Annotated in this window: 49 protein-coding genes, 2 tRNA genes, 1 rRNA gene and 1 pseudogene (1 of these 53 running past the window's edge); 32 read left to right on the forward strand and 21 right to left on the reverse strand. The window is 45.9% G+C overall.

Annotated elements, in window-relative coordinates:
• Positions 1-609: 609 nt before the first annotated feature.
• On the forward strand, positions 610-1119 hold the full coding sequence (locus DMB44_RS08635) for a hypothetical protein (RefSeq protein WP_110642780.1): 510 nt from the start codon (positions 610-612) through the stop codon (positions 1117-1119).
• A 277-nt stretch (positions 1120-1396) separates the two neighbouring features.
• On the opposite strand, the gene DMB44_RS08640 is transcribed toward DMB44_RS08635, so the two are convergent.
• Positions 1397-1531 carry a hypothetical protein gene (locus DMB44_RS08640; protein WP_369907632.1) on the reverse strand — a complete coding sequence of 45 codons (135 nt, stop codon included), beginning with the start codon at positions 1529-1531 and terminating at the stop codon, positions 1397-1399.
• Positions 1517-1573, reverse strand: a pseudogene (locus DMB44_RS09780) (hypothetical protein); the annotation flags it as partial. The pseudogene DMB44_RS09780 and the gene DMB44_RS08640, both read right to left, overlap by 15 nt.
• Before the next feature lie 255 nt (positions 1574-1828).
• On the opposite strand from DMB44_RS09780, the gene DMB44_RS08645 reads away from it, so the two are divergent.
• The 6 genes from DMB44_RS08645 to DMB44_RS08670 all read left to right on the forward strand — a co-directional run bounded on the left by DMB44_RS08645 (position 1829) and on the right by DMB44_RS08670 (position 7857).
• Entirely contained in the window at positions 1829-2230 is a 402-nt protein-coding gene (locus tag DMB44_RS08645; protein ID WP_110642784.1) for a DUF6293 family protein, read from the forward strand.
• Between the two features lie 22 nt (positions 2231-2252).
• Positions 2253-2516: a hypothetical protein gene (locus DMB44_RS08650; RefSeq protein WP_153280209.1), complete on the forward strand. Its 264-nt coding sequence runs from the start codon at positions 2253-2255 to the stop codon at positions 2514-2516.
• 560 nt (positions 2517-3076) lie between these two features.
• Complete coding sequence (gene csx1 / locus DMB44_RS08655; protein ID WP_161952125.1) at positions 3077-4318, forward strand: CRISPR-associated CARF protein Csx1; 1242 nt, start codon at positions 3077-3079, stop codon at positions 4316-4318.
• A gap of 91 nt (positions 4319-4409) precedes the next feature.
• Positions 4410-6179, forward strand: a complete 1770-nt coding sequence (locus DMB44_RS08660) for a chloride channel protein (RefSeq protein WP_110642790.1) — start codon at positions 4410-4412, stop codon at positions 6177-6179.
• Positions 6180-6277: 98 nt separating this feature from the next.
• Positions 6278-7444, forward strand: coding sequence for an NAD(P)/FAD-dependent oxidoreductase (locus tag DMB44_RS08665; protein ID WP_110642791.1), 1167 nt, complete (start codon positions 6278-6280; stop codon positions 7442-7444).
• Positions 7445-7449: 5 nt separating this feature from the next.
• Positions 7450-7857, forward strand: a complete 408-nt coding sequence (locus DMB44_RS08670) for a hypothetical protein (RefSeq protein WP_110642793.1) — start codon at positions 7450-7452, stop codon at positions 7855-7857.
• A gap of 27 nt (positions 7858-7884) precedes the next feature.
• Here DMB44_RS08670 and DMB44_RS08675 read toward each other — a convergent pair whose 3' ends face one another.
• Positions 7885-9153 carry an MFS transporter gene (locus tag DMB44_RS08675; protein WP_110642796.1) on the reverse strand — a complete coding sequence of 423 codons (1269 nt, stop codon included), beginning with the start codon at positions 9151-9153 and terminating at the stop codon, positions 7885-7887.
• Between the two features lie 112 nt (positions 9154-9265).
• On the reverse strand, positions 9266-10171 hold the full coding sequence (locus DMB44_RS08680) for a DMT family transporter (RefSeq protein ID WP_153280210.1): 906 nt from the start codon (positions 10169-10171) through the stop codon (positions 9266-9268).
• A 68-nt stretch (positions 10172-10239) separates the two neighbouring features.
• On the opposite strand from DMB44_RS08680, the gene DMB44_RS08685 reads away from it, so the two are divergent.
• Together DMB44_RS08685 and DMB44_RS08690 are read left to right on the forward strand one after the other, a co-directional pair.
• Complete coding sequence (locus DMB44_RS08685; protein WP_255414324.1) at positions 10240-11190, forward strand: glycosyltransferase family A protein; 951 nt, start codon at positions 10240-10242, stop codon at positions 11188-11190.
• 122 nt (positions 11191-11312) lie between these two features.
• Positions 11313-12098, forward strand: coding sequence for an MBL fold metallo-hydrolase (locus tag DMB44_RS08690; protein WP_110642801.1), 786 nt, complete (start codon positions 11313-11315; stop codon positions 12096-12098).
• Positions 12099-12151: 53 nt separating this feature from the next.
• Here DMB44_RS08690 and DMB44_RS08695 read toward each other — a convergent pair whose 3' ends face one another.
• A complete protein-coding gene (locus DMB44_RS08695; RefSeq protein ID WP_110642803.1) occupies positions 12152-14458 on the reverse strand; it encodes an adenosylcobalamin-dependent ribonucleoside-diphosphate reductase in 2307 nt (768 codons plus the stop codon).
• A 170-nt stretch (positions 14459-14628) separates the two neighbouring features.
• Between DMB44_RS08695 and ftcD the strand changes: the two genes are divergently transcribed.
• The 4 genes from ftcD to DMB44_RS08715 all read left to right on the forward strand — a co-directional run bounded on the left by ftcD (position 14629) and on the right by DMB44_RS08715 (position 18895).
• Entirely contained in the window at positions 14629-15528 is a 900-nt protein-coding gene (ftcD, locus tag DMB44_RS08700) for a glutamate formimidoyltransferase (RefSeq protein WP_110642805.1), read from the forward strand.
• Between the two features lie 152 nt (positions 15529-15680).
• On the forward strand, positions 15681-16295 hold the full coding sequence (locus tag DMB44_RS08705; protein WP_110642807.1) for a cyclodeaminase/cyclohydrolase family protein: 615 nt from the start codon (positions 15681-15683) through the stop codon (positions 16293-16295).
• Positions 16292-17902, forward strand: coding sequence for a formate--tetrahydrofolate ligase (locus DMB44_RS08710; RefSeq protein WP_110642809.1), 1611 nt, complete (start codon positions 16292-16294; stop codon positions 17900-17902). Before DMB44_RS08705 ends, DMB44_RS08710 begins: the two co-directional genes overlap by 4 nt.
• Before the next feature lie 144 nt (positions 17903-18046).
• The gene (locus DMB44_RS08715; protein WP_110642811.1) at positions 18047-18895 is read left to right on the forward strand and encodes an Mrp/NBP35 family ATP-binding protein; all 849 of its coding nucleotides are present in this window, start codon (positions 18047-18049) and stop codon (positions 18893-18895) included.
• Between the two features lie 147 nt (positions 18896-19042).
• Here the strand turns inward: DMB44_RS08715 and DMB44_RS08720 are convergent.
• The 3 genes from DMB44_RS08720 to DMB44_RS08730 form a co-directional block, all read right to left on the reverse strand.
• A 23S ribosomal RNA gene (locus DMB44_RS08720) occupies positions 19043-21961 on the reverse strand.
• A 222-nt stretch (positions 21962-22183) separates the two neighbouring features.
• Positions 22184-22588 carry a molybdenum cofactor biosynthesis protein MoaE gene (locus tag DMB44_RS08725; protein WP_110642813.1) on the reverse strand — a complete coding sequence of 135 codons (405 nt, stop codon included), beginning with the start codon at positions 22586-22588 and terminating at the stop codon, positions 22184-22186.
• An 8-nt stretch (positions 22589-22596) separates the two neighbouring features.
• The gene (locus DMB44_RS08730) at positions 22597-23187 is read right to left on the reverse strand and encodes an alpha/beta fold hydrolase (RefSeq protein WP_110642815.1); all 591 of its coding nucleotides are present in this window, start codon (positions 23185-23187) and stop codon (positions 22597-22599) included.
• 252 nt (positions 23188-23439) lie between these two features.
• Between DMB44_RS08730 and DMB44_RS08735 the strand changes: the two genes are divergently transcribed.
• Positions 23440-23512, forward strand: a tRNA-Gln gene (locus DMB44_RS08735).
• Positions 23513-23525: 13 nt separating this feature from the next.
• Complete coding sequence (locus DMB44_RS08740) at positions 23526-23984, forward strand: hypothetical protein (protein WP_110642817.1); 459 nt, start codon at positions 23526-23528, stop codon at positions 23982-23984.
• 115 nt (positions 23985-24099) lie between these two features.
• Here the strand turns inward: DMB44_RS08740 and DMB44_RS08745 are convergent, their stop codons facing one another.
• The gene (locus DMB44_RS08745) at positions 24100-25068 is read right to left on the reverse strand and encodes a hypothetical protein (RefSeq protein ID WP_110642819.1); all 969 of its coding nucleotides are present in this window, start codon (positions 25066-25068) and stop codon (positions 24100-24102) included.
• 10 nt (positions 25069-25078) lie between these two features.
• Positions 25079-26446 (reverse strand): cytochrome ubiquinol oxidase subunit I, encoded by a 1368-nt coding sequence (locus tag DMB44_RS08750; protein ID WP_110642821.1) that lies wholly within the window; start codon positions 26444-26446, stop codon positions 25079-25081.
• Positions 26447-26707: 261 nt separating this feature from the next.
• On the opposite strand from DMB44_RS08750, the gene DMB44_RS08755 reads away from it, so the two are divergent.
• Positions 26708-27325 (forward strand): TenA family protein, encoded by a 618-nt coding sequence (locus DMB44_RS08755; protein WP_110642823.1) that lies wholly within the window; start codon positions 26708-26710, stop codon positions 27323-27325.
• 148 nt (positions 27326-27473) lie between these two features.
• Positions 27474-28532 (forward strand): sugar phosphate nucleotidyltransferase, encoded by a 1059-nt coding sequence (locus DMB44_RS08760; protein WP_237265385.1) that lies wholly within the window; start codon positions 27474-27476, stop codon positions 28530-28532.
• On the opposite strand, the gene DMB44_RS08765 is transcribed toward DMB44_RS08760, so the two are convergent.
• The 3 genes from DMB44_RS08765 to DMB44_RS08775 form a co-directional block, all read right to left on the reverse strand.
• The gene (locus DMB44_RS08765) at positions 28500-28913 is read right to left on the reverse strand and encodes a DUF131 domain-containing protein (protein WP_237265386.1); all 414 of its coding nucleotides are present in this window, start codon (positions 28911-28913) and stop codon (positions 28500-28502) included. The two genes, DMB44_RS08760 and DMB44_RS08765, sit on opposite strands and share 33 nt — an antisense overlap.
• Position 28914: 1 nt before the next feature.
• Positions 28915-29802, reverse strand: a complete 888-nt coding sequence (locus DMB44_RS08770) for a coiled-coil protein (RefSeq protein ID WP_110642827.1) — start codon at positions 29800-29802, stop codon at positions 28915-28917.
• 77 nt (positions 29803-29879) lie between these two features.
• Positions 29880-30962 (reverse strand): GTP-binding protein, encoded by a 1083-nt coding sequence (locus tag DMB44_RS08775; RefSeq protein WP_110642829.1) that lies wholly within the window; start codon positions 30960-30962, stop codon positions 29880-29882.
• Positions 30963-31064: 102 nt separating this feature from the next.
• Between DMB44_RS08775 and DMB44_RS08780 the strand changes: the two genes are divergently transcribed.
• A complete protein-coding gene (locus tag DMB44_RS08780; RefSeq protein ID WP_110642831.1) occupies positions 31065-34166 on the forward strand; it encodes a S41 family peptidase in 3102 nt (1033 codons plus the stop codon).
• 233 nt (positions 34167-34399) lie between these two features.
• Here the strand turns inward: DMB44_RS08780 and DMB44_RS08785 are convergent, their stop codons facing one another.
• Positions 34400-35362: a radical SAM protein gene (locus DMB44_RS08785; RefSeq protein WP_110642833.1), complete on the reverse strand. Its 963-nt coding sequence runs from the start codon at positions 35360-35362 to the stop codon at positions 34400-34402.
• 371 nt (positions 35363-35733) lie between these two features.
• Here DMB44_RS08785 and DMB44_RS08790 point away from each other — a divergent pair, with 371 nt between their 5' ends.
• Genes DMB44_RS08790 through tgtA form a run of 3 tightly spaced genes read left to right on the forward strand, consistent with a single transcriptional unit; the run spans position 35734 to position 39864 of the window.
• A complete protein-coding gene (locus tag DMB44_RS08790; RefSeq protein ID WP_201796961.1) occupies positions 35734-36183 on the forward strand; it encodes a DUF6015 family protein in 450 nt (149 codons plus the stop codon).
• 9 nt (positions 36184-36192) lie between these two features.
• On the forward strand, positions 36193-37962 hold the full coding sequence (locus DMB44_RS08795; protein ID WP_110642835.1) for a ribosome biogenesis/translation initiation ATPase RLI: 1770 nt from the start codon (positions 36193-36195) through the stop codon (positions 37960-37962).
• A 3-nt stretch (positions 37963-37965) separates the two neighbouring features.
• Entirely contained in the window at positions 37966-39864 is a 1899-nt protein-coding gene (gene tgtA / locus DMB44_RS08800) for a tRNA guanosine(15) transglycosylase TgtA (protein ID WP_110642837.1), read from the forward strand.
• On the opposite strand, the gene DMB44_RS08805 is transcribed toward tgtA, so the two are convergent.
• A complete protein-coding gene (locus DMB44_RS08805) occupies positions 39849-40706 on the reverse strand; it encodes a DMT family transporter (protein WP_110642839.1) in 858 nt (285 codons plus the stop codon). The two genes, tgtA and DMB44_RS08805, sit on opposite strands and share 16 nt — an antisense overlap.
• A 3-nt stretch (positions 40707-40709) precedes the next feature.
• Positions 40710-41837: a geranylgeranyl reductase family protein gene (locus DMB44_RS08810; protein WP_110642841.1), complete on the reverse strand. Its 1128-nt coding sequence runs from the start codon at positions 41835-41837 to the stop codon at positions 40710-40712.
• A gap of 188 nt (positions 41838-42025) precedes the next feature.
• Here DMB44_RS08810 and DMB44_RS09505 point away from each other — a divergent pair, with 188 nt between their 5' ends.
• On the forward strand, positions 42026-42178 hold the full coding sequence (locus tag DMB44_RS09505) for a hypothetical protein (RefSeq protein ID WP_173338154.1): 153 nt from the start codon (positions 42026-42028) through the stop codon (positions 42176-42178).
• 22 nt (positions 42179-42200) lie between these two features.
• Here the strand turns inward: DMB44_RS09505 and DMB44_RS08815 are convergent, their stop codons facing one another.
• Positions 42201-42668 carry a PadR family transcriptional regulator gene (locus DMB44_RS08815; protein WP_110642843.1) on the reverse strand — a complete coding sequence of 156 codons (468 nt, stop codon included), beginning with the start codon at positions 42666-42668 and terminating at the stop codon, positions 42201-42203.
• A 189-nt stretch (positions 42669-42857) separates the two neighbouring features.
• Between DMB44_RS08815 and glnA the strand changes: the two genes are divergently transcribed.
• A complete protein-coding gene (glnA, locus tag DMB44_RS08820) occupies positions 42858-44195 on the forward strand; it encodes a type I glutamate--ammonia ligase (RefSeq protein WP_110642846.1) in 1338 nt (445 codons plus the stop codon).
• A 356-nt stretch (positions 44196-44551) separates the two neighbouring features.
• Positions 44552-45508: a replication factor C small subunit gene (locus tag DMB44_RS08825; RefSeq protein WP_110642849.1), complete on the forward strand. Its 957-nt coding sequence runs from the start codon at positions 44552-44554 to the stop codon at positions 45506-45508.
• Position 45509: 1 nt separating this feature from the next.
• On the opposite strand, the gene DMB44_RS08830 is transcribed toward DMB44_RS08825, so the two are convergent.
• A complete protein-coding gene (locus tag DMB44_RS08830) occupies positions 45510-47036 on the reverse strand; it encodes a DEAD/DEAH box helicase family protein (protein WP_110642851.1) in 1527 nt (508 codons plus the stop codon).
• 34 nt (positions 47037-47070) lie between these two features.
• On the opposite strand from DMB44_RS08830, the gene DMB44_RS08835 reads away from it, so the two are divergent.
• From DMB44_RS08835 to DMB44_RS08860, 6 genes are all read left to right on the forward strand, one after another.
• Positions 47071-47142: transfer RNA gene (locus DMB44_RS08835), tRNA-Ala, on the forward strand.
• 30 nt (positions 47143-47172) lie between these two features.
• Positions 47173-47457 carry a hypothetical protein gene (locus DMB44_RS08840; RefSeq protein WP_110642853.1) on the forward strand — a complete coding sequence of 95 codons (285 nt, stop codon included), beginning with the start codon at positions 47173-47175 and terminating at the stop codon, positions 47455-47457.
• A 125-nt stretch (positions 47458-47582) separates the two neighbouring features.
• Positions 47583-49445, forward strand: coding sequence for a site-specific DNA-methyltransferase (locus DMB44_RS08845; RefSeq protein ID WP_110642855.1), 1863 nt, complete (start codon positions 47583-47585; stop codon positions 49443-49445).
• Entirely contained in the window at positions 49442-51976 is a 2535-nt protein-coding gene (locus tag DMB44_RS08850; RefSeq protein WP_110642857.1) for a DEAD/DEAH box helicase, read from the forward strand. Before DMB44_RS08845 ends, DMB44_RS08850 begins: the two co-directional genes overlap by 4 nt.
• Positions 51977-52252: 276 nt before the next feature.
• A complete protein-coding gene (locus DMB44_RS08855) occupies positions 52253-52675 on the forward strand; it encodes a hypothetical protein (RefSeq protein ID WP_110642859.1) in 423 nt (140 codons plus the stop codon).
• A 536-nt stretch (positions 52676-53211) separates the two neighbouring features.
• Positions 53212-53607 (forward strand): hypothetical protein, encoded by a 396-nt coding sequence (locus tag DMB44_RS08860; RefSeq protein ID WP_110642861.1) that lies wholly within the window; start codon positions 53212-53214, stop codon positions 53605-53607.
• 167 nt (positions 53608-53774) lie between these two features.
• Here the strand turns inward: DMB44_RS08860 and DMB44_RS08865 are convergent, their stop codons facing one another.
• From DMB44_RS08865 to DMB44_RS08875, 3 genes are all read right to left on the reverse strand, one after another.
• Positions 53775-54308 carry a Type 1 glutamine amidotransferase-like domain-containing protein gene (locus DMB44_RS08865; protein ID WP_161952126.1) on the reverse strand — a complete coding sequence of 178 codons (534 nt, stop codon included), beginning with the start codon at positions 54306-54308 and terminating at the stop codon, positions 53775-53777.
• Between the two features lie 1739 nt (positions 54309-56047).
• On the reverse strand, positions 56048-56551 hold the full coding sequence (locus tag DMB44_RS08870; RefSeq protein WP_110642866.1) for a hypothetical protein: 504 nt from the start codon (positions 56549-56551) through the stop codon (positions 56048-56050).
• Between the two features lie 269 nt (positions 56552-56820).
• Positions 56821-57111: a hypothetical protein gene (locus DMB44_RS08875; RefSeq protein ID WP_153280211.1), complete on the reverse strand. Its 291-nt coding sequence runs from the start codon at positions 57109-57111 to the stop codon at positions 56821-56823.
• Between the two features lie 277 nt (positions 57112-57388).
• On the opposite strand from DMB44_RS08875, the gene DMB44_RS09355 reads away from it, so the two are divergent.
• Positions 57389-57532, forward strand: coding sequence for a hypothetical protein (locus DMB44_RS09355; protein ID WP_153280212.1), 144 nt, complete (start codon positions 57389-57391; stop codon positions 57530-57532).
• A gap of 30 nt (positions 57533-57562) precedes the next feature.
• A protein-coding gene (locus tag DMB44_RS08880; protein ID WP_110642871.1) for a hypothetical protein crosses the window boundary here: on the forward strand, positions 57563-57671 show its 5' portion. 98 nt of this gene lie beyond the right edge of the window; the window shows 109 of its 207 coding nt (coding positions 1-109); its start codon is at positions 57563-57565; the stop codon falls past the right edge of the window.

The following is a 57671-nucleotide window of genomic DNA, read 5'->3' on the forward strand; positions in this document are numbered from 1 at the left end:
ATAATGTATATAAGATACAATATTAATATGGTATAATACCATATCTACCAACGAAAGAATTGAAAATTTCGGTAAGCCTCATTTTTTGACTTTGTTTAAATACCCTTACCGACATTTTCTTATATAAATAAATTATGTAGCGAAATTATATACATATATCAACTACTAGCCATTAAAAAATTATGAAAAACTCTTTAATTTTATAGCTCTCACGCGCATAAATATGGGTAATGTTTTTATGGATCTTTTCGCTGCCCGCCACTATGCGGTTCAGACCGTAAAAAGGAATCGATATCTTGATAAAAGGATCGAGGATTCAAGACCATTGACCTTCAACGACCATTCCTAGCTCTCTGCACATCGATCGAACGTAGATCAACGGTACGGGATATCATAAGGACGCTACCTATGTGATATTATTCTGTCTAATATATCCCAAGGCAAGGAACAAAGCTATGCCACACATATGAGCAAAGTCCTATGAAGGGATGGTAGAATATGACCACATGGTACAGGGATGGGTGTTTTCCTGGAAAGGAATGAAGCAAATTATGATCCAACATTTTTCTTGGGAAAATTTTTAAATGAATATAGTATGGAACGGATGGTATGTTCGATGACGATTTTTCCAATCTTCCGGAGAAGATCAGGGATATCGTACTGGCTTTAGACGCCGAAGAAAGAGAGATCGATCGCATCCTATCTGAGGTGGAGAATGGTGAAACAGGCGAGATCGACGAAGGTAAATGGGTAAGGCTTTGGATCGATTTTCCATTTCGCCACTGGCCGTTCTGGCCTATCGCTTCCCGTTTGATCCGATCCGATGTGAACGTGGTTCCAGGGTATTACGGAATAAAAGGCGAGTGTAGCGATACGCTTCTAGTCCTTGTTGAACCGAGGATTATAGCGTTATATCCATGGGGTTGTGATCTCGAGAGAAGGTTCAGGAGGAGGATGGATGATGCAAGGAATCATCTGAATAGGTGCCCAGGCACCAGATACATTATATTCTGGGCATCAAACTGGGACTTCAGGGCATGGAAAAGGTATGGTGGCAGGTTCTCCAGCAGAACGGTGGTGCTTAAGCCATGGGGGTCCGCAAAGGCGTTCAGAATATGACGCAGTCATTCGCAAGGACCGATCGGGAGCATGCGTGATGCGTTTATCCCATTTCTTCGATAATTTCCGTCCTGTCATCACATTTACCGTATGCCTTGGCATCGGAGTCGCAGAAGAGGTTGACGGGATTCCGATTGCCGGCCGATGGATAGTGCAAGATCCGCTACGACGTATCCATAAATGAATCCGAAGTGAATACCGGTGGATAGAAGGAATTATGGACATGCCACATATCCTAAGATGCAAAAAATAAATTTATTTAAAAAAGGACTCCCTTTTAATGCATATGGTGCTGTTTGATGTGCTGCTCAAATTCCTGCTGCGTATCAAAACTAATGTTGCACTCCTTGCAGAGGTATTTTTCACTCGATGATGCCTGCTCGTCGCCCATATGCATCTTTGCATGATCCATCAGTTCTTCCTTGCTTTCGAATCCCATTCCACACCGATCGCATACGTATTAGGACATTACTGCCAAATAATCATGGACGGTGTATACTTAACCGTTTGCGGATAACGGCTGAATGGAAACGATGGGACATTCTAAAATGAATCCGTGGGTAGGGATTGGATCCACGACCAGAAATGGTCACTTTGCTTGTCTTCAATCCTGTCTCCTTGACTTCAACGGTTGACGGGAAAGACTTCTTAACCCTAGACCCTTATCATATCGATGAAGATAAATAGCGAATGGTGTTCTTTGTTCAGCATGGGGAGGACGGAACATAAAGATTCGGCCATGACCCTTCAGATAGTCGCCTATTCTGATGGTAAATCCTATGACGGCATTAGAGCTGGCATAAGGCAATTGCCGGTGGATAAGATCGTTATACTGCATGAAGAGACTCGTTATTTATCCGCAGGATCAGATCAAATACCTTTTAGCGTATTCACAAAGCAATTATCTGATACGCTAGGGATAGACGTAGAGGAGACGAAGATCAAATCCCAGGACCTGAATGATGTATTTACTGCGGTAAGGAATGTCATAAGGAACAACGAAGGCGCCTTCGCCAATGTCCACATGAACGTTTCAGCCGCTTCGAAACTACTGGCATGCACACCAATATCTGCAGGTTTCATTTGGAATCCAGATGTTTTATATATATGATGGTGAAATCAAAAGGTTTCCCATGTTAAAATTGGGATACAATGGGATACTCTCTGAGACAAAGATCGCCATCCTTCGCGACCTAGCAAAAGCTGGCGGAAAGGTCAGCAGTCTCGAGTCCCTTTCGGATCTTACCGGTATCGATAAGACATTATTGAGCGAGCATATTAACGGATCGGAGGATTCCCGAGGACTCGTTGAACTCGGGCTTGTTGAGGTTAATAGGTATTCTAGGGGAAGGCTGCAGATAGAGATCACAGCCCTCGGTAACATCGTATTGTTATGATGGATACTTTCAAGAACCAATAGGATCCCTTCGATACCAAATAACGTATTAAATCAAATTTGTCGTTTATCCTGACGTTTGCCGCTTAAGGGCTGTCGTACTCTATTTCATACCTAGTCTTCTAATACTTGAAATGCTTGTAAATTTCTTTACATTTTATTCCGCAGTTTCTAAACGATATCCAAACGTCTTGGTACTTGAGTGAAAACGCTGAAATCTGAATTCACGTGCGTGGATGCCGCTGCATCGGGATCGTCTTGATGCAAAGGCAGATACCTATCCGCTGAAGGCTGGCCCTAAGCTTTAACGAGAGGAAGCTGACAGAACGAATCATCCTTTTTAGTGGATGATTTCCATGTCCATGACTGTTCCGCTTTTCTTTTGATACGTTCAACGAATATCGATCAAGAAATCCAGTATATTATGTGGTATGTTTGATAATACACCTATCCGATCATCCATACGCGAAACCTATCAGATGGGGGCCTATTTTTTATCCTGCATTTTTAGAAAAACAAAGTATCTACAAAATCTTATAAATAATGATATATTTTACAAGTATGGAAGAAAAGAAGATACTCTTCTCCACTTGGGGCATGCCAGCGCAATGGAAGGACATAACATACACATACGATGAGATGAGCGTTCATGCTTGTACAACGCTAAAGCTCCTTTCAAAGAAATATGATAGAGTCATACTCTTCGTTCTCGACAGTATCGCAGATTTTAATGGAGTATCGAACTCGTCTCAATGTGGGACTTGTTATTCCCAATCCTTCAAAGATTTCATCTACTCAGGCAGCTATAGCGATGTGATCTCTTCGATAGAGGAGCGGACTAAGAAAATGTTGGCCTGCCTTGGCATAGAGGATGCAGAGGTAATAGTGCTTCCTGCCAAGGGCAAGCCCGGCGGCAGGATGCAGTTCAATGGTGATGTCAAAGATTATCTATCGATTGCCCTGCTCTCATCCTATATCCGGATCAAAGAGGATCTCAGAAGCGCTTCGCAGATCGGCCTTGACATAACGCATGGTATAAACTTCTTGCCTACGCTGACCTTTCAGGCGGTGATGACCCTGATGTATGCGGCCCTGATATCTGGGAATAACGAAAAAATATGGTTCAAGGTCTATAATTCAGATCCGGCAACCCCACTTGTAAATAACGTGGCCATAAACGTGATGTATGAGAGGGAGGTCTCCCATATATGCGTAGAAGGAAAGAATGTGGAAAGAGCTATCCGTACTAAAGGCGAGAAGTTCTCTGATTTATCGAGGCATTTCAATATGGTGTACTCCAATGAAGTATATCCCCTCATCTCCACCCTCCTCAATCCTTTCCCGCTTGCAGCTGCTAAACTGTCCTCTATATCAAAGATTGATGTTCAATGGATGTTGAATGGGTGGATAGAGAGCTCCAGCATCGATCTCGGATCGGTGTTCCATGATATCCATTACGATCCCGTAGCAATCGAGCAGGCGGTTATCGCAGACGCTTTTTTAAATAGAATGCGCGAATTCAACTGCGGGGATTGCTGCGACATTAATTTGATTGATAAAATTACGAAAGAAATATATAAAAAGGTATCACTCGAAAATTATTACATTCTAGAGCAGGAGATATCAGACATTAGAAGAAAAGCAAGCGATTATCAATGCGGTCCATGCAAACCTAATAAAAGGATAATGGTAGCACACGGTGGCTTTCAGAAAGAATGTGTTGAGGTACAAAATGATCATGTGAAGTATTGTAATTGGGATAAAATATTCGAGTTCATCAAAACGTTCGAACGCCCTCGATGATATTTTTCCTTCCTTACCTGTATACGGCGATTTTTGTCATAGATTTCCTTCGTATGCAAATCATTAATATTTTTATTCACATATCGAAGATATGTGGAAAAAATTCCACCTCTCCTCCCTCCCCTATTTTGAAAAATGGTTTATCATGGGCATAATCATAGGGATAATATCCGGCCTGGGTGCACTTGCTTTCTACTTTGCCATACGTTTGTTCGAATATCTATTCCTGGCGAGGTTCGTTGGCGTATCGGTACCAAGGCCGCTTGGAGAGGGCGGTTCCCTTGTCTTCCTCTATCACGTCCGCTACTTCTACCTTATACCGGTCTCAATTGCCCTTGGCGGGCTCTTCTCCGGCTTGATCGTCTACACATTCGCACCTGAGGCGGAGGGGCACGGTACAGATGCTGCGATAAGGGCCTTCCACAACGATCAGGGTAAGATAAGGCGCAGGATACCGCTAGTGAAGACGATCGCCTCGGCCATAACGATCGGTTCAGGCGGAAGCGCAGGCAGGGAGGGCCCAACGGCGCAGATCGCTGCTGGCCTCGGATCCATGATCGCGGATCTCTTAGGCCTGAGCGATACGGACAGGCGAATTGCGGTGGCCGTGGGCATCGGTTCCGGCATAGGGACGATATTCAAGACGCCCATAGGGGGGACGATGCTCGGCGCCGAGATACTTTACAAGAGGGATCTTGAGACGCAGGCCATATACCCATCGCTGGTCGCGAATGCCATAGGCTATTCCATCTTCGCATCTGTCGTCGGCTTTGAACCCATCTTCGGATACTACACCGGATCCTTTGACGTGGCAAGAATACCATATTACGCCATATTGGGCGTGATATCTGGACTATTCGCCATATTCTATGTCCGCTTCTTCTACTTCACTGTTTCTCTTTTCAAGAAAATGCGCATAAGCAACTACTTCAAGCCAGTCATAGGAGGAGCAGTCACAGGACTCATAGCGCTCGTATTTCCAGAGGTCATGTCCACTGGATACGGCTGGGTGGATCTGCTCATGTTCCAGAAGTTCCAGTATTTTCCCACTTTCGGCATTCCGATCATACTGCTGCTAATAGCCCTGCCCTTCATCAAGGTGTTCGCCACATCCTTCACCGTGGGCTCTGGCGGAAGCGGAGGTGTCTATGCCCCGGGCATATTCATAGGCGCCTCGCTCGGCGCAGTCACAGGGATCGCCTTCCACTATGCGACCCCAACGCTTGTGCCCATAATAACGCCCTTCGTCATCGTTGGCATGATATCATTCTTCGGAGCAGCTGGCAAAGTACCGCTTTCCGTTATACTGATGATCGTGGAGATGACGGGCAGCCTCCAGCTCCTCCCCGCAGCCATGATCGCCGTCTTCATATCCTACCTGGTCTCAGGAAAATACACGATATACCACAACCAGGTGGAGGATAGGAGGAGCTCCCCAGCGCATTTTGGAGAGTTCAACACACCAGTGCTTCTTGACATCAAGCTTGACGAGGTTACGTGCGGCGACATAAGCATAACGGACGATACAGACGTCGAAGAGGCGAAGAGAATAATGGATGAAAATAGCATATCAGCTGTTCCAGTCGTAGTCTATAAACGCCTCATCGGCGCGGTGTACCTCTTCGACATAGCGGAGATAACCAGCGGCACCGTTAAGGATTACATAAGGAGGGGCATAACGTACCTCAGGTCGTCCAACAACGCCGAGGAGGCGTGGGAGGTCATGATGAGGAATAAGACGACCTGGTGCCCAATAGTGGACAACGGCGAGTTTAAAGGCATCGTCACGCTCAAGTCCATACTTGACGCCTACCAGAAGAAGGTCATGGCAGCCAAGGATACGTCCGTATCCTTTGAGTGAGATAGCGTTAATGCAATCATGTGGAAGCTTTCATGCGCTAAATTTTTCATGAATATGATAAAATAATCATTATAAGGTAAAAATGGATTATGCTGTGTATGACTAAGAACATAGTGATAATTGGCGCAGGGGCCGGCGGCGGCATTTCGCTGAGCCAGCTGAGGCATGCGCTTAAGGACGAAGACGTCAAGATCACGCTGATCGATAAGATCGGAAGAACTGATTTCCAACCCTCATACGTTTTCCTTGCACTTGGAGAAAAACGCACGAATGATATATTCAGGGACATGTCGTCCCTGAACACCGATCGGATAAAGACTGTTAAGGATGAGGTCGTCGAGGTTGATGCAGCCAACAGGGTTGTCAAGACGACAAAGGGCAGCTACCAGTACGACTACCTCATAATGTCGCCCGGGCCGAAGATCGAAAACGCTGCCCTCAAGGGTCATGAGGCAACGCACAGCGTCTGGACCATGGAAGATTCCATCCGGCTCAGGGACAGCATAAGGGAGTTCAAGGGTGGAAAAATACTCATAAGCGTGTCGACACAGTGGTACAAATGCCCACCCGTTCCCTGGGAGATGGCACTACTTTTGGACGATTACTTCAAGAGAAAGGGGATGAGGGATAAGGTGGATATAACCGTTGCACATCCAGTCTCGAAGCCCATGGAGATGTACGGGCCTGGGCTATCTAATCCTTTCTCCGCCATCCTAGAGGAGAGGAACATTCACGGCATATATGGCCAGATGGTGTCATCCGTGGATGCTGAGAAGGAGGAGGCCGTGCTGAGCAAGGGCGAGGGCTTCAAGTTCGATCTTGCCATAGTCGCGCCTCCGCACCTGCCGCCGGATTTCATAAAGAACAACGACGATCTCCGTTCGCAGAGTGGCTGGGCTGCCACTAACCTTAGGGACTTCAGGAATCCAAAGTACAGCGAGATCTTCGCCATAGGCGATGTCATCGCACCCACGATACAGATAGGCATGGCCGGCGTTCTAGCCCATTTCCAGGCTGATACCGCCTCATCTGCCATAGCCGAGGAGATCGCAGGTTATCCATTCATAGATTACAACAAGGTGGCTGTGTGCATAATAGCTACAGGCGGATCAGGCATATTCTCGTACTGCGACCTGTCCAAAAAGATGGCGGATCCGAGTACCAAGTTTCCGGAATGCAGGATGATAGGCAACGATCCGCTGTTTCGCTTTGCCCATGACCTTTATGAGGTAAACTTCCTATCGTCGATATACGGGAGCAGGTGATTGCGATGTCTGATGATGATATGAAGAAGATTGCGGAAACGATACAGGATCTCATGCCAACGATAGAACTCCTGAAGAGCATGCAGGAAAGCGGCCTTACTGAAACGCTTTCCTACCTCGTCGAGAATTTCAACGTGATATTCAACTACACGACAAAGATGGAATTATACGATCTGATAACTGCAGCCAGGAAGCTGGCAAAGGTCATAGAGCCCTTATCAAGGTTGGACGACGGCGAACTTGAACCGCTAGCAGATGTGGTAGCGTCCCTTCCGGACATAATCGAAGAGGCCAGGAAGGGGGCAAAGGAGAGGAAGACAGGCATCATGGATCTTCTCAAGACTATGAGATCCGAGGACTTCGTCTTCCTGATGCTGATCGCCATGGCCATATCTGAAAGGATGAGGAAGTAGAGAACGTAACGAAGCTTCCGGATCCGCTCAACGTGCTCGCATTGTGCCGCCGGACGGGCTCCCGGGCTGCTTAGAACGCAGGAGGAATGAATACAGGCCCAGCGGAGCTCGTCCCTTCTGATCCGGCTCTCTGAGGCCTATGAAGAGAAACGCCGAGATGAACCTGCCCGCGAACACGATCATGTAGGAGTATATCAGCGCAGTTCTTATTGGAAACAGCGCCTCCATGAACGCGAGTATGTAGCCGCCGGACAGCGCTCCGATGAGGTACACCAGGCCGTTGAAGCCGTTCATGATGGATATGTACTCCGCCCTGTGTCCATCTGGCACTATGTCAAGAAGATAGGAGTTCATGACCACATTCTGTATTGATCCGAGTATGCCGCTGTATATCTCCATTGCTACGAACTCCCTGAAATTGGAGAAGAAGGCGTAGAACAGCGGTATTGCGCTGAGCATGACCCTGTTTCCGAATATCAGCGGGGGCCTGCTAACCCTGTCAGTTATCCTACCGAGCAGATACTGCACCACAACCGAAGTGAAGAGCGAGGCTATGGTGAGCAGGGCAACCTGCGATAGATCGAATTTCATAACAAGAACTATGGTCATGGGGAACATCGGCCATGCCATGGACCAGAAGAGGCCCTGCACGTTCATGGCCATGAAATACCTGTAGAAGAGCCTGTTTTCGCGCCTCAGGTTCTTCAGTGTGATCATCAGGTTGCCGGAGAATTTCCTCGCTGCGCTTGATTCGTTCAGGAATGCCATAAGCACCGCAGATATGATGTATGATCCGGCCGCAGCGGAGAACGGTATGAAGATGTCCCGTGTCACGCTTCCTCTGAAAAGGAAGACCATGGCTATAAGCGAAGCTATCGTGCCTATGGAACTCAGCACGTTGACTATTGAAAGGAATCTACCGCGCACAGTGCTGTTTATCTGATCAGCTATGAGCGAGAACCAGTTCACGGTGATCAAGGATCCGAAGAGCGATATGGCGGCGTACACCATGATGAGGCCAAGCGGGGTCCTTATGTAGCTCAGCATATACCACAGGACGGCCAGGACAACGCTGCCTGAGATCAGAAATGGCTTTCTCCTCCCGAACCTGTCGCTGAGGCGCCCCCACAGTATCTGGCCACCGTTTGATATTGCGTTTGCTGTGGACTGCAGCCAGCCCATCTCCACAGCCGTTGCACCTATGAATACACCGAATACTCCTATGAAGCTGCTGGCGGCCGTTGCACCGGCTGAAACGATAAACGATCTTATGGCTATCAGGGTGCCGTTCTTCATAATTCAGTCCTGTGAATTGAGGTCTGGCATCCCCCTGCCTTATTTTAATCTTACCCTGCACCGATATATTTCGCTGCGGATCGCCACTTAAAAAATCGATCATAGATATATCTCAGTATCTTCGGTTCTTTGCCATGACTATGACGAGTATGGCCAGCAATATCAGCAGGCCTCCGAAGTACTGCATGGCGCTGAGGCCTATCCCAAGCAGCATGTACGATGATAGGGCTGCAGCCACTGGTTCAAGCGTGCCCGATACTGCGGCCTCAACAGGGCTGATGTACCTCATGCTTCCGATGTAGAGATAGAAGGCAAGCGCCGTGCCGAAAATTATGACGAAAAGCGTGAGCCCTATGACCGGAAGCACATCGCCATGCGGTATGTGATAGAAGTACAGGTATCCGGAGTATGATCCAAACGGTACGGAAACGATGCCGCCGATCAACATGCCGGACGATACCGTTTTAATGCCGCCGTACTCCTTCACCACCTTCGACGAGGTCACCGTATACAGCGCTGCGGCGGCTGCCGTGGCAAGACCGAGGGCGGTTGTAAGTGTGCCTATGCGCACAGATTCACCTCCTGTTGGAAAGCCTGTTGTCAGCTCGTATATTCCCATTACAGAGAGGATGAGCGAAAATACAAGGTAAGGAAGGGATATGCCCCTCGACATGGCGTAATCGTAGACGGCAACCATGGGGAAGAACAGGAACTGGAGAAGGGTCGCAACAGGGGCATTGGAATAGGATATGGTGGCCAGATAGAGTATCTGTACACCGAAGAGGCCCGGTATTGCGAACGTGAGGAACGTCCATATATGGCGCATGCCTACGAAGCCCCGGGAGATCGCCAGCAGTATCAACCCGGAGAAGACCATGCGTATGGTCACAAGGGTAGAGAAGGGCATGCCGTAGCGATCGAACAGTATGGAAGACACAGTTCCAGAAAGACCCCACAGTGCAGATCCCACTATCGCATACGCCAGCATCCTGTACCTCATCGCCCGCTCGGTATTCAATATATGATATACGCCTATGATCGTTATATTTTTTTATTCACAGGCGTTGACATCATACGATCAGCGTAATAGCCACCGCATTCAACAGGAGGGAATTTCTGAGGCATGCACTGCTTTCCCTGATCAACCAGGATGCGGATCCCGATTCCTTCGAGATCGTTGTTTCCAAGAACTTCTACGATCAGCGAGTTGACGAACTGTGCTCCGATCGCGGCATAAGGGATGTGACCACCGATTCCTCGTCATCCGGCGAACGCGTATACGATGCCCTGCATGCTTCACATGGAGAGTTCGTACTGTTTCTGGATGATGATGACATATTTTACAGGACAAAGGTTTCGCGCGTTATGCAGGTGATATCGATGGACGGAATTGCATTTTACAGGAATGCGATATTCCCGGTTACTGCGGATGGCCATGTGGCGGCAGGATACCAGCCCCACATGGATGCGCCGCTGCGCATAGATCGCCCGGGCAGATCGGATGCCCATCGCATGCGCAGGCTGAACTGCATGTTCAACAGCAGCTCCATGGGCATTTTAAGGGACATCCTGGACGACCATGCTGGCGATCTTAGGCGGATAGCGCTGGCCGTTGATACATTCTATTTCGCGATGGCCCTATCCACTGGAAGGCCAGTATACTGCGACAGCAGCGTTGAATCGATATATCGCATAATGCCCAGGAGCACGTCAAGGGATCTGCGGAGCTTCAGCAGCTTCGTGGCCTTCGAAAAATCGTTCCTCCACAGGTACGTGCCGGATCTCGAAAGGATCAATGATATGGTGCGCGGTACGCCGGCCGAAGCCTTCATGGAATCGGAGCTCTCCATCTACGAGATGCTGCTTTACGTCTTCGAGGATGATGAGTGCGAAAGCAGGCCTCCCATCTCCCGCCGTTTGAGGTTCCTCAGAATGAGGTTTCCCTGTTCACTCATGTATTCCCGAACTCTGAGAAATCTTGCGATGGAGTGCGAGTTCAGGAGGGATATGGGGCGCATATACGGAGATGTGCGTTGAAAGGCCATGCTTACCTAACGCCTTCATCCTCATGGGATCGAAACACCGCTCGTCATCGCTTGTCGTCCCAGAGCTACCTAAAATTTATACGCACATTTGATCTATCTTGATCCGGTAGAATATTGACCCCACAGAAGATCGACATGGACGGGCATTCGCTCTTCTTCAAGAACATCGCCAGCGGAAGCAAGGGAAACTGCACTCTCATCTGGGACGACAGTGATCTCATAGTCATAGATCTTGGAATAACGATGAGGAAGTTCATGGAATCGTTCAAGGCCCTCTCGCTGGAAAACAGGGAAATATCGCTGTTCATAAGCCATGAGCATTCCGACCATATCGGCGGCGTTCCCATAACATCAAAATATGTAGATATGGATATATATGCAAGACCGGCCATAGCGCATTCCTTCAGGAAGAAGACGTACGAGATGGACGGAACCCTCGTTGTTGGCAATTTTGAGATAAGGGCATTCGAAATACCGCATGATGCTGCTGATCCAGTGGGTTTTTCTGTGCACTGGCATGATCGCAAGATATCAGTTGTATCCGATCTGGGCAAGGTCACGGATCGCGTGATCGATGGCGTGAAGGATTCAGACATTCTCGCATTCGAGTCAAACCACGATGTTGAGATGCTCAGGACAGGCAGCTATCCGGAGGTTCTGAAGAGGAGGATACTCAGCGACCACGGCCATCTCTCCAATGAGCAGTCTGCCGAGGCCATAGCAAAGGTCTCTACGGATCGCACCAGGATAATACTCACGCACCTCAGCCAGGAGAACAACACGCCGGAAACGGCTATCAAAGAGGTAAAGAGCTACCTTGACAACAGAAATGTGCCGTATATGAGCATAGAAACGGCTGATCAGTATAGGGGAAGCAGCCTCTACGTCCTTGAAAGATGAAGAAATTATCCTTTCGAAATAAAATATGGCTTCTGTGATCCGGATCTTCCAGATCACTTATCGCATTTTCCCGTGGGGCATGCCGGATCGAATGTGGAATCCAGCTTAAGGTACTTGTCCGGCATCTTTGTCACGAGTTCTATGACCTCCTTCTCCTCTGGCTTCTTAGTCTCTGCCGTACCCGCTGTGAGCACCTGAACTGATTTGCTCTTGTCCCTGTAGACCGTTATGCCCTTGCAGTGGAGATCCTTGGCCATCCTGTATGCCCTTGCTATGTCCTCCCTTGTGGCGTCGCTCTTCATGTTTATCGTCTTCGATACGCCAGAATCGCAGTACCTCTGGAACGTGGCCTGCATGAGCACATGCCACTGCGGATCTATCTCGTGAGCGGTCACGAATATCTTCTTTAGATCCTCGTTTATCTTTACGTTCTCCAGATTTCCGGTCTCTGCTACCTCCCTCATGAGCTCCTCCGTGTATATGCCAAGCTCGCGTGTCTTCTCCTCGAAGAGCGGGTTGACCTCAAGCAACTCCTGGCCGTTAAGCACGTGCCTCACGAAGGCGAGGGCAAATATAGGCTCTATGGATGATGAGCATCCGGCGATTATTGATATGGTGCCTGTTGGGGCTATGGTCGTCGTGGTTGAGTTTCTCATCTTGATGCCCTCCTTCTCCCACTCAGATCCGTACCAAGCCGGGAACACCCCGCGCTCCTCAGCCAGGGCCTGCGATGCCTTGTGGCTCTCCTCGTTTATGAAGCTCATGACCTTTTCGCCTATCTCCAGCGCCTCCCAGCTGTTGTAGGGTATCTCCAGCTTTATGAGCATGTCGGCAAAGCCCATGACGCCGAGACCGATCTTTCTGGTCATCCTTGTGACCTTCTTTATCTGATCAACCGGGAACTTGTTGGCATCTATGACGTCGTCCAGGAAGCGGGTTGCGGTCCATACCGTATCACGAAGCCTGTCGAAATCTATCTTCTTGCCATCGACCACGTACTTGGCAAGGTTTATGGAACCGAGGTTGCAGGACTCGTATGGGAGGAGCGGCTGCTCTCCGCATGGGTTCGTAGACTCTATGTCGCCAACGTTCTTCACAGGGTTCTTCCTGTTGATCTCGTCCAGGAATATGAGCCCTGGATCGGCCGTCTTCCAGGCCTGATCGATTATAGCATCCCATATCTCCTTTGCCTTTATCCTCTTCATTATCTTCTTTGTCCTTGGATTGATCAGATCTACGTAATCGTCATTGTCGAGCTTGTCGAAGAACTCATCGGTCACTCCAACGGATATGTTGAAGTTACTGAGCACCTTGTTTTCAGAATCCTTGCTCAGTATGAATTCCATTATATCCGGGTGGTTGTAGTTCAGTATACCCATGTTGGCGCCGCGCCTCTTACCGCCCTGCTTTATCACGTCGGTCGTTACGTCGAATATCTTCATGAATGATACTGGGCCGGAGGCCACGCCCTTCGTGGAACCGACTATATCATCCTTCGGCCTGAGCCTGGAGAACGAGAAGCCAGTGCCTCCCCCAGATTTGTGTATAAGCGCCGTGTTCTTCAGCGTCTCGAATATGTCCTCTATGCTGTCTCCAACTGGAAGCACAAAACATGCTGATAGCTGGCCCAGCTTTGTTCCTGCATTCATCAGGGTGGGCGAATTTGGCACGAAATCGAGTGAGGACATCACTTCCTCAAACTTGCTTATGTAGCGCCCCGCTGAGGTGCCCTTCGTCTGGATGAAGTCCATGAACTCCTCGAATGTACCCTCCATTATGCCGTCATCCTTCATGTATGTGAAGGCTCTCCTGAGGACCTCCTCCTGCGTGGGCGATACCTTGCCTATGATCTCGGCTTTCTCCGGAAGCTTTCCGGTCTTTCTGAACGTTATGTAATCGTAAAGGGCCTCTATTATTCCGATGTGCGATGCCACGCGCCTGAACATCTGCCTGGGCGTTTCGATTATCTTTCCATCCTCGTCCTTCAGCAGGTATCTGGCCTCGAGCACCTTGACTGCGTTGAGTGTCAGCTTGAGATCATCCTTGACGCCCATGAGCTCCTTCTCTTCCCTTATGGCGCGCCTCTTCTCCCTGTACAGTATGTATGATTTCGCCACATCGGTGAAAGTCCTCCCCTCTATCTTTGATGTCATGAGGACGTCTTCAACAATATCCTGTATCTCCTCCACCGTTGGCCTGTCCTTATCCTTAAGCCTTGCGACTACCTTATCGGCCAGCAGTTCAGCATCCTTCATCGTTCCGTTCTTCACCGAAAGCATGGCCTTGTAGATAGCCATGGTGATCTTGTTCTTCTCGAACGGCACTACCGTTCCATCTCTCTTAACTACTTCTTTGACCATATTTCAACACCGTGGGTTTTGTCTTATCCCATTACATTTGAATATTTTTTCCGTTAATATGATGTGATATGATATAGTTTAATCTTTTGTAACTAGTTTGATCACAATACTGATCACAATGAAAACCAGCGCATAGCATTGTTTATTCATAACAATGCCATGATCCAGCCATGTCTCTTGTGGAGTGCGTTCCAAACTTCAGTGAGGGAAGGGACAGGACGAAGGTTGACAAGATAAGGGATGCGATTGCGTCTGTGGATACCGTCAAGGTGCTGGATGTGGAGATGGATCCGAACCACAACAGATCCGTCATAACGTTCGTGTGCGACTCGTCAAAGGCAGTTGACGCAGCCTTTGCAGGCATAAAGACCGCCGCAGAGATCATAGACATGGATGTACACCGCGGCGAACATCCAAGGTTCGGTGCAGCGGACGTTATACCATTTGTTCCGCTCCAGGATACGAAGATGGAGACCTGCGTGAAGCTGGCCAGGGAACTGGGAAGAAGGGTCGGCGAGGAGCTCAACATACCGGTATACCTTTATTCCGAGGCGGCGCAGAGGCCTGAAAGATACGATCTTGCAGCGATAAGAAACAAGAATTTTCAGTATGAGCAGCTCAAGGAGGCCATAAAGGATGATAGGTGGAAGCCAGATTTTGGGCCCTCTGTTGTCGGGAAGGCTGGTGCATCCATAATCGGTGCGAGGGACTTCCTGATAGCGTACAACGTGAACCTTAACACAGCAAACATGGAGATAGGTAAGAAGATCGCCTCTGCACTTCGCGCCAGGGATGGTGGTCTCACCTTCGTCAAATCTCTGGCATTCTTCCTCAAGGATAAGAACATGGTGCAGATATCAATGAATCTTACGAACTACAGGAAGACACCCATATACCGTGCCTTCGAGCTCGTTAAGCTTGAAGCGGCTAGGTACGGTGTTATGCCTGTTGAGAGCGAGATCGTGGGGCTCGTACCAGAACAGGCGCTGATAGACGTTGCGAAATTCTATCTGCAGCTCAACGGATTCGACGAGGGAAATATACTCGAACGCAAGATGGAGAAGTCATGATCCACAGCTGCGGCATATGCCTTCAATGATCATCGGCCAGTGAATAGCGAATAGAATCATATGGTGATCGAGGGCATTTAATTGATATGTTCAACCATATCTTTATATTTATGAATGCATAAATTTAAGAATTTTGTAGCGTTTAAAGTGATATGGAGGGCATAGAAGATTTTCTTGAAAAACTTGCCAGCCCCTCTCCCGCACCCGGTGGTGGTGCAGCAAGTGCCTTTGTCTCCATAGTCGGCGCATCGCTTATATCAATGGTTTCTCAGCTGACCATAGGAAAGAAGAACTATGCGCAGTACGATGAAGAGATGAAGGGTATCCTGGAAAAGGAAAGGCAGATCGAGAAAGAGCTCCGCTCGCTGATCGATGAGGATGAGAAGGCGTTCAATGCCATAATGGAAGCGCTGAAGATGCCGAAGGAAACCGAGGAACAGAAGAGGATGAGGGACGAGAGGCTTCAGGCTGCCCTCAGAACTGGCATAGAGGTACCATGGAACATAGCGAAGAAGTCCTATGAACTGCTGACACTGGTGGAACCACTTGCGGATCACGGCAACAAGAATGCCGTGACGGATGCTGGATCCGCAGCACTATTTCTGCAGGCAGCGATAAAGGCCGCGCTCTACAACGTGAAGATAAACCTCAAGATGGTTAAGGACGAGGAATACGCTGCGGATCAGAGGATGAAGATGAACGTGTTCCTTGAGAATACGGATGAGACGTTCGAGAGGATCAAGAAGAAGGTGGAGGAGAAACTATGAGGGATATAGAGGAGATAATTAAAGAGATTGGACTTGGAAAGGAAGACTACGAGCTGTACGGTAGGTACATGGCGAAGTTGGATCTTAGCCTTCAGTCACGAGGCAGGCCAAAGGCAAAACTCATACTCGTCACCGCAATGACGCCGACACCTGCCGGAGAGGGAAAGACCACAACGACCATAGGGCTTGGCCAGGCCTTCAAAAGGCTCGGTAAGAACGTGGCAATAGCCATAAGGGAGCCTTCGCTGGGACCGTGTTTCGGCATAAAGGGAGGTGCAACAGGTGGCGGAAAGTCCAAAGTCGAGCCGAGCGACCGCATCAATCTCTTCTTTACCGGCGACTTTCCTGCAATAACGGCTGCGCACAACCTCCTGTCAGCGATGATAAACAACCACATGTACCACGGAAATGAACTGGCCCTGGATCCCAAGAGGATCACGTTTCCAAGGACCATCGATATGAATGATAGATCACTCCGCAATATCCTTGTTGGCGTCGGATCCAGGGATATGGGGGTTCTGGCAAACGACAACTTCGTGATAACGCCGGCAAGCGAGGTCATGGCGATAACCGGGCTTTCCCTCAACTATCAGGATCTGAAGAACAGGCTATCAAAGATACTCGCCGGCTTCACAAACAAGAACAAGCCTGTATTCGCAGGCGATCTGAAGGCGGAGGGGTCTATGGCGGCACTTCTCAGGGATGCGCTGAAGCCGAACCTTGTGCAAACCACAGAGGGCGTCCCAGCGTTTGTCCACACGGGGCCGTTTGGAAACATCGCTCATGGAACGTCAAGCCTGGTTGCAGACAAGATCGCAATGAACCTGTTCGATTACGTCATAACGGAGGCCGGCTTCGGTTCAGATCTGGGAGCTGAAAAGTTCTTCAACCTCGCCTCAAGGATCGGCAACCTTCCGATAAATGCCGTCGTGCTTGTTGCCACCATAAGGGCAATAAAGCACCATGGTGGGAGCAAAAAGGAGGGCGAAGACGTCGATGCCGTTAAGATCGGATCAAAGAACCTGATCAGGCATGTGCAGAACATAAGGAGGTTCGGAATCGATCCTGTCGTAGCCATAAACCGCTTCCCTACTGATACTGATGCTGAAATAAGGACTCTTGGCGAGATCCTGGATTCGAACGGCATAAAGTGGGCCCTATCGGAGGTGTTCGCAAAGGGAGGCGAAGGCGGCATCGATCTGGCCAACAAGGTGCTCGCATCCATCGGAGACTACGAGATAAAGCGCACCTATGATTTGAAGGACGACATACGCACAAAGATAGAGAAGATAGCGAAATACGTTTACGGAGCAGACGGCGTGATCTTTGAGAAGAAGGCCCTCACCGATATGAAGAAGGCAGAGGAGATCATGGAGAATCCATACGTGTGCATGGCCAAGACGCAGTACTCATTCAGCGATGATGCCTCACTGCTGAACGATCCGCATGGCTTCACCGTGAAGGTTCAGTCCATGAACATATCTTCCGGTGCGGGCTTCGTTGTTCCAATACTCGGTGAGATCATGACAATGCCTGGCCTTCCAAAGCATCCGGCTGCGGAGAACATCGATTTAACAGACTCTGGAGAGATAACCGGACTCTTCTGAATTTTTAAATTTTTTGTAAGGCTGGTAAAACCAGCTTCAGTGTATTCCATCTTAATTTTTTATCCTCTGCTTTCCTGCATGTTGCTGATGATCTGCTGCCCGATCCGTTGAAGAGGTATATATATCAAGTAAGAATTGTGAAATATGGCAAAGGGAACAATAAAGACAAATACACCGCCGCCTGCTCCGGTTATTGCGCCACCAGGCAAATCGACGAAGTACAAGGTTAAGTATACAATAACCGTTATGAGCGGCAAGGGAGGTGTTGGAAAATCCACCGTGGCCGTTAATCTGGCCGTATCTCTGGCAAAGAGAGGGCTGAAGGTCGGCCTGATAGACGCAGACATAAACGGCCCAGACGACCCCAAGCTGCTGGGCGTTTCTGATCTGAAGCTCTATGCAGATGAGGAGGGTATAATACCGGCTGAGACGAGATATGGAGTGCGCGTGGTATCAATGGGATTCCTGATCCCCACTGAAGATACCCCAATAATATGGCGCGGATCGTTGATGCACAAGGCCATACAGCAGTTTCTGGAGGACGTCAACTGGAAGGACACGGACATCGTGGTTCTGGACATGCCTCCTGGAACCGGCGATGTTGCCCTCAGCGTGGCGCAGCTCATCCCTGAATCCAACGGTGTTGTCATCGTTGTGACGCCTCAGGATGTCGCGCTTCTGGATGCAAGGAAGGCCATAAACTTCGCAAAACAGTTAAAGCTGCCAGTTCTTGGAATAATCGAAAACATGAGCGGTTTCGTATGCCCGCACTGCGGCAATGTTACCTATATATTCAAGAACGGGGGCGGAGAGAGATCAGCAAAGGAATACAATCTGCCGTTCCTTGGAAAAATACCGCTTATTCCAGAGATCGCTGATAACGGAGATAAGGGGATACCTGCCGTCGAGATAAACGACAAGATAAAAGAGATATTCGACAGTATAGTCGATCAAATACTCAAAGAAGCACAGATAGAGAACATAAAACAGTGAAAACTCATTTATTTTATACTTAATTTTTAAATTTACATAGCTATCGCTAATCATCTTAGATTTAAGGACCAACACAAAAAAACTATAAAAACAATAAAAAACAAAAATCAAACACGCTTATGAATTCGACCAGACGAGAATTTAGCATGGATTGTGCCTTCGATCTTTAGTAGCCGTGGACTTAAAACCTCGCCGAAGCTCGATTCTTACATCCCGGCTCTATCAAACCTCTCTTCTAGAGGCGATCTGATGACGATGTCTATTTTCGGGGGCGGCTTCGAGCTTAGATGCTTTCAGCTCTTATCCGCGTATGACGTGGCTACCCGGCGATGCCTTGCCAGACAACCGGTAAACTAGAGGTCACGAGCCCTTGTTCCTCTCGTACTAAAGGCCCCTTCCCCTCAGACATCGAGCACTCCCACGGAGAAGCAACCCTACTGTCTCGCGACGTAGTGAACCCATCTCAGGATCCCTTTTAATGGGCGAACAGCCCCACCCTTGGCACCTTATGCAGCACCAGGATAGGAACAGACGACATCGAAGTAGCAAACCCTCGGGTCGATGTGTACTCTTGCCGAGGACGACTCAGTTATCCCTGGGGTAACTTCTCTCTTATCACCCGCCCCCACTAAGGAGGAACTGGGTGGTTCGCTAAACCCTGCTTTCGCATCTGCGTTGCTAGTTGTCTGCAACACAGTCAAGCCAGCTTTTGCTTTTACACTCTACGGAGGATTTCTGACCCTCCTGAGCTGACCTTTGGGGGCCCCTGTTACGTTGTTAGGGGCGTGGCGCCCCACCCAAACTGCCCACCAATAGTTGTCCCTCCGAAGAGGTTAGTGACGCAATCCCGAGAGGGAAGTGTTTCATTGGCGCCTCCACTCCGGCCAAAACCAGAGCTTCGACGGCTCCTTCCTACGCTACGCAGTCAGGATCGCACCACAGCTACAGGCTGCAGTAAAGCTCCACGGGGACTTCGCTTTCACGTGGGAGAGACTGGATTGTGCACCAGTACATCAATTTCACTGGGCTGAACGCGGGGACAGTGGGACCCACGTTGAACCTTCATGCAAGCCGCCAATTAAGCGGCTAGGTATTACGCTACCTTAAGAGGGTCATAGTTACCCCCGCCGTTTACTGGCCCTTCTTCCCCTTGTACGGGGCTTTCAGGTACCAGCACTGGGCAGGTTTCAACCGCTATACACATCCTTACGGACTAGCAGCGATCTGTGTTTGTGGTAAACAGTCGGAGTCCCTTCGTCACTGCGACCTATTCCCTCACGGAATAGGCACTCCTTATACCGAAGATACGGAGCTATTTTGCCGATTTCCCTCGCGTCCATTATCCCAAAACGCCTTAGGCTTCTCACCTAGGGGCACCAGTGTCGGTTCTTGGTACGATACTGAACATGACCCCTGCATGATTTTCATGGGATCCGGGGATTGAGGCGATTCCCAAACGGGAACATACGCTCTTTCGCGAACTTCTCGTCATTACGACTCTCCATCCGCTTATGAGCATAAATACGTTGGCACCCGTACCGCCCCTACCCTGAACCTTTTCATACAGGGCAGAACGTTCAGTGTGCCGGAATATTAACCGGCTTCCCTTTCGGTCATATCCTGTTAGGTATGACCTTAGGATCGACTAACCCTCGGCTGACGAACATTGCCAAGGAACCCTTAGCCCTTTCGGCGGAACCGATTCTCACGGTTCTTCTCTGCTACTTTCACCAGGATCCGCGATACCATGCGGTCCATCCCTCCTCTCGGGGAGACTTCTACCCACATGGCACGCCCCCCTACCAGATCACCTTTCGGTGCTCGAAGGTCTCGGTGTCTAGTTTTAGCCCCTTCCATCTTCTAGGCATGTGACCTCGGTGAGTGAGCTGTTACGCACTCTTTAAAGGGTGGCTGCTTCTGAGCCTACCTCCCCACTGTCTTCGGCCACAAACCTATTTAGTGCACTTAACTAGAACTTAGGGACCTTAACCCTCGTCTTGGTTGTTCCCATCACGGAAGCAAAGCTTATCCCTGCCCCCTAGCACCCGACATCTACGATCTCGACAAGTTCGGAGTTTGACAAGTCGGCGCAGCCTTTCGACTGCTTACCAACCAATCGGTAGCTCTACCTCGCCGAGAATCTCCGTCGAGGTCTACCTGCGGGTAGTATCGGGGGGAACCCGCTATTGCCGGCCTAGATTGGCCTTTAACCCCTACACCCAAGTCATCCAAACGATTTGCACATCAGAATAGGTTCGGTCCTCCACCCAGCTTTCACTGAGCTTCAACCTACTCAGGTGTAGATCGACCGGCTTCGGGTCTCTCACGAGTGACTAAACGCGTTTACCACGCCACCCCTCCATTGCTGTGCGGGTAGTTGCTTTCGCTACGGCTACTCCTTTCAGGATTAACCTTGCCACTCGTCAGAACTCCCTGGCCCGTTCTTCAACACGGACAATAGAACAGCGATCCATCGTTGTTAACGACTTCACCTCTTTACTGCCCTATAAGTTTATCTCTGCCTAGTTTCAGGCTCTTTTCACCACCCTTCCGGGTTTCTTTTCAGCTTTCCCTCACGGTACTTAGTTCGCTATCGGACTCGGGACGTATTTAAGGTTGGATGTTAGTGCCACCCATATTCCCACGCGAAAAACGACGCATGGTACTCTGGTTACTTCCCCTTGTGGCTTCTGAAGCTTCGATTACAGGGCTATCACCTTCTAAGGCTCTTCTTTCCAGAAGATTCATCTCGCTTCAGGAGGCGTTAGAGGAAGACCAAACTCCACATCTTTCCCTTCTTTCGAAGGGCTATTCGGTTTGCCTTCTACCGCTTTCGATCGCCTTTACTAACGGTATCTCAATTGATTTCTTTTCCTCCGGGTACTAAGATGTTTCAATTCCCCGGGTTCCCTCTCCTTTCGGAGTGCCTTACGGCAGGAAGTCCCATTCGGAGATCCTTGGATCTAAGGCTCCATGCGCCTCCCCAAGGCTTATCGCAGCTTGGCACGTCCTTCTTCGGCGCCCGAACCAAGCCATCCTCTAGGCAGATTAGCAGAGCACAATCCATTGTGCCATCTCTCATCTAGTCTCATCAAAATTCGACATCTTCCCTTTTAATGTAATGCATTAAAAGGTGCATTGTAAGCGTGTATGGACTATATCATTAACAGGGATATAAGCATTTTGATCCTGAAGCCCAATTATCTAATAATTTTATATTACTTCCCCTTCGGAAATAATAATATATTTTTATACTTAGATTTCAATCGGAACTAGAAAAAAGCTGTTTCAATGCCAATCTGCTGGTGCGCCATGAATTATGTCACGCTTCCAGATTGGAGCTCTTTCCTTGATCTGGTCTATGATATACCTGCAGGCGCTGAAGGCCTGATCCCTGTGCGGAGCCGACACCGCAATGACCACAGAGTCCTCTGTTATCTGTACGGTGCCTATCCGGTGAACAACTGCAGCATCGGTTATGTTAAATCTTTCAACACAGTAATTCACCATGGATTCTATTTCCCTTATCGCCATTTCACGGTAGCTCTCATAATACAGCGCGTCAACCCTGATACCGTCCGATTCTTCACGCACAGTCCCCTCAAATGTCACTATGGCGCCGGCTTTTGGATTCCTCACCCGTTCTATGAGATCTTCAACGGATATCTTCGATTCCACGATGTCTATAAACATGCGAACACCTAGTCAATGGCAATATAGTTTCGGAGCATGGAGAAGAACCTGTCTGTGCTGTCCTTCAATGGCCTCTTACTTCCATCAAAAACCTTGAACACAGAACCTGCGATCAGGTCATGATAGGACTGGCCGATCATGGTTTCGCGGTATCCCCTTGCACCACCCCATACCAGCAAAACTGGCTTCTGAACCCGATACAGTTCCTCTGCATACCCCTCATAGCCGGTACCGTCCACCACGATCACATTGCTGTATTTCTCTGGATGGTTCATAGAACATTTCAATGCAACATCCGCGTTTATGCCCTCGCCCATCAGCATAACGTTCTTCAATTTCATGGCCTGCACAAAATCGTAGTAAAATTCCGAGGCGGTATCAATGCTCCCGTGATATTTTGAATTCTCACCTTCATTTCCCGGAAATACCGGCATGTATACATTTACATTCCACTGAACTATCCTGTCCGGTGCCCTGATATCATTCCAGATGCCTTCCCCGTTTATGTCTATAAGCACAAGGTTCTTCTTGATCCCTGCCTTTGCAGTATAGCTGTAAAGGATTTTTGAACCGGAGATCAGGATCTCTCCACTTTCCATACATGATCATTTCATTCGATTATACTAATATTGGGGAATCATGATCCGTTCTCGTTGTACAGGGTGGCATTGTAATATTTGCTTGACCAAGTGCCATAAAATGCATTCTGATACAACGGCATGCCTGCAGCATAGCATCGCTGTGTATTCCAAGAAAATACAGTAGGCATCTTGCCTTTATGAACTGGTTGCCGGATCGCATAATGTGCGGTCTCAGAAAGTTAAATAAATACAGTTTGCATGATCGTGCATAGCCCTGTGGTGTAGTGGACAAGCATTTTGGACTTTGGATCCAAAGACGGCAGTTCGAATCTGCCCAGGGCTATCAAGGTGCAAAGATGGCAGATCCTGTCCAAGTAGAGACGCAGCCCTCCGTAAAACGCGCAAGGAAGATCGCCGCAGCTGTAGCATTGGCTGTTATAGCCATTTCATTTGGGATCGTCTATGGATTATCTCTGAACGGAACCGTAACAGTGAACGTAATGTACGTGAACGTAGTGCTGAACGAAAATGGCGCATCAAGGACCATTTCGATCCAGTTCAATCATGAAACTCTCTCATCCGGCGAAAAGGTGTACCTGTCGCTGCAGCTGAATGGGGGCAGCACCGGTACGACATTAAATTCCATAAGTTCAGGCACGCCCGGGTTCACCGTGGGATCCGTGACTCCACTTCCCATAACAATACCTCCAGATCAGCATTACGATCTGAAGCTGTTCTTCGTTACGCCGTCGCATGATTATGCGGGCGACATCACCATCCTAATCTCGGCGGATCAGCCCCAGGCTGCGTCATGAATTGCAGACAGATCGCCATAGATGATCACCTTCTGGATCAAATAGAAAAATCCTGAAAAACGTGCTCGCTATGCTATTGCATGAAAAAATAATATAAAGAAATATGAGATAGTTTTTATCTTTCTACTTCAGCCTTTGATCCTGCCTGCATCTTCGAGAAACTGTTCGCCACGTAGACCATGTATATCAGCATCAGGATCAGCAGTATTCCCCCACCGAGGGTTATGTAGAAGTAGGCTGTGGCCATGGCGGTATTGGTAAGAAACGCCGACACTGGAAGCGTCCCACCGAAGAATTTTGGATAGACCAGCGAATAGAACGGATAGATGGACAATGTAAGGAGGGAAAGAAATACTATCTTATTCTCTATGATCTTTCTTGTTGGCCTGTAATAGAACAGCGCCGGTGCTGCAAGACCTATTATTATGGTTATGATAAGAACTGGCGAAAATGGTACTGCAGTTATTGCAGAGTGTATCCATATCACCGCGCCTATTTCAAGTATGACGCCCAGATATGAAGCTACCAACGATACCTTCATGTAATTCTCCAGTCCATAGAATATGAACGAAAACCCGTACATCAGGATGATGGCTCCTATGACAAACAGGATATCTCCAGGCGCCGCTGCCCATTTTCCGGCGTTGAAAGCCATCTTTGACAGGATCACGCCGCCGCCAGTTACAACGGACGATGCGAATATGACGAAGACTAAGCAGAACAGGCATTCGAAGATGGAGAATATCGAATACATGGATCTGTCGTTCAACCAGCCCTTCTTTATGAATTCACCGAATATTATGAAGGCGTTTCTTCCTATGAATGCTATCAGGAGGATAAGCAGAGGCACGGCAAATATGTATGCTGCAGGTATCAGTATTGATGGATAGGCAAAATCAGATGTGACGACCCAGAAAGCTATGAATGTGCCTGTCAGCTCCCATATGGGTATAACATAGGGACTGACCTTTTTCTTAGATCCTTCGTAGTGGAAGAGAAAGAGCATTGCTCCCATCGACTCTGTGATGAAGAGGGCAAGCATTATCGACATTATGAGGAAATTTAAACCAAACACTGCGTTCATATTTTGCACCTCAGAAGTTGACCCCTGTTGCGGACTGGGATTCCGAAACTTCCTTGCTGACCTCTTCCCTGTTGAACACTCTCGCCGAGAAGTAGAACGACACCGGTATCAACAGCGTGTAGAAGATGATCATCGCTATACCCGGGCCTATCATCGAGGTTGTGGTGTTCGCACCCTGGTATACATACATTACGTTATATATTATCCATGGCTGCCTCCCGACTTCATCCACAACCCAACCATCCTCCATGGTGTACATTGATATCAATCCGAAAAGCGGAAACAGAATTGCCATCCATTTATTGCTGTATGGCTGCTTCTTCATGGCCCACATTATCAGATAAGCAAGCAAGTAGAGACCGATCAGTATACCGAACAGAACCATCAGATCGAACATGGTGTGCACTATCAGTGGCGGCCATTCATTCATCGGATAGTACATAAGTCCCTTTGGTACAACATAGGATGCGTTACCTGTTCCAGCAAGCAAGCTCTGCAGGCCAGGTATCGTAATAGCACCCACGATCTTGCCGTATGCGATTGTACCGAAGAGCTTCTCTGGCTCAAATGCACGGCCCCCCATAAGATTCAGCTCTATGGCGGAATACTTAAGTGGCTGATAGGCGATCAGCGCACTGGCCTCAAGGGATCCGGATATGCCTGTGAGTATCACGTAGAACATGGATAGGGCTGCCGCTATCTTGCTTCCCTTCATATAAAATGTTCGCTCATCGATGTCCTTCGACCTCAGATATCTGTACGCGAAGTAGCCACCTATAAGCATTGTTCCGGCAAGGAGTGTCTCAGGTACGACATGCGCGATCTGGGCCAGGAAGGAGGGCGCATTAACTGATGCCCATGGATTCACGTCCACGATCTTGCCCGTACTCTCGTACACTGGTATGTTGAATCCATTGGGCGTATTCATCCAGGCATTGACCATCACTATAAAAGCTGCCGAACCGAGTGTTCCTGCCCCAATGAAGAACGTGAGGATCCAGTGCGTTATCCTGTTCTTAAATGCATCCCAGTAGTATATGTATATTATGAGAAATATGGTCTCCGTAAAGAAGGCAAAGATCTCCAGGTAAAAGGGAACCATTGCAACTGCTGCTACAACTGCAAAGAACTTCGGAAACAGTATGACAAGCTCAGCCGCCATCACTATGCCGCTTGCCGTTCCTATGGCAAAAAATATCGTGAATACCTTGGCGAGTCTTTTTGCCATCAGATCATAATATTTGTCCTTGTATCTTATGCCCAGGTACTCAGCCACACTGAGAACGACAATGGTAGAGATGCTCATCGTGACCAGTATTATGTGAACACCGATCGAGTAGGCGAAGAGCAACCTGTCAAAAGTCGTTATAAACGCCATATTTTGATTAATAACTGGTTCATATTTAAACCTTATTTTATTATATAATAATCTTTCGTAATTAGATAATGCTACATAGCACTATCATGCGTCATTTATGTAAAAAGCCTAAATATACGGTTTTTTTAGCTTATCAAATTCGAAGAATAAGGCTTAAATTTTAGGGCATATGGATCGAATGTAGCATCAAAATATACAATTATTCATTATCTCCTTCAAATTTTCAAAAAGAAAAAATACAATGATCCCCTTTATGATATTATGATAGCGGAAAGCTTGAAGTCTCTCTATGATGACGAATGGAAGGGGTATGTGGATCATGAATTTGTATCGAGGATGAGAAATGGAGATCTGCCAATAGAAAACTTCAAATTTTACCTCGTCCAGGATTCGCTATATGTGAACGAGATGATCAAGGCTGTGATAAGGTCGGCAGAACTGATGCCAAGCGATATGGCCTTTCAGATACTATCCGCCGTCATCTTGGGAAGGGACAAGGGCATGGAAACGCATGCTTATCTGGAAAATGAACTTGGCGTAGAGGGCAACGGCAGGATGACCATGACAACGTATTCCTACACCAGGCATCTCCGTTATTCATCCACAATCGGATGGCCACAGTTCCTTGCAGCTTGGATACCATGTATGTGGGGCTATTCTGAGGTCGGCAGGTCTGTCTCTTCATCTCCCAATAAATATTACAGGATGTGGGCTGAATTCTATGCTTCGAAAGAATATGCAGACAGAGTGTCCGTAATACTGAGCGCAATGGACAGATTCAATGGCGATATAACTGAGATCAAGGATTACTTTCTCATCAGCCTGAAATTTGAACAGCGTTTCTGGCAGGCCGCGCTGGAGATGGAAAGCCCCATCTGAAAACATAGCTGTCTGGATCGGAACTATCAGCTATATCTTCATTCATCATTGTTTAATATCTGCGAGTACCTAAACAGAAAGCCCATCATTCTATAAAAATATATTGTACAATTCGTTACGATCGTACATGTCGCTGAAAGGAGTTCTGATGGCTGGAGGAAAAGGGACAAGGCTGAGACCGATAACATATTCAATTCCAAAGCCTCTTGTTCCAGTTGCTGGCAAGCCCGTGATATCGTACATACTTGATGCGTTCTACAGATCCGGAATAAATGACATAATAATCACAACTGGATACAAATTTGAATCCCTGATAAAGGGTGTGCTTGAAAATAAGAATGGAGACCAGAACATACTGTTTTCGGTTGAGAAGGAAGCTGCAGGCACTGCCGGCGGCGTCAAGCTTGCTGAAAATTTCCTGGACGATACCTTCGTCGTTGGAAGCGGAGATATACTTATCGACTTCGATGTTGGGGACATGATCAGGGAGCATCAGCATAAAAAGAACAAGATAACCATAGCCATCACAAAGGTCGATGATCCATCACAATTCGGTATAGCAGAGATAGATGAAGACGGATACATCAAGAGATTTCTCGAAAAGCCCGGCAAAAATGAGACGTTCTCAGACACGATAAACGCTGGCGTTTACGTCATGGATCGATCTCTTCTTCGTTATATTCCTCAGACCGGACAGTACGACTTTGCGAAGGATCTCTTCCCGAAATTGCTCTCCCAGGGCGTGAAGATCGGAACATATTTGATAGATGGGGTATGGCTGGATGCCGGCAGGCCAAAGGACGTCATAAAGGCAAACCAGATCATGGTTGAAAAATACGGAGAAAGTTTCAACGGATCTGGAAAGGCCATAGTCAGGTCGAAGGTTCCGGATGGCGCTTCTGTGAAGCCGCCGATATACATAGGCGAAGGTGTCCATATGGGCAAAAACATAACCATATCAGGATCGGCCGTTTACGACAACGTCTCAATCGGGGACGATGTTCATATAGAGAATTCAGTTATAATGGCTTCTTCAAAGATAATGAGGGGAACGAAGGTGGTCAACTCCGTCATAATGCAGAACACGACCATAGGCGAGGATTGCGAAATACATGAGAGCGTGCTCTCTCAGAAGCTTAACCTCCAAAACGGATCCAAAGTGTATCAGGTGGCCCTATCCTCTGAGATAGTACAGGATGAAAACTAGGATTATGAGAACGACAACGCCTATTGATATGTAAATTAAATTCTTATCATTTCCAAATATTATCGGAATTGGGCCTATCATTATGAGGCCGCCATAGTGTTTTTCCTCTTTTCTCTCCTCGCGTGCATTATCCTCAAAGCTGCTTTCATATTCAGGCGGTATGAACACCTGATCTGCATCCCTTTGGAACTGAAATGGAGAGAAGAACATCAGCACGATACCGAGGAATATGAGGAGAAACGGTATTATGGACAAACCTGAACCGTATATGATAGGAAATATGATAAAAAGAGCAAAATGAGCAATCCCGATTGCTGCCATGGCAATCAGGATCAGGATCCCAGCCAGTACCAGCAGGTAACCCAACCTGAATATGTTCATATCACAGGAATCCCGCTTTCTGAAGGATCAATAGATCATCCGTGGTGAGTTCCTCACCGTTCTTGAATTTCTCGAAGAGGATCTCAGCCTTCTGCTGAAGCTCATCATCCTTTTCCTTCTTCTTGGTTGCCCTCTTCTTTGTCTTAAGCCCGGCTATTACCTTCTCTAGATCCTTGAGATCGTTCTTCGCCTGTATGAAAGCTTCATGTTCCTGTTCAGACTCCTTTCCGTATTTTATGGCCATCTCATGCATTTCATCGGCCTTCTTCCTGACCTCATCAAGTTCCTGGAGAGACTTGTTTATATCGTTGCTTATTTCGGATATCTGGTTTGATATTTCCTCTGCTCTCTTCTTCAGATCCCTTGCGAGCGTCTTTTCCTTTTCTATCTCGGCCAGCAGATCTTTGACCTTCTCGTTCTCGCTGAGCTGTTTCTCCCTGTCCTCCTTCATCTTCTTGATCTCGTTGCTGAGGCGCTTAATCTCCTGCACAACCTTGTCCTCTTCCGCCTTTGTCAGCTGCATTGTTTCTTGTTTCTTTATCAGCTTCTGAAGCTCCCTTTCCTTGGCTCTGATCTCTCTCTGGTTCACGTTCGTGTAGTTGGCTTCTTCAGCTATCTTTTTGTACTCCTTTCTTAGCTCTGAAAGCTTCTTAAAATGCTCTTCCTTCTCTGACCTTATCTTCTGAACTTCCTCTATGAGGGCGTTCTTCTGTGATATCTTCTGTTTGACCTGGTCCCTCATTTCGTGAACCTTGGCGTTCAGCTGGTCCCTCTGTTCGGCATAATTACGGCTTTGCTGTGCAGCTTCATCTCTTTTCTTTATATGCTCCTCTATTGCCTTTCTCAGAATGTCTCTCTTTTCCTCAAATTCCTGGAGAAGATCCGTCATAGTAACACTTCATTGCAGAATTCTATCCTTTATTAATGTGAGGCATATATAGATTTCGCCATTTAACTTGTATGTGCTCAGAATCTGCTTATTATGGTGACGATATCCTCATCCATAAGCTGGTAATCGATGCCTACCCTCTGTTCGCCGATGGGTCTGTTTTTGCCGGACACTATTGCATATCTGAAGGAATCTATCATGCTTCTGTTTATCTTCCTGCAGACCTCCCTTACCGTTGTACCTTCTCTCAGTATCAGCGGCTTCTGGAAATCAACCACTCCCGCCTTGTTTCTGAGATATACTCTGATGAGGCTCAGTGACTTGAATATCCCCTCCTTCAGTTCCTCTATACCATAACCTGTCTTTGCCGAAACTCTGAACACCTCACCGTACTGCGATACCTGCGATGTATCGAACGAGGGATTCATATCAATTTTGTTGACTGCAACGATGGATGGAATGTAAACGTAACGGCCCTGAAGCGTTTCTATTATATCTTCGACGCTCACATTTTCGCGTATGTATACATCCGCATTAACAAGCTTGAACTCCTTCATTATCTCCTTTATGTAATCCTCATCTATGTCAACGGTCTTTGGCTTGTGCAACCTTATTCCACCGGAAGTTGTCTTCTTGATCTCCACGTTTCTGCGTTTTCTGTTCACGACTATACCCGCATTATAAAGCTCTGTCAGTATCTTATCGATGCCACCAGCCTGAACATCGGTAACGATGACTATCAGATCCGCTGATCGCACTGCACTGAGGATCTCTCTCCCCCTTCCAGCACCATAGGATGCATTCTCAATGATGCCTGGAAGATCGAGTATCTGTATCTCCGCGCCCTTGTATTCGAGTATACCCGGTATAGCTTTCAGTGTAGTGAAGGCGTAATCGCCTATCTCGCTGTCAGAGTTTGTGAGGCGATTCAGAAGGCTGCTCTTACCCACATTGGGGAAGCCGACAAGTGCAACTGTAGCATCTCCTGACTTTGGAACTGCAAATCCCGCATGGGATCCGCCGTGCCTTGCGCTGGCCTCCATCTGCAGCTTTGCTATCTTCGCCTTTAACAGACCGATATGATGCTCTGTCGCCTTGTTATACTGCGTTCGCTTGATCTCATCCTCAATCTCCTTTATCCTATCTTCAATTGTTGGCATCGATTCTACTTTCTTCCTTAATTTTCCACCTGTTTATATCTCTTTGCGGGTCATATACGAAGCTTCAAAACTTTTAAGACAGATGAAATGCATATTCCCTGTATGCCGAATCTTTTGTTGAATCCGGATATATATGGAAACAGTGTTATATTCATATGCTGTGATGATCTCTGGGAATACGATCTGGCCACCCATGAAACAAGAAAACTTGTCTCAGGCCTCGGAGTTATAAATAACGCTAGGTTTTTCCCTGATGGAAAGAAGATAGTTTTGCGCGTTATGCGAGGCGCCTCGCTCAATACAGCCGAGCTGTACACGTACGATCTTTCTGACGGCAGCCTCAGGCGGATAACGTACTTTGCGGGGAAAAGCACGGGCAGGAGGATGTTCACAGATGTGGCCGGCTTTGGGCCAGACGGCAGTCTTATAATTGCAACAGATGCAATGCAGCCATTCTCATCCATGACCTACCTTTATGCTGTGGAGGGGGATGGTCTCAATTTCAGGCCATTAAATCTTGGTCCAGCAACACACATCATCTATGCCGGCAGCAGGAGGATAGTAGGCAGAAACACATATGAACTGCCGCACTGGAAGGGGTACAGGGGCGGAACGCGCGGAAAGGTCTGGATAGAGAGCGAGGATGGCAAATTCAGGAAAATTATAGACATAGAAACCCATGTATCAAGTCCCGTCCTGGTTAGCCAGCGAATATATTTCATAACCGATCTGGAAGGCTTCGGCCAGATCTATTCGACTGATCTGGACGGTAAGGATATGAAGAAGCATACAGACTTCAGAGATTACTATCCAAGGCATCTCAATACGGATGGAAAACGCATAGTCTTTTCCATGGGCGGATCCCTATACATATTTAACCCGGATGATGAGAGGGTGGAAAGGTTAGAGATAGGGGACATCGAGTCTCCGGAGGATAGAGTGACAAGCTTACCTTCAAAATTTCTTGAAGATTTCTCCATTCTGGACGGGGATCTCATCGCCCTCGTAAGCAGAGGGCAGGCGTTCATACAGGACACCTCGGGCAATTATGTGATGAGGGTACCTCAGCCCCTGAGGGTGAGATATGTCAGGAGGGCTAGCGATACGAAGATAGCCTTCATCTATGGAACGAGAGACGGCGATTTTCTCGGGATATACGATTACAGAGATGGAAAGAGCGAGATATTCGGTGAGAACCTGGGAAACGTATTTGCAATGTCCGTCGACAGATCTGGCAAGTTCGCCGTGATAGCAAACGACCGCTTCGAACTTATGATGATCGATCTTGAAAGCAAGTCTTCAACGCTGATCGAGAGAAGCACTGAGGGCATGATAACTGATTTCACCATATCAGATAACTCCAGGTTCATAGCCTACAGTTTCCCGCTAAAGCACAACAGCACTGGAGGCTATGTAATGCAGTCAATACATGTGTACGACATTTCCCAGAAGACGGTTTATCAAGCCACAACAGATAATTCGCATGACTACGCCCCAGCCTTCGACTCTGATTCAAAATACCTCTATTACCTGTCTTACAGAAGCCTGGATCCAAGCCCTGACAAGATCGTTCTCAACTTCAGCTTTGAAGTTGTATCCAAGCCCTTCGTAGTGCCACTTATTCCCGGCCTGCCAAATCCCACAAAGCTTGTGCCTCAGTCGCTGGTTGAGGGCGGCACGGAATACGATCTGAACGAAATGTACAGGAGATCCAGCCCGATAAATGTGGAACCAGCAGACTACAGAATGATCATACCGCTGGAGACTTCCCTTCTTCTGTACAGCGTTCCGGTACATGGAGAATATGCCTCCTACTATCAGGGTGCACCTGAAAAAGGTGTACTCAGCAGATACGACATAAAGACAAAGAAGGTCACCGAACTGAAGAGAAACCTGACGGACATCAGGCTTTCTCTTGATAGAAAGAACGCGATCATAAGGAAGGATGACGGTAAGCTCTACATCTTCAACCTGGATAAGCCAGAAGAAGAAAAGGCTCTGGAAACCGACAGGAGGCCAATCGTATCCAGCAGGCAGGAGGAATTTCTGCAGATGTATGATGAATCCTGGAAGCTTGCGAGAGACAATTACTGGAACGAGGCCGTTGCACGTGAGATCTCGGAAAGGATATATGAGAAGTACAGAAAGCTTGTGCCTCTGTGCAGGACAAGATTCGATTTGAGCAACGTCATAGTTGAGATGCAGGGGGAATATCGCACATCTCATTCCTACGAGATGGGTGGAACATTCACCGATGCGGATCCATTCAGCAGCGGCAGAATAGCATGCGATGTGAGCCTGAAGGAAGATCACTATGAGATAACGAAGGTGTACGCCGGCGATTTTTCCAATGAGGGCGAAAAATCGCCAATATTCGAATATGGAATAAACCCGATGGGATACAGAATAGATGAAGTCGATGGGGAACCTGTTGGCCCAAAGAAAAGCATATACAGCGCACTGTCCACCAAAGCCGGCACATCCGCAAGGATCAAGATATCCGAGGTTCACGGTGAAAGCAGAGAAATATTCGTCGATGTCCTTGAAGATGACAGGTTCATAAGGTATCGATCATGGGTAGAGGAGAACCGCAGATATGTTCATGAGAGGAGCGGAGGAAAGATAGGCTATGTACATATACCGGATATGGGGATGATGGGGCTCAATGAGTTCTATAGACTGTTCATAAACGAGGCTTCATATCCTGGCCTCATAATCGATGTCAGATTCAACGGCGGAGGCTTCGTATCACAACTGATAATAGAGAAGCTGCTGAACAGGAGGCTCGGCTATGACAATCCTAGAAGAGGGAGCCTGAGCCCGTATCCAACAAATTCCGTCAGGGGGAAGATGATAGCCATAACAAACGAGTATGCCGGATCTGACGGTGATATATTCAGTTTCTCCTTCAAGAAACTCGGCCTTGGCAAGCTGATAGGGACAAGAACGTGGGGAGGCGTGGTGGGCATATCACCCAGGCGCAGGCTGATTGACGGCACTGTTCTTTCCCAGCCAGAATACGCCTTCTGGTTCAGAGACACTGGTTTCGGCGTGGAGAACTATGGAGTAGATCCTGACATCGAAGTTGAATACAGGCCGGATCACTACATTAAGGGCGTTGACCCGCAGATCGACTACGCGATCGATAGCCTGATGGAGGATCTCAAGTCATGGAGCGAAGAACTTCCTGAACGCCCCTCTTGATCTGGATGTGCAACGGAACGTTTAGATTCAAAAGATACGCATGCCAGATCGCAGGCTTGAAAATATTGCGATCATGGCATATATATTGAATGCTTCTAAGCGATCACGTTGATATGGTTTGAAAGATCATAAGTTGAAGCACTGTCCATTTTTCGTTTTTCGTCAATAAAATACGTATTTAGTATAAGATCATAACATATTAAATGTACCGCAGAGAATGTATCTATTTACCTTCATCGCGTGCGTATTTTCCTCATGAAATAGGTCTCTCCCCTGTATTTCAGCTCCACAACCTTTTTATCATTTACCAGTTCTTCGAACGCGCTCCATTCATATCCGTTTTCAGCGAGCGCCTTCTCTATAGCCTCCTTCTTCATAGGATGCACAGATGTGATGCTGAGCAGGCTGGCGATGACATCACTCGCTACTGAAAAATCATCCCCCTCATAACCTATCAGGTATTCAACCTTATCGGATCCGAGAATCTCTGAGAATATCTGGAACGATGTGTTTATGAAATCCTCGTCCGGTGGCGTCACCCATGTTTCAGCAGGAGGGCGTGTTGGTACGGCGATGTAGGATCTCTTCACCGATTCAAGAGAGCTGATAAAATCCGCAATCTTCTCTATATCACCGGCATCCTGTATTCCCTTGACAAGCATCGTTTCCGTTGCCAGATATCCTCCATATTCCACGGAGAAAGACCTGATCCCTTCCAGAATATCATCAAGCTTTGTGCTGCCGTATGGCCTGTTTATTCTTATCCATCTCTTTGCATCAATTTCATCAATCTTCAGTGAAACCCAGTCAGATTCAGAGAGATCAGACCTGACCTCCTCAAGCGATATTAGTGAGGAATTGCTTATAACTGCGGTTTTTATGCCAAGGCTCTTGACTCCGTCTATTTCCTTTCCAAGATTTACGTCGAGTGTGGGCTCCCCGTCAGGAACGAAGGTTATATAGTCGATCCTTTCCCCTCTGGATTCTATCTCTTCGACCCTTCTGGAAACTGCCTCAACCAGATCCTTTGGATCATAGAACTGCCTTCTTTCTGTTGAATATGATATGGTTCTTCCAAGCTGGCAGTAAACGCAGGAGTATGAACACAATTTTGGAGGTATATTGTTGACACCCAAGCTCCTCCCAAGTCTTCTGGATGGGACTGGACCGAACACGATGCTGCTGATATCTTCCATATTTAAACATTCTGTCCCATTATTTCTAAATTGTCATGGTGATCCGTTTTCGTGGCATGATTGGTATTGATGGTGATATTCGATCATCGCAGTAACCACCGCTGAATGCGTCTTGGTGAGGCTTCTAGAATTGCATGGCCGCTATGCTATGAATTTGAAAACCCTATTCAAGAAAGTATATATCATTGTACATGAATTTTCTTAACAGCATATCACCCATAGGAAATACTGCCGATATCCATCATCGAAGTTGATATATCAATAAATTTTTTTCTTTTAACTTTTAATGAATATCCTTATATACGATATTTGGTTGATTTATATGCATAACTCGATAAGCTTAACTATATATTTGCAATCATTAATTTCCTATGGAAGCTTCAGAAGAGGTTGCTATGATCAATAAGAGCGATGACGGTAAGTCCGGGATTAGGTATTACACCACTCTTGAAGAATTATCAAAGGCTATAAATGCCGGTCTTAGCCTTCAGGATCGGCGGATGAGTGAGGAGGAAGCTATGGAGGCTGCTGAACATATAATAAACTTTTTTGGATATAATGACCGTGTTATTGATAACATGCTTGAACCAGAAGATAGGGATTCTTTTTACACCATGGAGGATATAGGTATATTGCAGACGGAAAGGGAGGAGACGACTCTCTTTGATGGTAGGGAGTGGCGCATACATTACTGGATTCTGAACATAAACAAGATCATAGAACTTGCCAACATGAAGGTAGATTTTAGGAAAAAGAAGACGGATGAGGAATACAGAATATACGACGAGATCCCTGATGACTACTGGAAGGTCGTTCAATAGGGATGCCCGATGCATGTAGCCGTCCTTGATCGAGACAAATGCCATCCAAAAAAATGCCATCACGAGTGCCAGTATTACTGCCCACCCGTCCGCAATCATGTGATGGCCATTGATTTTCCTGATCCTGATGGCCAGCCGCTGATATCTGAAACTTTATGCATAGGGTGCGGTATCTGCATAAGACGATGCCCATTCGGTGCAATAAAGATAGTTACGCTCCCGGACGAGCTCAACAAAGAAGTTCTTCACCGATACGGGGTAAACGGATTCAGGATATACTCCATCCCCACCATAACGCCAGGCAGGGTCTCGGCCATACTTGGCCAGAATGGCTTGGGAAAGACCACGACTCTCAACATACTCTCCGGAATCACGGTGCCGAACCTAGGATCGTATGACAGCCCGCCATCAAAGGAGGCTGTCATAAACAGATTTGCCAGAACAGAGATGGGTGCCTATTTCAGGGGCCTGTATGAACAGAACAAGAAGGCAGTGCTGAAGAACCAGTATGTTGATTATATTCCGAAAGTGGTGAAGGGCACAATAGGGGAGATCCTGAAGAAAAATGACGAAACCGGAAGATACAGCGATATAGTGACCCAGCTTAATCTGGAAAATTCAGTCAACAAGAGCGTGACCGAATGTTCCGGAGGAGAGCTGCAGAGGCTGGCCATAGGTACAGTTCTTGAGAAGGATGCAGACATCTATCTGTTTGACGAGATGACCTCCTATCTGGATATAAATGAGAGGTTGAATGCATCCAGGATCGTTCAGGATCTTGCCAGGAAAAAGACCGTCATAGTGGTGGAGCACGATCTGGCCATACTCGACTGGCTCGCGGATTCCGTGAACATAGTTTACGGCGATCCAGGCGTTTACGGCATCTTCTCAGAGCCGCTCTCCACAAACAGGGCAATAAATGCATACCTATCCGGTTTCCTCAGGGAAGAGAACGTACGCATACGGAGCTATCCCATAGAGTTTGAGGAGAAGACGTCAAGGCGTGATAAATTCACCCAGGATCTCATTTCTTGGACGGATCTCAAAAAAACGCTGGGAGACTTCACGCTCGATGTTTCTGCCGGAAAGATACATAAGAGCGAGATCGTGGGAATTCTTGGAAAAAACGCGCTGGGAAAGAGCACATTCATAATGATGCTTGCTGGCGTAATGACACCGGATTCAGGAACCATATCCCAGAACCTGAGGGTGTCATACAAGCCGCAGTACATAACCACATCATTTGACGGATCCGTCTCCGATCTGATAAGAACTTCACTCGGAGAGAGGTCCGAAGATTCCTTCGTCAAGAATGAGATATTCCATCCGCTGAGCATAGAGGATCTGATGGAGAATCCCGTCAGCGGGCTATCAGGTGGAGAGCTTCAGAGGCTGTCCATAGCGCTGACCCTTGCAAGGGATGCGGATATATATCTGATAGACGAGCCATCCGCGCATCTGGATTCTTCCTTTAGGATGGTTGTCGCCAAGGTGATAAGGAGGGTAATGGAGAACACCAAGAAGACCGCAATGGTCGTTGACCATGACATATATCTGATTGATCTCATATCGGACAGTCTGATCGTCTTCTCTGGCGTACCAGGATCGCATGGTCAATCGGAAGGACCCATGGACATGCGCGATGGCATGAACAGATTTCTCAAGATCGTGGGCGTGACCTTCAGGAGGGATCAGAACTCAAGAAGGCCAAGGATAAACAAGGAGAACAGCAGCCTTGACAGGATGCAGAAGGAGCAGAACAACTATTATTATTCGTGAGCTATGGAGATAAAGGAAAGGGACGGCCTTGCAAGGATAGCAAAATTCGAGACGCCGCATGGTACCATCGAGACACCCACGGTGCTGCCGGTCATAAACCCAAACATAATGGATATAACGCCGGAGGAGATGAAGCCGCTTGGCCTGCAGGGCATAATAACGAACAGCTACATAATACTCAGGACGCCGCAGCTCAGGGAACGGGCGCTGAAGGATGGGCTTCACGCTCTGATCGGATATGACGGGCCAATAATGACGGATTCCGGTACGTTCCAGAGCTACGTTTACGGTTCCATAGAGTTCAACAACAGGGAGGTTGTGGAGTTCCAGAAGAGGATAGGAAGCGACATATCCACCATACTGGATGTTTTTACCACGCCCGGAACGCCAAGATCCCAGGCTGAGAAAGCCGTAATAGAGACGTATAACCGCATGCTTGAGGTAAACGATGAGGACGGCATCATTGCTGGTCCTGTGCAGGGCGGAGTCTATTCCGATCTCAGGAGGAGATCCGCTGAGCTGATGAATTCAACAAGAGCAATGTACCATCCTATCGGTGGTGTTGTACCGCTTCTGGAAACGTACGATTATTCCACGCTCGTCGATATAATAATAAATTCAAAGATCAACCTGAGCTTCAACAAGCCGGTGCATCTCTTCGGCGGCGGCCATCCCATGTTCTTCGCCTTTGCAGTATATCTTGGAGTAGATCTTTTCGACTCAGCCTCCTATGTGAAGTACGCGAAGGATGACCGCCTCATATATCCGGACGGTACGAGGGATCTTGCCCGCATAACTGAACTGCCCCAGTGGAGCCCGCTTTACGGCAGATACACCCTGAAGGAGCTGAGGGATCTTGAAAAGGAAAAACGCAGCATAGAGATAGCCAGACATAATCTCAAGGCCATATTCATGGAGATCGCGGAGATAAAGGAAAGGATATATGAAGAGGGCCTTGCACAGTATGTGGCGCAGAAGGCCAGATCCCATCCAAGCCTCCTGAAGGCCTACTGGAGGATGATGTCCTATTCAAATATATTGGAGAGATACGAGGATCTCTCAAAGAAAACCGCCTATTTCTTCTATGATTCCTTCTCAACGAAGAATCCATATGTTTCAAGGATAAGTAAATTCACGGATCAGTACCTGTCGTCCAGCAGGAAGGACACATATGTTTTCACGGGCAAGGCCTGGAATCCAGGCTACACCAATACAGATTTCGTCAGGAACGTGTACCAGAAGATCGACTGCAATGCCCTCATCTCATGGTCTGGCACCTTTGTTCCTGCTGAGCTTGAAAATACATATCCGGTGGAACAGACAGTAAGCTCTGGCTTTGAACCTGATCCTGATTTCTCTGCGGTTAAGGATATCATCTCTCCATTCAGGGTTGATGTTTACAAGGGAGAAAAGTTCGAAGGCGATCAGATCAGAAACTTCAATCTGAACAAGATAAGGGTCATAGCGGATTATCAGTTCGGTATGGGTACGGGAAAGATGATCTTCAGGGATGACGTGAAGATTAACGTGTCGAAGACCGGCAGGATAAGGGGCATACTCTCAAGGGACGGTAGGCTGATAGCCACGCTGAGAAACGATGGCTTCTTCACGCTGACCTATTACGGTGGATATCTGCTTCATTCATCGCTCAAGCCACCCAGACTCAGGGTGGTGGTCTCAAATGAGAGCGCAGAGTACAATGCAAAGGGATACAGCGTATTCTTCAAATTCATAAAGGACACAGACGAAACCATAATAGCGAAGAACGACGTCCTTGTGGTGGATGAGGATGGAAACCTTGCCGCTGTGGGAAAGGCGATGGTGTCAGGCAGGGAGTTGAGGGAGTACGGAGAGGGCATAGCCGTGAGGGTGCATGAGGGAAGGGATCAGTCCGAGAAATAGGATATGACGCCGATCGAGGCTATCATTATGCATATCCCAAGGACTTCAACAGGCCCAACGGGCTCATTGAAGAGGAATATGGAGGTTATATCTGCGAATATTGGCTCTCCTATGAGTATGACGCCAACCTTTGTCACGTTCATCCTGGAGAGCGCCGATACGTATATGTAGGTGGCGAGGAAGGTGGCGAATATGGCCGTGAATACCACAACGAACAGCGCATAATAGGAAAAGACAAGCGGATACATATCTGTGCGCATGAAAGCAAGCGATAGTACCGCGACCACGACTATCTGCAGGAATGAGAATGTTAGCGGATCCACATCTGAAGCGTATTTTGAGACGTAGACAAGCTGCATGGCATAAAATATGGCGGCGATGAAAGTGAGTATGTCGCCCGCCTCTATTGCCAGATTGTGCAGCCCGCTGTAGGACATGAGTACAAGGCCGATGAATGCAAAGACAGACGAGTATATTTCAATGCGCATGACACGTTTTCTCAGGTAGATGTAGGATATCAGAGGCACAAATACCACGTATATGCCAGTTATTGTACCGGATAGAGCAGGCTCAGTGTACATGAGCCCTACAGTCTGAAGATAATACGCTATGAATAGGAAGATGCCTGCTATCACGCCGTATCTTATCGTATCTCTGTTAGATTCCTTCAGCTTCCTGTAAACAAAGGGCAGAAATATGAGGGATGCAATGACAAAGCGTATGGCAAGGAAGGAGACAGGCGAAAGGTATACGAAGACATCCTTGATCATGGGGAACGTTACGCCCCAGATGAAAGTCACGAATATGAGCAGAGCCAGATAAATTATCTCTTTACGTTCCATGGTCTACTTCCACATGGAATACAGTATTCCGGGATTCCTGATGAGTACTTTAATTATTACAGTGGAAGGGTAATCTATATCGCCGCTTCTGTTTATGACGTCTATTATCTTCTCGCTTGATATCATGTTGTATATCCTGTCAAAGGATCTATCGCTGATCCTTGAGTATATGCTCTGCACGATAGCATCCTTCTTCAGCTCCTTCCCTATGGTCGATCTTATCTCCCTGTCGTATTTCCTGAGGATCTTTTCTGGTCTGTCGTCCTCTAGAGCCTCTGATATATATTTCGAGGCAACATCAGATGAGAATATTCCAGTGTATATTCCGCCGCCGGATAGAGGTTTAACGATTCCTCCTGCGTCCCCCACAAGAACGGTTCTGCGTGTGTTCAGGAATTCCGCCATCCTTATGGGTATACCGGCCCCGGTTATTGCCAGAACCCTGTTTTCTCCAAATCTGACTGACAGATTATCCATATACTGGCGAGCGGAGGATCTGTAGCTTCCCGTTCCGACCCTGATGATATCGCCACCAGGGACGGCCCATCCGAAAAATCCATGCGTGTATTTCGATCCGAGATACACGTTTACCGAATCTTCGTCTTCGATCCTAGAGGCCATATCATACTGGAGCGTGGAAACGACATGCTTCTGCCTCAAGCCGTAGACATCGCGCCTTACGATGCTGTTGATGCCGTCCGCACCGACAGCAATTCTCGCATCTTCCTCCTTCAGGTTTCCGTTTTCTCTGAATCTTACGGTGACATGATCGTCATGTTCCTTCACCGAGATCGCACGCGCATTGATCCTTATATTTGAACCTGACCCTATGGCCATGGCTGCAACATCCTTGTCAAAGGAGTCCCTGAACAGCACTATGGTGCGATCTTCCTTCTCTATATGCAGGCTCTTTCCGCTGGGGAAGAAAATGTTTGCGCCCCTGACCGTTCCGGCTATGCTCTTCGTTCTAACATACTGAAGGACGCGCTGCGAGACAAGCCCGGTGCATTCCACAGGCTTCCCTACCTCTCTATGCTCTTCAAGAAGATCGACGCTGAAGCCTGCCTTTGCCAGCCTATGCGCCGCAAAGGAACCTGAGGGGCCCGCCCCTATTACGATTACGTCCTTCACTCTTTCTCATTTCTGCCTTCCTAATAAGTTTTATACATGGAACTGAGACTTCACATAAGCACGATTAGCCTGCTATGGGAGGTTACGGATCCGTGCTTTGAAGTTACGAAAATAATAAAATTAATACATAAAAAAGAGATAACACCATAGCTCATGGTATCTGGAACGATACCCGCGGGTGTTGTATTATGGGACTCAGCAAAAGGGATCTTAACAGAAAGAAGAAGAGCCTTGAAATGAAACTCCAGGAACTTGAAGAGAAGGCAAAGAAGAATCCGATGAACAAACAGTTACAGGAAGAAATAGCGGATCTGAAGAAAAAAATAGAAAAGGCTGGATAGATAAAGCTAAATTTATTTTATTTTACCAGCCCAGGATCGACTCTATGTCGTTCTTCAATTTTTTAAGCTTTTCCATATACGCCGATGAGGATCGTACCTGTTCACGGTTGTCCTTGAGATAATTGATATAATCGCTGACACGATCTATCGCGTCGCCAATGCTGGATGTCTCCAGATCCCTGCCGTAGAAAGGGCCTGCTCCGAGCATTTCAAGCATCTCTCTGCCCTTTTCCTGCAGCGAATAGTACTTCTTGTTGTCCCTCTCGGTGCTCCTTATGTATCCCTCGTCTTCCATGTCCCTCAGCAGCGGATAGACTGCGCCTGGAGACGGCCTCCACCTGCCCATAGACATATTCTCCATAGTTGCCATTATATCTGCTCCGGTCTTCTCTCCATCAGCCAGTATTCTCAGTATCCAGTATCGGATGCCAACGAAACCCCTTGAATGGTATACATGGTGGCCCCATGGCCCTCTCATTCCTCCAAACATGCTCTCTCACCTCATATCGATATTCAGATATCGATAATCAGATATTCTATTCAGATATTTAAACATTGCTAAAATGATGCTGGTTGAGCGATTATCAGCATCTGCCGTATATTCAGAATCTGGATACGACCTTACGTATTGTCAATTCTCCGATCTAAAAATATAAATCATGCATGTTCATAGGCTGCTATGCCAGAGGATCTTGTTTCTAAAACGCTTAAAAGGATAGAGGAGGATCGTGTTGAGTTTCTGCAGATGCAGTTCACGGACATAGTGGGAAATGTTAAGAGCCTCACCGTTCCGAAGAACAGGTTCGAGAACGCCCTCACGGAGGGTGTTGTGTTTGACGGAAGCTCCGTCGCAGGATATGCGCAGATCGAAGAGAGCGATATGCGTGCACTGCCCAACCTTGAGAGCTACACGCTTCTTCCTGATGAATTTGGAAAGAACAAGATAGCGAGATTCGTATGCAGCGTCTATTCCCCAGATGGAACAAGATTTCCAGGAGATCCAAGGTATGTCCTTGAACGCATCATCGATCAGGTGCATAAGGAAGGCAACGAGTTCTTCGTGGGCCCTGAGTTTGAGTTCTTCCTGTTCAAAAGGGACGCCAGCGGAAACCCAACAACCGAGCCAAGCGACTATGGCGGATACTTCGACAACACGCCGCTCGACTCAGCCAGCGATATAAGGCAGCAGATAATGAAGGAACTCTACGATCTTGGTTATCAACCAGAGGCCGCACACCACGAGGTTGCCTACGGTCAGCAGGAAGTTGATCTTAGATATGCGCCGGCACTTAAGATGGCAGACAGGATAGTCATGCTAAAGAGCATCATAAAGAACATAGCTGAGAGGAACGGCCTCTACGCCTCATTCATGCCGAAGCCGATAAACGGCGTTAACGGTTCCGGCATGCACATTCACCAGAGCATAATGAGCGTTGATGAAAAGGTGAACAGGTTCTACGATAAAAATGCGAAGTACGGGCTTAGCGAATATGCTATGCATTATCTGGGTGGCATTCTCAAGTACGTGAACGAGGCTTCTGCGATCCTTGCGTCCACTGTTAACTCTTACAAGAGGCTCATACCAGGCTATGAAGCACCCGTTTACATATCATGGGCAAACAAGAACAGATCGGCGCTGGTTAGGATTCCGGCTGGCGAGGGGGTCAGAAAGAGGATGGAATTGAGATGCCCTGATCCGGCTGGAAACCCATACCTGCAGTTTGCAGTCGTTTTAGGAATGGGGCTTGAAGGAATAAAACAGAAAATAGAACCTCCTGAGCCCGTTGAAAAGGACATATTCCATATGACGCCGGAGGAAAGGCTATCGGAAGGAATCATGTCCATGCCCGAGAGCCTGGGTGAAGCGCTACACCATCTCAGAGGAAGCAAGCTTATGAGATCCGTCCTCGGAGACCATGTGTACGAGAACTTCATAACTGTAAAGCAGAGGGAATGGGATCAATTCAGATCCTACGTAGGCGAGTGGGAGATAAAGAGGTATCTGCCAACGCTCTGATCTTTCCACTCCCACTTTTTTCAGCAGAATTTTCTTAAACTGCAGATCTCGGATCTATCATAAGATAGCATTCGCCTCCCCGATGAAGCGATGCCGCCCGCTGTGATGAAGGATGCACATATGATAAAGCTGGGATGCCTCAATTCCTCTTAGTGAGGTGCGTCTATTGCCTAGATGCACTCTTTTTCACAACTGGAAAAATTGATAAAGATATATAACATAAGCTCTTCACCGGTCTGATCGCCGCATAGATAATGCCGTTTCAGACAGGTGATCTCATCTGGCTGGCATATGGTGTTCCTTTACGAGACTGTGCCAGGTCTGGTATGAGAGAAGAATGAAACCCGGGTTGCATCATGATCGAGATATGGACTGAAAAATACAGGCCAAAGAGCCTTTCCGAGATATATGGTGAGGACGAGAACATACAGAAGTTGAAATCGTTTGTGGAGAGGAAGGAGATACCCCATCTTCTCTTCGCAGGTTCTGTCGGCACCGGCAAGACGTCCACGGCCATTGCTCTGGCCATAGAACTCTTCGGAGATTCATGGAAGGAGAACATGGTCGAGATGAACGCCTCCAACGAGAACGGCATCGATGTCATAAGGAACAAGATAAAGGATATCGCCAGGATAAAACCCTCAAACCCGCTGGGATTCAAGATACTGTTTCTGGATGAAGCGGATCAGCTCACAGCAGAAGCCCAAGCCGCCCTCAGAAGAACCATGGAGATATATTCTGAGACCACGAGGTTCATCTTTTCCTGCAACTATTCTTCAAAGATAATACCGCCAATACAGTCGAGAACCGTGGTTATGAGGTTCAGGCCTGTACCTGATGAGTACATAAGCAAGAAGCTGCGTGAGATAGCAGAGAATGAAGGCTTCAAGATAGACGATGAGAGCATGCATGCTCTCGTGGAGGTATCGGCCGGAGATATGAGAAAGGCCATAAACGTTCTACAGGCCGTGTACACCTCCGGGGAGATATCGCCGAAGAAGATATATGAGATAATAGGCTACGCAAGCCCAGAAAAGGTTCAGATGATGGTATCCAGAGCCATCAACGGCCTCTTCGATGAGGCAAGGGACATTGTGGACGGCATGCTCATATACGATGGCCTCTCCGGAATCGACATAGTAAGGAGCCTGCACTCATATGTGAGGAGCAGCATGATCTCGCCGAAGCAGAAGATAGAGATCATAAAGGCCCTGGCAGATGCTGAGTTCAGGATCGTTGAGGGATCAAACGACAGGATACAGTTAGATGCACTGATCGCAAGGATCGCTGAGATAGGAAACACGACAGATTAGGTCAAAAATCAAAGAGCCTTGTCTGTGCATCCTGTTTTTCCTGCTTCTTATCGTCTTCGTTGTCCTGCCTCAGGTCCTCGATCGCCTGCGACATTCTGGAGACCTTTCTGATGCTGCTGTAATAGTAGGCCATATCTCTTGAATTTTCGAAAACTAGAATGTAAACCTGTCCGTTCCTGCTCCTGCCCGTTCTGCCCTTTCTCTGAATGTACCTGATCTCGGACGGCACGGCCTCATAGAATATGACAAAGTCCGTATCAGGTATATCCAGGCCCTCCTCAGCTATGCTTGTCGCTATCAGGACATTGTACACATTGTTCTTGAAGTCCTCTATTATCTTTCTCTGCTGATCCTGAGACAGCCCCTGATCGGAGCCACGATCGGCCTGCCCTATGAATCTGACCGGCTTCAGATCCGGTGCGTTCCTGTGCATGTATTCCATGAGTATATCCGAGGTTATCCTATAGTGAGTGAAGACTATGGCCCTGGCGTTGCCGTGTAAATGCGCAGAGAGTATGCTAACCACCCTCTGCATCTTTGGATTTACGTATTCTGCCGCATAAGAAGCCATCTTCCTCTCAAGATCGCCGAATTCCTCAAGCCCGGAAAGGATGGACATGGCCCTCCTGATGCTGGAATCCTCGCTGTTCTTCATCTCCTCCAGGTAGTGCATGGCAACGTCAAGCCCCTGTGTTTCGATGTACTCTCTCAGATAGTCGAGCCTTATAGCTGCAGTCAGCCTGCGCACAAGCTGGAATAGGCTCCTATCCTCCTTTGCGGAGTCGATAACCTTCTGCATTGCTGCAACAAGATCCTTTCTTGATCTACCGATTCTGAAGCCGCTGTTCTTCAGTGGCTCAAGAAGCTTCGTCATTATGGAGCCTATTACGGACAGTATCTCTCTTGTGCTCTCTGGCTCCGGTATCTTTACGAGCTTAACATCGATCGTTTTCACATACCTGCGAACATCCTCATCAAACTCTGTTTTCGCAATTACCTTGGCTATTCCGAGGTTCGTCATGATCTCATCGATCTTCTCCCTGTCTCCTCCCGGGCTTGCGGTCAGGCCTATTATGAGTTTTTTCTTGTATTTCAAGTACTCCTGTGCTATATCAACGTATGCATAGTTACCAACCGCGCGATGGGCCTCATCAAATATGAGAAGATCAAACTTTGTGATATCTAGTATGCCGGATCGCATATCATTGAATACAACCTGCGGAGTAGAAACGAATACACGCCTTGTGACCCATATTACGTCCCTCTCCTCTGCGTCGATCTCTCCTGTGAATACGCCGATCTCATTCTCGCTTATTCCTGTTGATCCGGCAATTGTCTTTGCATGCTGCAGAACCAGTGGTTTGGTAGGTGCCATCATCAGGCTCTTTTTCTTCTCATTATAGAATTTCTCTATCATCATTGCCGCTATGACTGTCTTACCTAGTCCAGTGGGCATAACTATCAGTGTATTCTGGTCTATTGAATTTTTAAATACGTTTAACTGATATTCCCTGGGCTGAATAATCACATATGATTATGCTTCAACTATATAAATATTAGATGGGCCGGTAGATCAGCGGTAGATCGCCTGCTTCGCAAGCAGGAGGCCTCGGGTTCAAACCCCGACCGGTCCACTTAAATTACTAATCGAATACTTTTTTTATATGGTTATTATTTATGTCCCTATAAGCAACACAGCCGAAACATCAGAGGGTGTTCTTCTGGATGAGGATGTGAGAAATGCGTTGAAGCAGGCTTATATCGAAGTCGAGGGAGAAACTTTAAGAAACTCTGGAGACAGGGATTTACTGATATTCGCCTCCCTTATAAGAAATCAGGACACCAACAGGGCATATGCAGAGGTATCGAACAATAACAACATTCTTCTAAAAGGGATGAGGAGATCCACATTCTTTCAGAACGTAAGCTATTTACAGAGTCTTGGATAATCATGTTAATAAGGAAGAAGATCGACAGATATTATACAATGGAGTCGCAAATATTATTATCGGATGAATCGATAGTATCTGAAGAGCTAAGAAAGAAGCTATAAAATCAGAGGTGAAATCGCAATATGAAAGATTTCGGAATTTATTGGAAGAATAAACGTGAAGAAGTAGAAAGAGTAGAACTGCCGTTTCAAAAGATCGAAACAATAAACCTTCCGAGGTCTAATATCGGAACCTTAGCTCAATTTAGGGATAAGACCGAAAATAACGAATGGAAGAATAGGTTAATCTGGGGAGACAACAAATACGTCATGGCTTCGTTATTAACAGAGTTTAGAGGGAAAATTAAGCTGATATATGCGGATCCACCATTTTTCACTGGAACAAACATGAATATTACCTTAGCAGTTGGAGATGAAGGTGCAGTAAAAGAACCATCAGCTATAGAGGAAATAGCTTATAGAAACATGTGGAAAGAAGGGCCGAGCTCTTTCTTTCAATATATGTATGACCGTTTTGTATTGATGAAAGATCTGTTGTCAGATGATGGTTCTATTTGGGTAAGATTTGACTATCATTATTCCCATTACATCAAAGCAATTTTGGATGAAATATTTGGTTATGAGAACTTTAGAAATGAATTGATAGTCAACAGAACAAGGAAAAACGTGATGGCCAGTCGAACTCAGATAGTATTTCCAACAGCAACAGACTCTTTATTTTTTTATGCAAAATCTGAAACAACGTTACTGAATCAGACTAAGATCAGGAAGTCTGAAGAAAGAAAAGGTTATTGGAGGCATATGGATGATTCAGCTGGACAAGGCTCAGCTAAGATGTTCTTTGGCCGATCTATAGAGCCACCGCCGGGGAAACATTGGAAATTTTCTCAAGAAAATATAGATAAAATGATAAGGGAAGGGAAACTAAGATTAAACCCAAAAACAGGTAGACCTGAATACTGGGTGGAACCAACAGATGAATATCTTTTAGATACTAATTGGACGGATATTCCTGGATATTCCTTTAGCACTGGTTATCCCACCGAAAATGCGGAACAATTACTTGAAAGGGTAATTTTATCTGCTTCTAATCCTGGGGATCTTGTTGCTGATTTCTTCGCAGGTTCTGGAACAACTGCCGCTGTTGCAGAGAAACTGGGCAGAAGATGGATAGTTGCTGATATCGGTAGGTTTTCGATTCACACTATAAGAAAGAGACTGTTAGACATACCTAACTGCAAGCCCTTTGAAGTTTTGAATTTAGGAAAATATGAACGCAAGTACTGGATGGATCAAAACCTTGGCTCTGTTTATAGAAATTACATCGATTTTATTTTACAGCTTTACAAAGCAAAGCCAGTATATGACTACAAGAATATTCACGGCATAATTTCTGGAAAAGCCGTTCACGTTGGCCCTATAGATTACCCTGTGACAAAGGGAGAAGTTGAGGAATGCCTGAAGGAGGCAAAGGGTAATGGTTTTAGTTCTTTGGATGTCCTGGGATGGGACTTCGAAATGGAATTCAATGATAAAATATTAAAAGAACTTAAAGAAACTTACGACTTTGACCTTTCATTAAGAATAATCCCCAATGAAGTGATGGATAAGAGAGCTGTTGATGCTGGTGACGTTGACTTTTTTGAACACGCCTTCTTAGATGTTAGTTTATCTGTAAACGACAGAAAGGTCAGGGTTAAATTGAATAACTTTATAATTCCAAATCCAGAGTCAATCCCAGAAGAACTCAGGGATAAGATGCTAAAGTGGAGCGACTTCATCGATTACTGGAGCGTGGATTGGAACTATAGAGAGGACACATTTCATAATGAATGGCAGGAATTTAGAACAAGGCAAAAGAAGAACCTACAACTCCAATCTATTGAACATACCTATGATGAGCCAGGAATTTATAAAATAGTGGTGAAGGTGATAGACGTCTTTGGAAATGATACCACCACTGTAAAGGAGGTGAGGATAGAGTGAATCCATTTGATGAACCAGAAGTGAGAGTGGAATCAACTGCACCCTTAGTGGAAGCTCTGCGCCAGGAGGTTAGAGCGTGGAGAGACTCTGGTTATCCCGGATCTTCTAAAACAACAATGCGGTTGTTACAGTTCTGGTTCGATGAAGAACATAAAGTAAACGGGGAAAACTTTAGATTTTATTTTGCACAAAGAGAGGCTATAGAAACCCTGATTTATATATATGAAGCTAAGAAATTTACGAAAATGAGCGATCTGATACTTAATTATGATAAAACTAAGAAAATCGCATATAATCCAAATGAATATTTGTTTCCTAAATACTGTTTTAAGATGGCTACAGGCTCTGGGAAAACATATGTAATGGCACTAGCCATTGTATGGTCTTACTTCAATAATATTATTGAGGAAAATAAGCTATTTCCAAAAAATTTCCTTATACTGGCGCCAAATATTGCGGTATACGAAAGACTCGCTGAAGATTTCTCAGCTGGAAAAATATTTAACTCGGGGATCCTAATTCCTGAAGAATTCCAATATCTCTGGGACATGGATTTTGTCACCGAAGACTATATTCCGGTTAGAAGTTCCAAAGGCCGTATTTATCTGACTAACATACAGAAGGTTTACGAGAGAGAAGACTCACCAGTAAATCCAATACAGGAAATAATAGGCAAGAGACCATCAGATACTATTAGGTATTATGATCAAATTATATCTGAACTTAGATCGTTAGATAGTCTTGCTATCATAAATGACGAAGCACATCACGTTTGGGATAAGGAACTGGTCTGGAATCAATTTATTCTTAAATGTAATGATGTACTTAAAGAAAAAAAGAAAGAATTATCATTCCAACTCGATTTTACAGCGACACCAAAGAGACAGGATACAGGTAGCATTTTTGAGTGGGTCATATCGGATTTTCCACTGGCAGATGCTATAAGATGTGGCGTCGTAAAGTCACCTATAATTGGGGAATTAGAAAACCCGCACGAAACACCATCAGATAAGGCAGATGTAATCTATAGGGACTATATTGAAGGTGGATGCAGACGTTGGTCCAAATATAATGAGGCAATGGAAAAGGTAGGCAAACAGCCCGTGATTTTTTTCATGGCAACTAAGACGTCGGAAGCAGAAGATATATACAATTATCTTCAAACAAAACCAGAATTTAAAGGAAAAACTTTGATTATCCACACCAATCTTAAGGGTGAAATAAGCGATAAAGAATGGCAAAAACTAAAGCAAGAAACAAGAGACATTGACAAGACGAATAAATATAGGGCCATTGTAAGTGTCTTAATGTTAAGAGAGGGGTGGGATGTCAAAAATGTTTGTGTAATTGTTGGCCTAAGGCCATTCACCTCTAAGGCAGAAATACTACCTGAACAGGCAGTTGGGAGAGGTCTCAGACTAATGTTTGGTCCAGAATCCGGATATGAAGAAACTGTGGATATATTTGGAACACAGGCATTTGTGGATTTCATAGACGAGGAAATGAAAAAGCAAGGAGTTGATATAAAAAGATACAAGGAAAGAGACTTGCCTAATATAACAAATATTTTTCCAGATACGTTGAGAAAAATTGACTACAATTTTTCAATTCCCATCCTGTCGCCTAAGTACAAGAGAGAGAACAGATCTTTCAACGAAATTGATGTATATAAGCTTCCCGAGGGAAAGTTTGACCTAGATTTGAAAATTTATACAAACATAAAAAGAGCAGTAGGGAGAGATGCCCTCACTGAAAAGGAGAGATGGCGTGATAGATGGGAACAGCCCATACCTGAAAACTATCAATCTGTTATCTCCTACTTGACAAATTTAATACTTAGGGCTTGTAAAATACCTTCTAGAAATAGCGAGCTGGTTGGAAAATTAGATGAGTACATCAGCAAGAAATTATTTACAGCCAATGTGACACAAGAAATCAAGGAGGACTATAGATTTCTTCAAGCTCTTAGTGAACCGAAGGTTACGGATTTCCTAACAGAACTCTTTGTAAAAGTGATAAATAAGCTAACCATACTATCCACAGAGGTTAAACTGGAACCTGCTACGAAAGAGGTCAAAGACATTAGACCATCCCTAACAAGGAAAAAGACCTATGAGCCTAAGAAATGCATCCTTAATTTAGTTCCAGTAGCCAACGATTTTGAGTACGACTTCTGTAAATTCTTAGATGATGCAAAAGATGTAAAGAAGTATATAAAGAATGACAACAATCTGAATTTTTATTTAGAATATGTAAACGAAAAGAAAGGGCTTTCATATTATATCCCAGATTTTATCGTGTTATCAGATTCTGAAAATTATATCATAGAGACGAAAGGCGAGGAATCTGTGGAAGTGAAAAATAAAGACAAGAGGGCCAAGGAATGGTGCGAAGATGCAACTCAACTAACAGGTTCTAAATGGACCTACCTAAAAGTTCCTGAGCATATATTTAAAAACAATCAGGGCGTAAAGAGCCTAAAGAAGTTAGAAGATATCGTCAGAGCCTATGAAAGTGTTCAACAGATTTAAAGAATACTATTTTTATCCCTTCCAGCTCAAATTCACTCCGTCTTGCTTCGCAATCCATCCCTCTTTGAGTCTCCGCTAATTACTATGTGCCCTCCGCTCACCTGCACGCCGAGCACAGGACCCCATGCTTCGCCTCCAATCAAAATTCACCCCCTGCCCCCTCTTTTGATTTACGGCTCGCTTCGGGCACATTATTCTCTCCTGCGGAGTGCAATTTAGGGGAGGGGGCTTAGAGGGCCTAGATAATTTTAATAATAAATGATACATAGCTAGAACATGTCAGATAACTTGAACAATTCCAAAATCGGAAGAAACCAGCTTGTATCAAACGAAGGACTCTACTATGTATGCTACCAGCTCAGCAAGAGGGGGTGGAATGCTATGCCTACTTCCAGAAATGCAAGGGGAATAGATGTTTTGATCTATAACAGAGAAGGCACAAAAATGCACACAATTCAGGTAAAAGCACTTTCTGACAGAAGCCCGGCGCCGTTTGGAAGCAAACTTGACAATCTGATAGCAGAATATGTTTTCATAGTAAACAATCTCTCAAAGGAACCTAATCTTTATATCGTGGATACGCAAACAGCAAGGGGGTTGATTCATGAAGGAGAAAAAAACGGGAAGAAAAGTTATTGGTTTCAGCCAAACGATTATGAAAAATTCAAAGACAACTGGAGTATAATAGGCGAGAGCTGACTTGGTATTCGCTTAAAACATTAATCAAATCCCGATCCACAAAGCAGATAAAATTATTATAATACCATCAGATACATTCAATAACAAACAATATCAGGTTTTAATTATGAAACGTTTGGAGTTCGGTATCTGCAAAAATTGCGGGCACCAAGTGGTTAAATATAATTCAAAGTGTTTTCATCACATCACACGAAGTAAGCTTTTGGGGTATCCGCACTGGCCTGCAGGTCACGTAATCACTCTAGACTGCAAATATAAAGATTGCAAATGTAATAATCCTGAACTGGATCAGAATATGCCTTTTAAAATCAAGATGGTATATCTGGGAAAAAGAACTAATCCATAAAATATTCAATTCTTATTTGTGGTCAAAATAATATTTATTCAATTCATATCGGCAGTCAGGAGCTAGAAATTGCAGGAGAGGGCAAGTGGTATATAGGATAACAGAAAATTAAAGTGGTGAAAATATAAGAACAATCTGGAAGGAGGTAAAGAGAGAACAGAAAGATGGCATTATTTGAAAGGTGTGAAAAATGAATAGTAAAGTTTTCAAATCTTTAATTTTTTACATAATAGGTGTGATGTCCCTTTACGTCTCTGTTCTGATGTCCCAATATTTCAAATACAAAGGAGATTTTGTTTATGCCATGCCCTTAATTTTTCCAATTGTATTTGCCTTCGTTTTCTTCAGTATATCAGTTCTCTTTATCATGGATAGAAAATATCCATGGTTTTTTAGAACCGGAATTATGAGCCTTGTCAGCGGTATAACACTTTTTATTTTCGGTATGATATCATTTCAGTTCAAGGTGAATTCCATCATATGGGCTGGATCTCTTGGAATTAGTGTTTTATTTATTCTATTAGCCATAGTCAGATTAATTATTCAGAGAGGATTAACTGCATATAAAAGGCAAAAAAACCAGTAGATATGTCTAAAGAATTAGTATTCGCTTAAAACATTGATCAAACCCCGACCGGTCCATTGTGAATTCCAATTCTCTCATATTCCATCCACAACTTTTCCTTCTGCCTGCTGCTTACCTAACTTCTTGATTTCTGATATACGAGCATAGAAAAGCGTTACTGGATTTGATTATTTTTCATTTGTTACTGCGACCCACATATTTTCAGGAATATTGACATTTATAGCATCTTTCGTTTCTGCAACATGACCTGCATTGAGCTTGTAATGAACGGAAACATAGAAATCAACGAGACCGAAACCCGTGTAGAATTTTCCGTCTCCCCACCCTCCCTTTGAAAGTACAATTGCCCCGGCAGAATTACCGATTATTATCCCCGAGAATTCAAGTAACCTGTCCTGCAAAGCCCTCTGTTTTAATTCGCGATATAGGACCTCAGTGTCTCCACCTGGAAGATAAATGGTGTCTACTTCAGAGAATTTTCGTTGCATTTCATTTTCAGGATCGTTTTTGGCCAGAAACAATACCTTTTCAAACCCGCAGTGTGAAAAATAGTCACGGAGCATTCTGGAATATTCGGCTTCCTTCTCAAGAGAATCCGAAGTCCATGGTATAACCAGGATTTTCCCTGAACTTGATAACTTCCTCACTTCTTTGAAGAGGGTTTCGTTGGTCCTGCGTTTAACGTCCTCGCCTCCCTGCATGATTATGATTTGGGTAGTCATATACCTGTTAAGAGAGTAAGATTTTAAAAATCTGTGGTTTTAAATATTCGCTTAAAACATTAAACAAATCCCGACCGGTCCACTGATAGCAATCGAATTAGTTTATCTTGTTAATGAATTACGATATGATAGTATATAAACTTCTGTTGCAGTAATCGATTATGGTGATTTCATTTGATGCTAGAATAAGAAATAAGACTGCCACAAAACCAATTTTACGTTCAAAGCGCTCAGATGTATTCCATAAAGATGTTTCCGAATTCATAACTGGAGTCACGCCATAGCCTGCAGTTATCAACTATAGTGCCTTTTTATGCTGATTTGATATTATCATTAGCAACGGCTCTGATAATCGAATGGAAATGCATTTTGAACTACCTTCTTCCTATAAGCTTTGCCTGCGAAGGTGACGGCCATAAACACATTAATAGAAGCAGTCATAATTAAGTCATATTGAAATTCAAGACTATTTAAAGGTATCATCATTATTTAATTTTTAATGTCTTCAATGATAAATTACCAGAGATCGATGACCTCAAAAAAACTCCTTGCTTGGATATATCTTTAAAATTTTTTTCTCTGACTGGGTGGTATCTTTTCACAGCTTGCCTCCTCTGATCGATTTCAGTCCATTCATGGCATTTGCGTGCATCTAATAAGGCTTAAATTTTCTCTTTGCCCATCGTTAAATTCTTGATGTGCGTCCATCTATACCTTTTTGCGCTTGAGGCTTTCTTTATCCATGCCTATCTGATTCATTATGCATTGTTCTGCGACCACATCATCACTTTAATTTTTCTTAACCACAGACGATACATGTTCCAAGGATGATCATGGATGTTTGCCAGTCCATCCTTATCAGGAGATCCAGGGCCTTTATCAAAGGAGTTATTCTGATCGAAGACGGCCATGCTGAGCTATGATCACTTTAAATAAACTGAATAAGTGTATGGTGCCGGAAGGCTAGCAAAATCGAATACTAATATTCATTTTTAGTATATTTATGATTATATGTAAATGATTAATGGAAGAGACCTAAGAAAGCAATTCTAAAGCCAAACGATCGAAAATATATCCCTGACCTCAGACATGACTTTGCAGTTTCTGCAAAGTCTTCTCTGACCATGATCGACTGTTTTCGATCGAAAAATCCCATGTATAGTAGGGATATAAAGTAGGGATATTAAAAAATATATCCCTCCAATATCCCTCATATATCCTATTGAAAATACGGCTTCCGCAATAAATGGTGTGGTAACGCAGGGATATTTAGGGATATATTCCAATATCCCTCATTTATCCCCTTGAAAATACGGCATCAGCATTAAAAAAGTATGGTAACTTGGGGATATTCAGGGATATATTTCAATATCCCCAATATATCCCCTTGAAAATACTGCGTCTGTATTAAAAAGTATTGTAATTTAGGGATATATTCCAATATCCCCAAATTGATGCAATTTCGTCGCCAGATCACGCATTACCAAAGGGATAAATGCAATCAATAATTTATATCCCTCATTTATCCCCTTGAAAATACGGCTTCCGCGATGAAAGGTATGGTATCTAAGGATCTATCTTGTTACCATACCATTTATCCCATTGAAAAAAGGGCTTCGGAAGAAAAAATATCGTTTATCCCATTGATAATAGGGCTCGGGCATTGAAATTATCATTCATATGATCGATAAATGTATGCCTTGTATCGATTGAACTGTTCACGGCCTCAACACTGAGTATGTTGATAGAAAGAGCTTCAGATACACGTTGTATCCCCTGAACCTGTTCCTGTAATTGCCCCAAACCGAAGTTGACCAAAATGGGCCATAGAATATGATATCTCTCAACACAGGGCAACCCTCTGCATAGTTCAGAGCCTTATCCATGATGGTATTTACGGGATAATGGAATGGTAAGCGTTCCAGCGCCCACAGATCCGATTTGGGATAGAAAAGGAAGACGAGCAACGTCCTATGGCATCCACCTTTCCCATCTCCAGGGATCACGGCTATCTCCTCCGCCGATCGATTATCTGATCCAGCAGATCTGGATGCGCTTGCATCACCGAGTATCTTCTCGTATATGCGATCGAGTATATTGCTGTCGAATAGGCGGCGCCAGTAATCGTCGCCATCCAAACCTCTGAAGAATTCATCGATGTAATCGTCCATACTATCGAGTATACCCATGACGTTCCTGACGGTTGCGGAAGCCCTTACCATAAGATAGAATCGATCAAGTTTATTAAAAATTGTTGAATTCGATCCTTTCTTTAGCTCTTATTTCATAATATTCTCGATAGATCCGATGAGGAGACATAATAGGACAGGAAACATCGGCATTGAAATGATGGCTTACAAAATATTCGGATCTCTGAGTTCCTAAAGAAATTAGATCCGATCCACTACATATTTCCGGATCGGTTTTTACAATCCTGTTTCCAATGTTTAAATTTTTTCTACTGATGTCATTTTATTCCTTGAAGTAATTATTATCCAATGATAAAGAGTATAATCAGGAAGCTTCTTAAAGCTCCCTGTGGGAATGTATCATCTATTACACGTGTGGATGAATACTCAAAGAGGTTGAATCTGCTTGAGCATGCATCACTCATTGTGGAGTATGCCATGCTCAAGGAAGATCTTACAGGCATATCTATGGACAACCATGTGAGCGAATCCCAGAGTCGAAGCTTGATATTGGGAGACCGCATCAAGCCTTTGTAGAGATATTCTACGAGCTCGTATACCCTTATGCGATGGCTCACAACTATAACATCCATGGGTGATTCCTCACCGTCATCTGGATCGGTTTGACATTCATGCGCACTATGATAAACGGATCCGGAAAATACAGGAGGCAGAAGACGGGGAATGGTATAAAGCTGCATGAAGCAACTATTCCTTTTTCCATCCACACTACCTATTGAAGCACTCATGGCTCCTGCGAACCTAAATGATTCTCCAGAATTTGAAGAAATGATAGAAGGCATGGATCCGAATATCCTCAATCAATAGGTTTTAACATTCGATCTGGGCTATTACGATCTCGGAAGGTTCATGAAGCTCGAGTATAGCGGGATAAGATTCGTGACGGGGATGAAGAGGAATGCGAAGTATGGGGTGATCAAGGCTTATGCCCATTCCAGGATCGTTGAGTTCCGCAACGGCCTCCAGTTCAGGCTCGTAACTATGGTGATCTAAGGGGAGCAGAAGGATTATCTAATAGACATCATGAACCTTTCTGATCTCTACATCCAATGGATATATCCACAGAGATGGAATATAGAGATAAGGGCAATCAACGGCGTCCTTGTACAGATATTCTCCGCACTGATTGCAT

It is taken from the genome of Thermoplasma sp. Kam2015, assembly GCF_003205235.1.
Taxonomy (GTDB): domain Archaea; phylum Thermoplasmatota; class Thermoplasmata; order Thermoplasmatales; family Thermoplasmataceae; genus Thermoplasma.

Coding starts and splice junctions, on each gene's coding strand:
- DMB44_RS08860 (WP_110642861.1), top strand. CDS start 53,212: ATGAATAGTAAAGTTTTCAAATCTTTAATTTTTTACATAATAGGTGTG.
- DMB44_RS08745 (WP_110642819.1), bottom strand. CDS start 25,068: ATGAACGCAGTGTTTGGTTTAAATTTCCTCATAATGTCGATAATGCTT.
- DMB44_RS08635 (WP_110642780.1), top strand. CDS start 610: ATGTTCGATGACGATTTTTCCAATCTTCCGGAGAAGATCAGGGATATC.
- DMB44_RS08660 (WP_110642790.1), top strand. CDS start 4,410: ATGTGGAAAAAATTCCACCTCTCCTCCCTCCCCTATTTTGAAAAATGG.
- DMB44_RS08765 (WP_237265386.1), bottom strand. CDS start 28,913: ATGAACATATTCAGGTTGGGTTACCTGCTGGTACTGGCTGGGATCCTG.
- DMB44_RS08750 (WP_110642821.1), bottom strand. CDS start 26,446: ATGGCGTTTATAACGACTTTTGACAGGTTGCTCTTCGCCTACTCGATC.
- DMB44_RS08775 (WP_110642829.1), bottom strand. CDS start 30,962: ATGCCAACAATTGAAGATAGGATAAAGGAGATTGAGGATGAGATCAAG.
- ftcD (WP_110642805.1), top strand. CDS start 14,629: ATGTCTCTTGTGGAGTGCGTTCCAAACTTCAGTGAGGGAAGGGACAGG.
- DMB44_RS08730 (WP_110642815.1), bottom strand. CDS start 23,187: ATGGAAAGTGGAGAGATCCTGATCTCCGGTTCAAAAATCCTTTACAGC.
- glnA (WP_110642846.1), top strand. CDS start 42,858: ATGCCAGAGGATCTTGTTTCTAAAACGCTTAAAAGGATAGAGGAGGAT.
- DMB44_RS08670 (WP_110642793.1), top strand. CDS start 7,450: ATGTCTGATGATGATATGAAGAAGATTGCGGAAACGATACAGGATCTC.
- DMB44_RS08650 (WP_153280209.1), top strand. CDS start 2,253: ATGTTAAAATTGGGATACAATGGGATACTCTCTGAGACAAAGATCGCC.
- DMB44_RS08840 (WP_110642853.1), top strand. CDS start 47,173: ATGGTTATTATTTATGTCCCTATAAGCAACACAGCCGAAACATCAGAG.
- DMB44_RS08740 (WP_110642817.1), top strand. CDS start 23,526: ATGGCAGATCCTGTCCAAGTAGAGACGCAGCCCTCCGTAAAACGCGCA.
- DMB44_RS08780 (WP_110642831.1), top strand. CDS start 31,065: ATGCCGAATCTTTTGTTGAATCCGGATATATATGGAAACAGTGTTATA.
- DMB44_RS08790 (WP_201796961.1), top strand. CDS start 35,734: ATGGAAGCTTCAGAAGAGGTTGCTATGATCAATAAGAGCGATGACGGT.
- DMB44_RS08870 (WP_110642866.1), bottom strand. CDS start 56,551: ATGGTAAGGGCTTCCGCAACCGTCAGGAACGTCATGGGTATACTCGAT.
- DMB44_RS08645 (WP_110642784.1), top strand. CDS start 1,829: ATGGGGAGGACGGAACATAAAGATTCGGCCATGACCCTTCAGATAGTC.
- DMB44_RS08785 (WP_110642833.1), bottom strand. CDS start 35,362: ATGGAAGATATCAGCAGCATCGTGTTCGGTCCAGTCCCATCCAGAAGA.
- tgtA (WP_110642837.1), top strand. CDS start 37,966: ATGGAGATAAAGGAAAGGGACGGCCTTGCAAGGATAGCAAAATTCGAG.
- DMB44_RS08865 (WP_161952126.1), bottom strand. CDS start 54,308: ATGCAGGGAGGCGAGGACGTTAAACGCAGGACCAACGAAACCCTCTTC.
- DMB44_RS08805 (WP_110642839.1), bottom strand. CDS start 40,706: ATGGAACGTAAAGAGATAATTTATCTGGCTCTGCTCATATTCGTGACT.
- DMB44_RS09355 (WP_153280212.1), top strand. CDS start 57,389: ATGAAGCTCGAGTATAGCGGGATAAGATTCGTGACGGGGATGAAGAGG.
- DMB44_RS08875 (WP_153280211.1), bottom strand. CDS start 57,111: ATGGATGTTATAGTTGTGAGCCATCGCATAAGGGTATACGAGCTCGTA.
- DMB44_RS08795 (WP_110642835.1), top strand. CDS start 36,193: ATGCATGTAGCCGTCCTTGATCGAGACAAATGCCATCCAAAAAAATGC.
- DMB44_RS08665 (WP_110642791.1), top strand. CDS start 6,278: ATGACTAAGAACATAGTGATAATTGGCGCAGGGGCCGGCGGCGGCATT.
- DMB44_RS08675 (WP_110642796.1), bottom strand. CDS start 9,153: ATGAAGAACGGCACCCTGATAGCCATAAGATCGTTTATCGTTTCAGCC.
- DMB44_RS08640 (WP_369907632.1), bottom strand. CDS start 1,531: ATGGATCATGCAAAGATGCATATGGGCGACGAGCAGGCATCATCGAGT.
- DMB44_RS08825 (WP_110642849.1), top strand. CDS start 44,552: ATGATCGAGATATGGACTGAAAAATACAGGCCAAAGAGCCTTTCCGAG.
- DMB44_RS08855 (WP_110642859.1), top strand. CDS start 52,253: ATGTCAGATAACTTGAACAATTCCAAAATCGGAAGAAACCAGCTTGTA.
- csx1 (WP_161952125.1), top strand. CDS start 3,077: ATGGAAGAAAAGAAGATACTCTTCTCCACTTGGGGCATGCCAGCGCAA.
- DMB44_RS08695 (WP_110642803.1), bottom strand. CDS start 14,458: ATGGTCAAAGAAGTAGTTAAGAGAGATGGAACGGTAGTGCCGTTCGAG.
- DMB44_RS08815 (WP_110642843.1), bottom strand. CDS start 42,668: ATGTTTGGAGGAATGAGAGGGCCATGGGGCCACCATGTATACCATTCA.
- DMB44_RS08715 (WP_110642811.1), top strand. CDS start 18,047: ATGGCAAAGGGAACAATAAAGACAAATACACCGCCGCCTGCTCCGGTT.
- DMB44_RS08710 (WP_110642809.1), top strand. CDS start 16,292: ATGAGGGATATAGAGGAGATAATTAAAGAGATTGGACTTGGAAAGGAA.
- DMB44_RS08760 (WP_237265385.1), top strand. CDS start 27,474: ATGGCTGGAGGAAAAGGGACAAGGCTGAGACCGATAACATATTCAATT.
- DMB44_RS08845 (WP_110642855.1), top strand. CDS start 47,583: ATGAAAGATTTCGGAATTTATTGGAAGAATAAACGTGAAGAAGTAGAA.
- DMB44_RS08725 (WP_110642813.1), bottom strand. CDS start 22,588: ATGTTTATAGACATCGTGGAATCGAAGATATCCGTTGAAGATCTCATA.
- DMB44_RS08705 (WP_110642807.1), top strand. CDS start 15,681: ATGGAGGGCATAGAAGATTTTCTTGAAAAACTTGCCAGCCCCTCTCCC.
- DMB44_RS09505 (WP_173338154.1), top strand. CDS start 42,026: ATGGGACTCAGCAAAAGGGATCTTAACAGAAAGAAGAAGAGCCTTGAA.
- DMB44_RS08770 (WP_110642827.1), bottom strand. CDS start 29,802: ATGACGGATCTTCTCCAGGAATTTGAGGAAAAGAGAGACATTCTGAGA.
- DMB44_RS08755 (WP_110642823.1), top strand. CDS start 26,708: ATGATAGCGGAAAGCTTGAAGTCTCTCTATGATGACGAATGGAAGGGG.